Below are 56,645 nucleotides of genomic sequence, written 5' to 3'. Positions count from 1 at the left end.
CAACCGTTGGGTTGGGAACAGGCGGCAGAGCTGATCCGCGGGTTCAGCAAGCCGGTGTATCTGTTGGGTGGCGTTGGGCCTGCTGAGCGCGAGCAGGCATGGGATGCCGGCGCTCAAGGTGTGGCAGGGATTCGGGCGTTCTGGCCGCAAGATTGATCTAGCGTTTGTTGGCCTCATCGCGGGCAAGCCCACTCCCACATTGGAAGGTGTTCACAAATCCAAATGTGGGAGTGGGCTTGCCCGCGATGGCGCCAGACCAGACACCTGATAATCAGTGGGGTTTGGCCGCCGCCTGCCACAAAATCTCCGCCACACCCTGGCGCTTGGCAATTACCCGCGCCGCCACAAACAGCAAATCCGACAGCCGGTTGATATACGCCAAAGCCACCCCCTCCAACGGTTCAACCGCATTCAGGTGCTGACAGCGGCGCTCGGCACTGCGTGCTGCGCTGCGGCACACGTGGGCCTGGGCGATCAGCGCTGAGCCACCGGGCAAGATGAAGTTCTCCAGCGCCCCGACCTCTTCGTTCCAGCGATCAATCGCTGCCTCCAGCCGATTCACCTCCGCCGCGTTCAGCGCTTTGTACACCGGCATCGCCAGCTCGCCGCCGAGGTCGAACAGACGATGCTGGCAAGGCGTCAGCACTTCGATCACGTCCTTCAGGTGCGGATGCTTGCCGCTTTGCTCTTCAAGGCCGGCCAGCAGCAAGCCCAACTGACTGTTCAACGTGTCGACTTCGCCGATGGCTTCCACCCGCGGGTGGTCCTTGGGCACGCGGCGACCGTCGCCGAGCCCGGTTTCACCCTGGTCGCCGGTACGGGTGTAAATCTTCGACAGGCGAAAGCCCATGATCAGTGCTCCAGTTGGGTAAGTTCAGCGGGGGACAATTGGCTGCCGGCCAGGGGCAGGCGCAACGTGAAGCAGGTGCCTTGGCCCAGGGTGGAATGCACTTCCATCTGCCCTTTGTGGTTATTGGTGATGATGAAGTACGACACCGACAACCCCAGCCCGGTGCCCTGGCCGATTTCCTTGGTGGTGAAGAATGGCTCGAAGGTGCGTTTGCGCACGTTCTCGCTCATGCCGATGCCGTTGTCTTCGACCTGGATCTCCGCCCAGGGCGGGTTGAGGCGGGTGCGCAGGATGATGCGCCCCGGCTCGCGGTCGTCTTCGCGCTGGTGAATGGCCTGCGCCGCGTTTTTCAGCAGGTTGAGCAGCACCTGTTCCAACTCGTTGGCGGTGCCGGGCACCGGGCCGAGCTGCGGGTCGAACTGGCGGATGATCGCCTGGCCCTTGAAGTCGAAGCCGATCGCCAGGTCAAAGTCGTTGCCGGCGATTTCCACCGCCTGGTCGATCAGCGCCGGCAAATCACACGGTGCCATCTGCCGATTGCTGCGCCGGCTGAAACTGAGCATGTGGGTGACGATTTTCGCCGCCCGCGCGCCGGCCTGCTGGATACCGTCGAGCAATTGTGGGACTTCGCGGCTTTGCAGGTAACGGTTGACCGTCTGCAGTTCGATGCCCACTTGTTCGGCGTGTTCCAGGTTCTTGGGCAGGTCGGGGGACAGCCGGCGGCGGATGTTCTGCACGTTATGCAGGATCGCCCCCAGCGGGTTGTTGATTTCATGCGCCATACCCGCAGCAAGGCCGCCGACGGAGAGCATCTTTTCCGACTGCACCATCATTTCTTCCAGGGACAGGCGCTGGGTGATGTCATCGATCCGGATCACCACACCGCGCCCGGCGCCGCCCATCAGCGGATAGAACGTCAGGGCGTAATGCTTGGATTCATCGTCCTTGACCCAGGTGACACGCTCGATGCGCTCCACCGTGTGTTGCTCGACCGTGGCCTTGATCTGCGGCAGATAGGGTTTGAGCGGTTGGAAAGCGAGGTAGATCGGCTGGTTCAGCGCTTCATCCAGGCGCGTGCCGGAAAGTGCGGTGGCTTCCTGGTTCCACTGGGTGACATAGAGCTGTTCATCCAGGGCGATCAGCGCCGAGGGCATCGAGTCGATGATGCTGTTGAGATAGTTCTGGAAACCGGTGAGTTTTTTCTCGATCTTGCTGCGCACCTGGACTTCCAGCTCCAGTTTGCGGTTGGTGTGGCGGGTTTCTTCGGCCAGGCCCTGTGCCTGGTCGTAGGCCGCCTGGGACTCATCGCGCGCGCGCTTGAGCTGCTGCTCGCGGGCCTCGATGCGCGACAGCATGGTGTTGAAGGCTTCGGCCAGGCTGCCGATTTCGTCATGGTTGCCACGGCCGGCGCGCAGGGCGTAGTTCTCTTCGCGGGTGACCTGGCGCGACAGCTCTTCCAGCTCATGGATCGGCCGGGTGATCAGGCGCTTGATCTGCCGAGCGATGACCAGCCACAGCAGCACGCTGAAAATCAGGATGCCCAGGCTCGCCGTCAGCGTGCCGGTATAGAACGCCACCGGTAGCTCACTGCTGGCCACCAGCAACAAATGCCCGGAAGGCTGGCCGGGGCGGGGCAGGGTGATGACTTGGTTACTGCGAAACTCGGTGAGGCGCCAGGCTTCGATATCCCGGTAGTTGCCCGGCAGGTGCAGGCGGTCGCCGTGTTGCATCTGTGCCAGGCGGTTGCCCTCGGCGTCGTACAACGCGGCTGCGCGCAGCGGCGAATAGCTGGTCAGCTCATTGAGCAGGGCGTCGGCCTTGGCCGGAGACTCAAGGGCTTCGGCGGCAAGCGCCGGGTTGGACACCAGCCGGCCAATCGCCTGCAGCGCCTGGGGCGCCATGCTCTCCTGGGAGATCCAGTAAGCGGCGCTGATAAAAGTCAGGTTGGCCACCAGTAACACAGTGGTCAGCAACACCAGCAGGGCGGCCAGCAGTTTCTGCCCTACCGGTAGGTTTTCAAGACGCTGGCGCAGTGGCATCAGGGGTTTCACAGGTAATAGACGAATGGGCAGGGTAGCGCGTGCCTCAGTCGCGGGGCAATCCGCGTGCAACCAGCTGGTCGACGAGGCGCGTGTACACCTGTTGCAGATGCGGCAGCGTCAGCCGATGCCGAGCGGCGGCCTGGCAGGCGTAGCCCAGCAGGTAGCTGATTTCGGTGCGCCGCGCGCTGGCCACGTCCTGGTACATCGAAGAGTAATTGGCCGCCGTGGCCTGGATCACCCGTTCCACTTCCGTCTGCAGGTCCTGCGCCGCTGCCGGCTGGCCGCAGCATTGCAGCAGCTCGGTGAGTTCGGCGCACAAGGTTGCGACTTCGCACTGATGGGCTTGCAGGCCGCCATTGCGGCATTGGTACAGCACGGTCAGCGGGTTGATGGCGCAATTGAGTGCGAGCTTGCGCCACAGGCGCGTAAGAATGTCGCTGCTCCATTCGTGAGGGATGCCGGCGGCGCGCAAGTCGTCCAGCCACACCGGGGCCGTGGGGTGACTGGCGTCCCCCAGCCAGGTGTAGCCGTGGCCGGCAAACACCACGCGCCAATCGCCGTCGCGAAACGCGCCTTCGGTGCTGGAGGCAAAAATGCAGCGGGCCTGGGAATACTGCGCGGCGACGGCGTCCTGGCTGCCCAGGCCGTTTTGCAGCAGGATCAATTCGACGCCGGGCGCGAGGCGCGATTGCAGTTGTGCGACGGCGCTTTGAGCGTCGTAGGCTTTGCACGCCACCAGCAGGCGATGGATCGGCTCAGGGCTGTCAGGCGTTTCGCCGAGTACCGGGTAAGTGTGCGCTACGCCGTGCTCCACCAGGGTCAGCCCGTCGGCCGCCTGGTAGCTGGCCAGGCGTGCCGCATCGCGCAGGATCAGCTTCACCGGCAGGCCGGCGCGGGCCAGGCGGGTGGCCCACAGCGTGCCGAGGCTGCCGGCGCCGAGAATATGCCAGGTGGTCGACATCAGTTTGTGCTCCGTAGGGTCGCTCACAGCGAATGGGGCGAAAGAACCGCTATAATGCCCCGGCATTTTAGCTTGGGCGCGCTCCATCTCTACTGAGCCCGCCCCTTATATTGGAGAAATGACATGCCTTCGTTCGACGTGGTATCCGAACTGGACAAACACGAAGTCACCAACGCCGTCGAGAACGCCGTCAAGGAACTGGACCGTCGCTATGACTTGAAAGGCAAGGGCAGTTTCGAATTCAAGGAAAAGGAACTGACCGTCAACCTGACCGCTGAAGCCGATTTCCAGCTGGAAGCGATGATCGAGATCCTCAAGCTCGCCCTGGTCAAGCGCAAGATCGACGTGCAGTGCCTTGAAGTCAAGGACGCCTACGCGTCCGGCAAGCTGATGAAGCAGGAAGCCGTCCTCAAGGAAGGCATCGACAAGGAACTGGCGAAGAAGATCGTGGCGCATATCAAGGACGCCAAGCTGAAAGTCCAGGCCGCCATCCAGGGTGAGCAGGTGCGCGTCACCGGCAAGAAACGTGACGACCTGCAAGAGGCCATCGCTGCCCTGCGCGCCAAGACCTTCGAGATGCCGCTGCAGTTCAATAACTTCCGCGACTGATGGCACTTTGGGGAACCTGCGGCCGTTTTTGACGTCCCACGCCCCAGAACCTGCGCCTGCCATTGAGCCCTTCGGGGCTCAATTGCGTTAGTGGGCACAAAAAACGCCGTACATCCGGCAAACAGGAGAATGTAGATGGATTTGAACGCTGAAGTGGATCACCTGATCAAGACCTCCCAGTCGTGGATCCCGATGATCATGGAATACGGCAGCCGGGTATTGCTGGCCGTGATTACCCTGGCCATCGGCTGGTGGCTGATCAACCGCCTGACCCACAGAGTGGGGCGTTTGCTGGCCATCCGTAACGCGGACCTGGCGCTGCAGCACTTCATCACCAGCCTGGCGAACATCGTGCTGAAGGTCATGCTGATCGTCAGCGTGGCCTCGATGATCGGCGTGGAAACCACCTCGTTCGTCGCCGCCATCGGTGCCGCGACCCTGGCCATCGGCCTGGCCTTGCAGGGCAGCCTGGCTAACTTTGCTGGTGGCGTGCTGATTCTGTTGTTCCGCCCGTTCCGTATCGGCGACTGGATCGAAGCCCAAGGTACGTCTGGTACCGTCGACAGCATCCAGATCTTCCACACCGTGCTGCGCACCGGCGACAACAAGACCGTGATCGTGCCGAACGGCATCCTCTCCAACGGCATCATCACCAACACCAACCGTCAGCCTACCCGCAAGGTGGTGTTTGATGTGGGGGTGGACTACGAGGCCGACCTGCAGAAAGCCCGCGAAGTGTTGCTGGAGCTGGCAAAAGACCCGCGTGTATTGGCTGATCCGGCGGCAGTGGCCGTGGTTTCGACCTTGGGCGACAGTTCGATCACGGTGTCTTTGCGGTGCTGGACCAAGACGGCGGATTATTGGGACGTGATGTTCATGTTCAATGAACTGGCACGTGATCGCTTGAAAGCGGCGGGGATCGATATTCCATTTCCGCAGCGGGTTATTCGGGTGATGCAGGAAACAGCGGCGAAGTAATGAAAGGCATTTGCACTTAACTTGGCTGATAGGTCACGTTAAGTGCGGGAACGATACTGTCGTTAGTTAGCTTGCTAGTTATTTTACTGCTGAAATAATATTGCAATAAAAAAGCCGCTCCCTTGCATGCAGGGGAGCGGCTTTTAATTTAAGGCCGAAGCCTTAAGTCATCGTTGTAATCGAACGGGCAATTACAAGATGTTCAGCGGGTATTGCGCGATCAGACGCAGTTCGTCGATCGACGCCGAACCGTAGTACACGCCGTCAGACGAGCGATAAGTCGCTTGGCGTACACGCAGGCTCAGGTCTTTCGCTGGGCCGCTCTGGATCACGTATTTGGCTTCGATGTCGCGTTCCCACTCTTTGCCGTTCGACGTGGTGCCAGTGTTGGCGCCGCTACCGTTGACGTAACGAGTCATGAAGCTCAGGCCTGGCACGCCGAAGGTGGCCATGTTCAGGTCGTAGCGAGCTTGCCAGGATTTCTCGTCTTCAGCGTTGAAGTCGGAACGGGCGATGGAGTTGGCCAGGAAAACCGTGCCGCCGCCGTCTACGCCGTAACCGTAGTCACCGTCACCGCTAACTTTCTGGTAAGCGAGGGTAAAGGTGTGAGCCTGGTAGGTGTAAGCGCCTTGCAGGCTGTAGGCACGGTTATCCAGCTTGGTGGTGTTGTCTTTTTCTGCGCGTTGCAGACCGGCGCCGTCGCTTTTGGTGCTGTAGATGTTGAAGTCTACGGCCAGGGACTGATCGGCGCTCAGCGCGTGGGTCCAGTTCACGTTGGCGTAAAGTTTCTTCCAGTAGTCTTCTACTTTCGAGTAGTAGAGGCTGGTAGTGAACTCTGGGGTCCAGGCGTAAACACCGCCCAGGAAGTTGGCATCACGCAGGCCACGGCCGGTAATCGGCTCGGAGCTGGAGATACTGTCCTTGTAGGTATGGTCTTGGGCGACGATCGAGGTGAAGTGACCGGCTTCAAGCTTCAGGTCTTTGATCTCGTTGCTGGTGATCGAGATACCTTGCGGCAACTCAGGCAGCAAGCGGCTGTCATCAGAGGCGAATACAGGCGCTGTGGTGTATTGATCGCCGGCTTTCAGCACGGTATTGGAGACGCGGAATTTAACTGCGGCGCCGCCTTTGGAGTAGTCGTCTTGCGAACGACCATCCGAACCTGTTGGGAACAGACCAGTGCCAGCACGGCCCTTGCCGCTATCGAGCTTGAGGCCCAGCAGGCCGATGGCGTCGACGCCGACACCGATGGTGCCTTGGGTGAAGCCCGATTGGTACAGACCGTTGAAACCAAGACCGGTTTCTTCGCTGCGGCTTTGGCCGGAGTCATTGTTGCGTTTGTCGCGGCTGAAATACAGCGCACGGGTATTGATACTGAAAGTGCTGTCTTCAACGAAGCCCTTGGCATCGTCTTGGGCAGACGCCATTGCGAACTGCGAGGTGCCTGCTGAAACAGCCAGGGCGATCATGCTCCACTTCATCACGCGCATCGTGATTTGCTCCTTTGGTTTTAGGAAGAGTACTGCCGTCCCACCTGTATTTTTATCTGGGCGGCTCTTTCTTTTTTTGTGTCCGCGTAAAGTTATATCACGCTGACTCTAATGACGATACTTACCCATCTTTCCTTTCAGCTTCTTTACGAGGCTGTCGTGAATTGCTAGGTCCATGTCGCAAATTCACAGTCCGAATGTTACCGAACTGACAACTTCAATGCTGTTTTCAAACCCTTTTCTAAGTTTGAATGCATCCTTGATACGCATTGACTCGCTAGTGTTCTTATCGCGAAACACCCGCTTCCCGAAGGGTGCCGTTGCCGACGATGTGGGTGTGAATGCAACAAGCGCGCCCAAACCGGTAACTGAATGTCATTTTTTCGTGAAAAGCCTCACTGCACTGTAAAAACCGCATAAACACGGGCCTCTCAAACCGTTCAGTTTGTCCTTGACGGCCATGCATTCCATTGATTCGGTGGTGCATGAATCCTGTACCTGCGCGAAACGTTACCGGTTCACCCTCATGGGTGGGTACTTGGCGGATCTCTTTGAAGCACAAGTGGGTCATTTTGGTGCACTCCGATGAGTCCCGATTCAGCGTAGCTCAATTATTCGCCTGCCTCGAAAAGGGGCAGGTTTTTTATCGGGATGCGCGTTGGCGTCTGTATTCGAAGTGAAGCCGCCGGCGTTCGAAGGTATGCTGGGCGCCAGAATCTGACCTGCCGAACGGAGTGCCCGCGGTGTTCGCCTTAGATCAACGCCTGCAACAAGACACACTGACCATCGGGGACTTCCCGTTGTGCCGCCTGCTGCTGTCCAATGACTCGAATTACCCTTGGTTTATTCTGGTACCGCGCATAAACGGTATCAGCGAAGTTTTTCAATTGTCTGTCATAGATCAACAAAAACTGTGGAATGAAACGACAACCCTTGCGCAATTGCTGAGTGAAGGTTTCGGCGCCGACAAGATGAACATCGGCGCGCTGGGGAACGTTGTCAGCCAGTTGCATGTGCATGTGATCGTGCGCAAGCGCGATGACATGGCCTGGCCTGCGCCGGTCTGGGGCAAGCATCCGGCCCGGCCGTATACTGAAGAACAGGTGGCAGCGATCCGTGCGCGGTTGCGCGAGCTGTCACCTGCCGACTTCATCTTTAGCCAGGACTGAACCATGGATCTGCAAGACCGCGTGACCGACCTGGAAAGCCGCCTGGCCTTTCAGGACGACACCATCGAAACCCTCAACGACATCCTGGTCACCCAGCAGCGGGCGGTCGAACGCCTGCAGCTGCAGATGACCGCGCTGCTCAAGCGCCAGGAAGAAATGGGCGGCCAGTTCGAGTCGTCCGAAGAAGAAGCGCCGCCGCCTCACTATTAATAGCCGCGCAATAAAAAACCGCGATCCAGCTTGTGCCGGATCGCGGTTTTTTTTGCCTGGCTTGGAATCAGCGACGCGGCAACGCGGCGATCACATCTTCGGCTTGCAGGCCTTTGTCGCGGTTCATGACGGAGAATTCCACACGCTGGCCTTCGACCAGGACGCGATGGCCTTCGCCACGGATGGCCCGGAAGTGGACGAAGATATCGTCGCCCGAATCGCGGGAAATAAAGCCGAAGCCCTTGGACGTGTTGAACCACTTGACGGTCCCGGTATCCCGATTGGTCATGTCGTAGTTTTGCGACGCGGCCGCAGGGGACGAACGGTAGAAGCTGATGGCCAGGTGAAGAACGATGGCGACCAGCGCAATCACCAGGCTGAGCAGGATGGCCGGGTGGCCGCCGACTTCAGGCATGGGTGCCAGGAGGGTGAGGGTTTGTACGACAACAGTCAGCACCAGCAGCGCGCTGACCAGGTTTTGCAGTTGATGACGCGTGCCTTTGTTCCAGTAAGGGATCACTGGCGCCAGCGTCAGGTTAAGAAGGCCGAACAAGGCCAGGTACAGAGCGTCATGTTGTTGCAGGTAGGGCAGGCTTTCAGGCTGCAGGCTCGGGATAAAGGACAGCAGCAAAGCTGCAACGCCCGTTAGCAGGTGGACGATTTTCAACATTTTGATTAACTCACGTTAAGACGGATCACAAGGAAGAGCTGACTGGCACGGTTCGCTTCTGAACAATGGGAGGCGTTGGGCACGTGCGCGGGTATCAGCCTATGCGCTGGCCGAAGAAAATAACGGCAGCGACACGCTGCCTATTTAACAGCAAAGGCTGTGCCTACTCAAATCAAGCATTTCCGGGCGTTGCAAGGGGCAGGGCATTTCTGCGTCAAACGCTTGTCCTAGACAGTTGCAGGCGTTTTGCCTGCTGTCGGGGAAATTTTCTGTCGCGCCTAAAGCCTTCACCGTCGCGGGCCAGCGAGGCCGCGCAGGGCGATTTGCCGCACGTCGCCTCGGTGCGTCGGGCTGCACACAGTGGGTACTCTTGCTAGAGTGATCCGGCACCTGATCAATGAATGCTGTTCAATTGAAGGGGATAAACATGGCAATCGATATCGGTATCAGTGAAGAAGATCGCAAATCCATCGTCGACGGGCTTTCGCGTCTGCTTTCCGATACCTATGTACTGTACCTGAAGACCCACAATTTCCACTGGAACGTCACGGGCCCCATGTTCCGCACGCTGCACTTGATGTTCGAAGAGCAGTACAACGAGCTGGCGCTGGCGGTGGACCTGATTGCCGAGCGCATTCGTGCCCTGGGCTTCCCGGCGCCGGGTGCCTATTCGATCTATGCGCGTCTTTCTTCGATCAAGGAAGAAGAGGGCGTGCCCAGCGCTGAAGAGATGATCAAGCAACTGGTGGCGGGCCAGGAGGCGGTTACGCGTACCGCGCGCGGTATTTTTCCGCTGCTCGATAAGGTCAGCGATGAACCGACGGCCGACCTGTTGACCCAGCGTATGCAAGTTCACGAAAAAACTGCGTGGATGCTGCGTTCCCTACTCGAAAACAAGTAAACACCGACCTCGGGCGGCGGCCCTGGCGCCGCTCGCTTGTTTCTCCGTGCTTCCTGGCGTTGTCCTACGACTATCAACTCCCCGTCTTCTGGCTACCCCCCGTCGTCCTGCTGTTTGATAGGCCCACTGTCCAATGGGAGAAGCCCATGGACTGCTGTTTGGCAATGGAGTGTCAGGTGTATGTCGCGTGGAGTGGGTAGTAGAGTGATGGAGACCTGTGGTTTTCATAAGATAAACGTCGACCCCTTTGTCAAAGGGTTCGATATGGGGCTGGCGCGGCCGTTGTCCCGATCGGTAAGGCTCAATGGGTTTTCCACTTGCCTGCGGCTGGAACAGATCTACTGGAATATCCTCACGGAAATAGCCAGGCTCAATGCCTGTTCAGTCAGTGCGCTGTTGTCTTATGTCGATCGGGAAGTGCATTTGCGCTATGGCGGCGTGAAGAACTTCAGCGGGCTGGTCAGGGTGGTCTGCGTGGTTCACGTATTGAAAGGCCGCGCTTGCCTGTCCAATCCCGAGTAATCCGGGGGTTCCGGGGCTGGCCCGGCGTTCAGGCGGGCCGGGCCTCGGGCAGAAAGCCGGCTGCGCTGCCTCGATTTACCAGATATAATCCCGCGCTTTGCCGCTGCAGGCGCTTTCTGCGCAGTGGCCTCTATCCGGAGGCCGGCGCGGCACAGTAACGATCTGATCGCCGAGACATCTCCATGCCCATGTACGACTATCAATGCGCTTCCTGTGGTCATCAGTTGGAAGCCATCCAGAAGATCAGCGACGCGCCGCTGGTCGATTGCCCAGCTTGCAAGGCGCCTGAGCTTAAAAAGATGTTGTCCATGCCGGGCTTCCGCCTGAGCGGCAGCGGCTGGTACGAGACCGACTTCAAGACCGGCTCGAAGAAGAATCTGGCGGGCGGCGACAAAGCAGACTGAGTTGAACTCTACGCGCAGGCTCCTGCATTATCCGTCCCCTGACTTATGTACGGTGACTGAGGCCAAGCCTGCCACCGAATTTCGAATTACGAGAAGTGAAACCACTACCATGATGCGCAGCCATTATTGCGGCCAACTGAACGAGACCCTGGAAGGTCAGGAAATCACCCTTTGCGGATGGGTTCACCGTCGCCGCGACCACGGCGGGGTGATCTTCCTCGATATCCGTGATCGTGATGGTCTGGCCCAGGTGGTGTTCGACCCGGACCGCGCCGAGAGCTTCGCCGCCGCCGACCGCGTGCGCAGCGAATACGTAGTGAAGATCACCGGCAAGGTGCGCCTGCGTCCGGCCGGTGCGGTGAACCCGAACATGGCGTCCGGCGCGATCGAAGTGCTGGGCTACGAGCTGGAAGTGCTGAACGAGTCGGAAACCCCGCCGTTCCCACTGAACGAATATTCCGATGTTGGCGAAGAAACCCGCCTGCGTTATCGCTTCCTGGACCTGCGTCGCCCGGAAATGGCCGAGAAGCTGCGTCTGCGCTCGCGCATGACCACCAGCATCCGTCGCTTCCTCGATGAAAACGGCTTCCTCGACGTTGAAACGCCGATCCTCACCCGTGCCACCCCGGAAGGCGCGCGTGACTATCTGGTGCCGAGCCGTACCCACGCCGGCAGTTTCTTCGCCCTGCCGCAATCGCCGCAGCTGTTCAAGCAACTGCTGATGGTGGCCGGCTTCGACCGTTACTACCAGATCGCCAAGTGCTTCCGTGACGAAGACCTGCGCGCCGATCGCCAGCCTGAATTCACCCAGATCGACATCGAGACCAGCTTCCTCGATGAAAAAGAGATCATGGGTATCACCGAACAAATGATCCGCAACCTGTTCAAGGAAGTGCTGGACCTGGAATTCGGCGAATTCCCGCACATGACCTTCGAAGAAGCCATGCGCCGCTACGGTTCCGACAAGCCTGACCTGCGTATCCCGCTGGAACTGGTGGACGTGGCCGACCAACTCAAGGACGTCGACTTCAAGGTGTTCAGCGGCCCGGCCAACGACCCGAAATGCCGCATCGCCGCCCTGCGCGTGCCTGGCGGCGCGAGCATGCCGCGCAAGCAGATCGACGACTACACCAAGTTCGTCGGCATCTACGGTGCCAAGGGCCTGGCGTACATCAAAGTCAACGAGCGTGCCAAGGGCGTTGATGGCCTGCAGTCGCCGATCGTGAAAAACATCCCGGAAACCAACCTCAATGTGATCCTCGATCGCGTGGGCGCAGTCGACGGTGACATCGTGTTCTTCGGCGCCGACAAGGCCAAGATCGTCAGCGAAGCCCTGGGCGCGCTGCGGATCAAGCTGGGCCACGACCTGAACCTGCTGACCTGCAAGTGGGCACCGATGTGGGTCGTCGACTTCCCGATGTTCGAAGAGAACGACGACGGCAGCTTCAGCGCCTTGCACCACCCGTTCACCGCGCCGAAGTGCTCGCCGGAAGAGCTCGAAGCCAACCCGGCGGGCGCTCTGTCCCGGGCCTACGACATGGTCTTGAACGGCACTGAGCTGGGTGGCGGTTCGATCCGTATCCACCGCAAGGAAATGCAGCAAGCGGTATTCCGTCTGCTGGGCATCAACGAAGCCGAACAGGAAGAGAAATTCGGCTTCCTGCTCGACGCCCTGAAGTACGGCGCACCGCCCCACGGCGGCCTGGCCTTTGGCCTGGACCGTCTGGTGATGCTGATGACCGGCGCCCAGTCGATCCGTGAAGTGATCGCCTTCCCGAAAACCCAGAGCGCTGCGGACGTCATGACCCAGGCGCCAGGTGTTGTGGATGCCAAGGCACTGCGCGAGCTGCATATCCGCCTGCGCGAGGCGCCAAAGGCTGAGTAAGGCCGCTGCGTGAAAGCGCGATAAGGTTTTACGCAGTCAAAAAGGCGCATCTTCGGATGCGCCTTTGCGTTACAAGGGTTGTATCCCGCCTGGGGCGGGGTTGATAAGGTTTCTAGAGAATTTCGGAGTTGTGTTATGGCTGGCCATTCCAAGTGGGCGAACATCAAGCACCGCAAAGAGCGTCAGGATGCCAAGAAAGGCAAGATCTTCACCAAGTGGATTCGCGAACTGACCGTCGCCGCCCGCCAAGGCGGCGGTGACCCAGGCTCCAACCCGCGTCTGCGCCTGGCGCTGGACAAGGCCCTCGGCGCCAACATGAGTCGCGACATCATCGACCGCGCCGTGGCCCGTGGCGCCGGTGCGGCCGATACCGACGACATGGTCGAGCTGACCTACGAAGGCTACGGCCCGGGCGGCGTGGCGGTGATGGTCGAGTGCATGACCGATAACCGCAACCGTACTGCCGCGGCGGTGCGTCATGCGTTCAGCAAGTGCGGTGGCAACCTCGGCACGGACGGCTCGGTGGCCTACCTGTTCGAGCGCAAGGGCCAGATTTCCTTCGCGCCGGGCGTGGATGAAGACGCGTTGATGGAAGCCGCGATGGAAGCGGATGCCGACGACGTGGTGACCAATGAAGACGGCTCGATCGATGTGTTCACCTCGTTCGCCGGGTTCTATGCGGTGCGTAACGCGCTGGAAACCGCTGGTTTCAAAGGCACCGACGCAGAAATCGTGATGCTGCCGACCACCAGCGCCGAACTGGACCTGGACGGCGCGCAGAAAGTGCTGAAGATGCTGGATATGCTCGAGGACCTGGATGACGTGCAGAACGTTTACTCGAATGCTGACATTCCAGAGTCGGTCGCCGAGCAGCTAGGCTGACGGACGATGTGGATCTAAATGTGAGAGGGGGCTTGCTCCCGATGGCGGTGTGTCAGTCATTTATGAATCGACTGAACCACCGTAATCGGGAGCAAGCCCCCTCCCACATTGGATTTTACCTGTATCAAAAATTGTGTTTACCCGACCTGCAGGCGTTATGACTTTAATTCTAGGTATCGACCCCGGTTCGCGCATCACCGGTTTTGGTGTGGTGCAACACACCCCGCGCGGCTGCGTGTATGTCGCCTCGGGCTGCATCCGCACCGGTGCGGGCGAGTTGGCCGAGCGCCTGCAGATCGTCTATCGCGGCGTGCGTGAAGTGATCCAGACCTACAAGCCGGTGACCATGGGGATCGAAAAGGTGTTCATGGCCAAAAACGCCGACTCGGCTCTCAAGCTCGGCCAGGCCCGTGGCGCCGCCATCGTCGCCGGTGCCGAGGAGGCCATGGAAATCGCCGAGTACACCGCCACCCAGGTCAAGCAGGCCGTGGTCGGCACCGGCGCGGCCAATAAAGAGCAGGTGCAGATGATGGTCATGCACATGCTCAAACTCACCTCCAAGCCGCAGATCGACGCCTCCGACGCCCTGGCCATCGCCATTTGCCACGCGCATACCCGTTCCAGCCTGCTGCCTCACGGCCTGGGGGCGGCACGTAGTCGTGGCGGGCGGCTGCGTCTCTGATAGCATCGGCGCAATCGTTATTTGCGGTCAGGCCTCGATCTGACCCCCAAGCTTTAAGGATCTGAACCGTGATTGGACGCTTGCGCGGCACCCTGGCTGAGAAACAGCCGCCGCACCTGATTCTGGATGTCAACGGGCTGGGGTATGAGCTGGAAGTGCCCATGACCACCCTGTATCGCCTTCCGTCGGTTGGCGAGCCATTGACCCTGCATACTCACCTTGTGGTGCGCGAAGATGCGCAACTGCTCTATGGCTTCATTGGCAAGCGTGACCGGGACTTCTTCCGCGAATTGATTCGCCTCAATGGCGTAGGGCCGAAACTGGCCCTGGCGCTGATGTCGAGCCTGGAAGTGGATGAACTGGTACGCGCGGTGTCGGCCCAAGACACCTCGGCGCTGACCAAGGTGCCGGGGGTCGGCAAGAAAACCGCCGAACGCCTGCTGGTGGAGCTCAAGGACCGTTTCAAAGCCTGGGAAGTCGTGCCGAGCATGTTCGCCCTGGTGCCGAACCAGCCGAACCAGCCGGCGGCCCAGGTGGCCAGTGCCGAAAGCGATGCGGTCAGCGCGCTGATTTCCCTGGGCTACAAGCCGCAGGAAGCCAGTAAAGCGGTGTCGGCCATCAAGGACAAGAACCTGAGCAGCGAAGACATGATCCGCCGAGCCCTGAAGGGAATGATTTAAGTGATTGAAGCTGATCGTCTGATCGCGGCCACCGGCCCCCGTGACCGTGAAGAAGTCCAGGACCGCGCCATCCGCCCCCTGAGCCTGGCCGACTACATCGGCCAGCCCACCGTGCGCGAGCAGATGGAGTTGTTCATCCAGGCTGCGCGTGGGCGCAGTGAATCCTTGGACCACACCTTGATCTTCGGCCCGCCGGGGTTGGGTAAAACCACCCTGGCCAACATCATCGCCCAGGAAATGGGGGTGTCGATCAAGTCCACCTCCGGCCCGGTGCTGGAGCGTCCGGGCGACCTGGCGGCGCTGCTGACCAACCTCGAACCGCACGACGTGCTGTTCATCGACGAAATCCACCGGCTGTCGCCCATCGTCGAGGAAGTGCTGTACCCGGCGATGGAAGACTTCCAGCTCGACATCATGATCGGTGAAGGCCCCGCAGCCCGCTCGATCAAGCTCGACCTGCCGCCGTTCACCCTGGTGGGCGCGACCACGCGCGCGGGCATGCTGACCAACCCGTTGCGAGACCGTTTCGGCATCGTCCAACGTCTAGAGTTCTATAGCACCGCAGACCTGGCGACCATCGTCAGCCGTTCGGCCGGCATTCTCGGCTTGCCCCTGGACCCCGAAGGCGCGTTTGAAATCGCCCGGCGGGCGCGGGGCACGCCACGGATCGCCAACCGCTTGCTGCGACGCGTGCGCGATTTTGCCGAAGTGCGGGCCAAGGGCCATATCACCAAGGCCGTGGCCGACCTGGCGTTGAACCTGCTGGACGTGGATGAGCACGGCTTCGATCACCAGGATCGACGGCTACTGTTGACCATGATCGAGAAATTCGACGGTGGCCCGGTGGGCGTGGACAGCCTGGCAGCGGCCATCAGTGAAGAGCGCCATACCATTGAGGACGTGCTGGAGCCGTACCTGATCCAGCAGGGCTACATCATGCGTACACCAAGGGGCCGGGTGGTTACCCGCCATGCCTATTTGCACTTTGGGCTAAACATTCCGTCACGATTGGGCGAGATGCCCGTGCTAGACGAATTCCTCGATGCAGTGGACGATTAAAAAGGTCACTCGGGTCGATTTATTCAAGGTTTGTGCTGTCCTAGTGGCTGGCGTCGTCATTCAGTCGTTAGAAATGTTTCATAGAATGAAAAAACAGTTGCCCAGCCGGATTGGCAACCTGAGGAGTAAGCACTAGAGTATGCGCGCGCAAAACGGGGATCAGTCGTTCGCACATCGCTGTCGCGTTTATTACGAGGACACCGATGCTGGCGGCATCGTGTATTACGTCAATTACCTCAAGTTCATGGAGCGGGCTCGAACCGAGCGGCTACGGGAGCTGGGCTTTGCCCAATCCCAGCTGGCAGGGGAGGACCTGTTGTTTGTCGTGCATTCCAGCGAGGCGCGTTATTACGCGCCGGCGCGATTGGACGATGAGCTGCTGGTCAGCGCTGAAGTAATCGAATTGAACCGTGTCAGCCTGCGCTTTAAACAGCAGGTCAGGCGGGCTGCGGATGCAACGCTGCTCTGTGAGGGGCAGTTCCTGGTGGCGTGTGTGCGCCCCAATAGTTTGAAACCTCGGGCCATTCCCGAAACTCTACGTGCGGCCTTTGCCGCCGTGAGCGGCGCGGGTAAACAATCAAAGCAGGAGATTTAGCGTGGAACCTACCGTCGTCGACCATTCCTCCATGTGGAGCCTGGTCAGTAATGCCAGTGTTGTGGTTCAACTGGTGATGCTGATCCTGTTAGCCGCATCGGTTACATCCTGGGTCATGATTTTTCAGCGCAGCAACCTGCTGCGTGCCGGTCGACGTGCCCTGGAGAGCTTCGAAGAGCGCTTCTGGTCGGGTATCGACCTGTCCAAACTGTATCGCCAGGCCGGTAGCAACCCTGACCCGGATTCGGGCGTCGAGCAGATCTTCCGTGCCGGCTTCAAGGAGTTCTCGCGCCTGCGCCAGCAGCCGGGCGTCGATCCGGAAGCGGTCATGGAAGGCGTGGCCCGTGCCATGCGCGTGGCCATCTCCCGCGAAGAAGAGAAGCTGGAGCAGAGCCTGCCGTTCCTCGCCACCGTGGGCTCCGTCAGCCCGTACATCGGCCTGTTCGGTACCGTGTGGGGGATCATGAACTCCTTCCGCGGCCTGGCCCAGGCCCAGCAAGCGACCCTGGCCACCGTGGCCCCGGGTATCGCCGAAGCCCTGGTCGCCACCGCGATCGGCCTGTTCGCTGCGATCCCGGCGGTTATCGCCTACAACCGCTTCGCCGCGCGCGGTGAGACCCTGATCAGCCGTTACTACACCTTCGCCGACGAATTCCAGGCGATCCTGCACCGTAAAGTGCACACCAGCGAAGAATAAGCAGGTACTCCCCGATGGCTTTAATCACTCGAGCACGAACCAAGCGCAAGCCGGTCGCCGAGATGAACGTAGTGCCTTACATCGACGTGATGCTGGTGCTGCTGGTGATCTTCATGGTGACCGCGCCGATGCTCAACCAGGGTGTGAAGGTTGATCTGCCCAAGGTTTCCAGCGAAGCCTTGCCCCAGGACAACAACACCCAGGTGCTGACGATTTCGATCAAGGCTGACAAGACCTACTACTGGAACCTTGGCAGCGAAGTCGATACGCAGAAACAACAGGACAAGGCCCTGACCTTGCCGGCGATGACCGATGCGGTGACCAAGATCATTCGCTCCGGCAACGAAGGCGGCAAGCACACCCAGGTGTTCATCCGCGGCGACAAGTCGGTCGACTACGGTTCCGTCATGGGCGCCATGGGCGGGCTGCAGAAGGCCGGCGTCGGTAACGTTGGCTTGATTACCGAGGCGCCCTGATGCACCAACAGCGAGAGCCGTCCGCCTCGGAAAGCTACTTCTGGCCTAGCGTCTGGGCAATTGCCCTGCACGTCCTGGTGTTTGGCATGCTGTTCGTCAGCTTTGCCATGACCCCGGACCTGCCGCCAGCCAAGCCGATCGTGCAGGCGACCCTGTATCAGCTGAAATCGAAAAGTCAGGCCACTACCCAGACCAATCAGAAGATTGCGGGTGAGGCCCAGAAGTCGGCTGCGCGCCAGACTGAAGTCGAGCAGATGGAACAGAAGAAGGTCGAGCAGGAAGCAGTGAAGGCTGCTGCGGAACAAAAGAAAGAAGAGGCGGCTCAAAAGGCCGAGGAATCGAAAAAGGCTGACGAAGCGAAGAAGGCTGACGAGGCGAAAAAGGCTGATGAAGCCAAGAAAGCCGAGAAAGCTGCCGAAGCTAAAAAAGCCGAAGAGAAACAATTGGCTGATATAGCCAAGAAGAAATCTGAAGAAGAAGCCAAAAAAGCTGCCGAAGAAGAGGCCAAGAAAAAGGCCGCTGAAGACGCCAAGAAAAAGATAGTCGAAGACGCGAAGAAGAAAGCCGCCGAAGACGCCAAGAAAAAAGCTGAAGCAGACGAGGCGAAGAAGAAAATCGCCGACGACGCGAAGAAGAAAGCTGCCGCCGATGCCACCAAGAAAAAGGCCCAGGAAGCAGCGCGTAAATCCGCCGAAGAGAAAAAGGCCCAGGCCTTGGCAGATTTGCTCTCCGACACGCCGCAGCGTCAGCAAGCCTTGGCCGATGAACGTGGCGATGAAGTCGCGGGCAGTTTCGACGACCTGATTCGGGCGCGGGCAGCAGAAGGCTGGACACGTCCGCCTTCGGCACGCAAAGGCATGACAGTAGTGCTGCAGATCGGCATGTTGCCGGACGGTACGGTGACTTCGGTCAGCGTGGCCAAGTCCAGTGGTGACGGTTCGTTCGACAGTTCGGCGGTCGCGGCGGTCAAGAATATTGGCCGGTTGACCGAGATGCAGGGAATGAAACCAAGCGACTTCGCTCCCTATCGTTCATTCAAGATGACATTCACACCTGAGGATTTAGCCTTGTGAGAAACCTTCTTCGAGGAATGCTTGTCGTTATTTGCTGTATGGCAGGGATAGCGGCGGCGGATGAAAAGAACATCCTGGTCACCAGCGGTAGCGATCGGGCCACCCCGATCGCCGTTGTACCGTTCGGCTGGCAGGGCGGCAGCGTGTTGCCGGACGACATGGCCCAGATCGTCAGCGACGACCTGCGCAACTCCGGTTACTACGCGCCGATTCCCAAAGGCAACATGATCAGCCAGCCGACCCAGGCCAGCGAAGTCATCTTCCGCGACTGGAAAGCCGTGGGTGCCCAGTACCTGATGGTCGGCAGCATCGTGCCGGCCGGCGGTCGCCTGCAGATCCAGTACGCCTTGTTCAACGTGGCGACCGAGCAGCAGGTCTTGACCGGCAGCGTATCGGGCACCGCCGAACAACTGCGCGACATGGCCCACTACATCTCGGACCAGTCGTTTGAAAAGCTCACCGGTATCAAAGGGGCTTTCTCGACACGTCTGCTGTATGTAACGGCCGAGCGTTTCTCCGTAGACAACACGCGCTACACGCTGCAGCGTTCCGACTATGACGGCGCGCGCGCTGTGACCTTGCTGCAATCGCGTGAACCAATCCTGTCGCCGCGCTTCGCGCCGGACGGCAAGCGCATTGCCTACGTGTCCTTCGAGCAGAAGCGTCCGCGCATCTTCGTCCAGCACATCGACACTGGCCGTCGTGAGCAGATCACCAATTTCGAAGGCCTCAACGGTGCGCCAGCCTGGTCGCCGGATGGTTCGCGCCTTGCTTTCGTGCTGTCCAAGGACGGCAACCCGGATATCTACGTGATGAACATGGCTTCGCGCCAGATCAGCCGCGTGACCAGCGGTCCTGGTATCAACACCGAACCGTTCTGGGGTAAAGATGGTTCGACCATCTATTTCACCTCCGACCGTGGCGGCAAGCCTCAAATTTATAAAACGAGCGTGGGTGGCGGTGGCGCGGAACGCGTGACCTTTATTGGTAACTACAACGCCAACCCTAAGCTTTCGGCTGATGAAAAGACGTTGGTGATGATTCACCGTCAGGATGGTTTCACTAATTTCCGGGTTGCGGCCCAGGATTTGCAGCGCGGAACCGTAAAAATCCTTACAGATACCAACCTAGATGAGTCAGCCACTGTTGCGCCCAACGGCACCATGGTAATCTACGCCACCCGCCAGCAGGGCCGGGGAGTCTTGATGCTCGTGTCCATTAATGGACGCGTAAGGCTCCCGCTTCCTACCGCACAAGGCGAAGTCAGAGAACCATCCTGGTCCCCTTACCTGAACTGACGCGGCGCTACATGATTTGCTTAACACACTGGGGTTCATTAGGAGTTTCACGATGGAAATGCTGAAGTTTGGTAAGTTTGCTGCTCTGGCTCTGGCTCTGTCCGTAGCCGTTGGTTGCTCGTCTAAAGGCGGCGACAATGCCGGTGAAGGCGCAGCTGTTGATCCAAACGCTGGTTATGGCGCCAACACTGGTGCAGTTGACGGCTCCCTGAGCGAAGAAGCTGCTCTGCGCGCAATCACCACTTTCTACTTCGAATACGACAGTTCGGACCTGAAACCAGAAGCCATGCGCGCTCTGGACGTTCACGCGAAGGACCTGAAAGCTAACGGCGCTCGCGTTGTTCTGGAAGGTAACACCGACGAACGTGGTACTCGCGAGTACAACATGGCACTGGGCGAGCGTCGTGCGAAAGCCGTTCAGCGCTATCTGGTACTGCAAGGTGTTGCTCCAGGCCAACTGGAACTGGTTTCCTACGGTAAAGAGCGTCCAGTTGCTACTGGCCACGACGAGCAGTCCTGGGCTCAAAACCGTCGCGTCGAACTGCGTAAGTAATTCGTCATGCGAACGTGCCGTCGTGCTCTAACTGTATTGGCTCTCAGCCTCGCGCCGCTTGCGGTGTGGGCTGCGGTTCCTGTGGAAGATAGCAACTCAGGCTATAACAATAGCGGGAGCAGTTATCCGCCAGCAGGTTATGGCACGAACGGCGCCTATGCTGGGGGGGCGGCTACGTCCGCTCCCTCGGCACAGGGCGAACTGTTCAACCAGTTGCAACGCATGCAGGATCAATTGTCGCAGCAGCAAGGCGCCATTGAAGTTCTGCAGAATCAAGTGAACCAGCTGAAGCAAGAAGGCCTGGAGCGATACCAGGATCTTGATCGACGCATAGGAGCCGGCGTTACACCTGCCGCTACTCCTGATAATTCTTCTGCCGGTGGCGCGCCAAGTGCCGCCGCCGGTGGTGCAGCAGCCGGGGCCGCCGCCGCAGCCCCTGCCGCCAGCAGCGAACCGGGTGATCCGGCGAAGGAAAAACTGTATTACGATGCAGCCTTCGACCTGATCAAGGCCAAGGATTTCGACAAGGCCAGCAAGGCCTTCACCGCATTCCTCGGTCGTTACCCAAACAGTCAGTACGCGGGCAACGCCCAGTACTGGCTGGGTGAGGTAAACCTGGCAAAGGGTGATCTGCAGGGGGCGGGCCAGGCATTTGCCAAGGTCAGCCAGTTGTACCCCAAGCATGCCAAGGTGCCGGATTCGCTGTACAAACTCGCTGACGTAGAACGCCGCCTGGGTCACACCGACAAGGTCAAAGGCATTCTGCAGCAGGTCGTTGCCCAGTATCCGGGGACTTCCGCTGCCCAGTTGGCTCAACGCGACCTGCAGCGCTTGTAAGCGATGCTGTCCGTTTAGAAGAAACCCGCGCCTGGCGCGGGTTTTTTCGTTAGAATCCACGCCCTTTTATGAAACACGCTTCCTGGGGTTTACGCGTTGGCGGAATTCCTTGAAGTGCCTGACGGAGGCGGACAGCCTGTTTAGCTGTTACGCCCGTGGCGACTATGCAAGACACATTACGCATCACCGAAGTTTTTTACTCGTTACAGGGTGAAACGCGAACGGCCGGCCTGCCCACAGTATTTGTGCGCCTGACCGGTTGCCCCCTGCGTTGCCAGTACTGTGACAGCGCCTACGCCTTCAGTGGCGGCACCGTGCGAACCCTTGAAGACATCCTTGAACAGGTTGCCGGTTACCGGCCACGCTACGTCTGCGTGACCGGCGGTGAGCCGTTGGCGCAACCCAACGCCATCCCTTTGCTCAAGCAACTGTGTGACGCCGGTTACGAGGTGTCCCTGGAAACCAGCGGCGCCCTGGATATTTCCGCGGTGGACCCGCGTGTAAGCCGAGTGGTCGATCTCAAGACCCCTGGCTCCAAAGAGGCGCATCGCAACCTCTACGAGAACCTGGACCTGCTGACGGCCAACGACCAAGTCAAGTTCGTGATCTGTTCCCGCGACGATTACGACTGGGCGAGCTCCAAGCTGATCCAGTACGGCCTGGACCGCCGCGCGGGCGAGGTGCTGTTCTCTCCAAGCCATCACGACCTGAACGCACGCGACCTGGCCGACTGGGTGGTGGCTGATAACCTACCGGTCCGTCTGCAACTGCAACTGCATAAATACCTTTGGAACGACGAGCCAGGACGCTGAAATGACTGAACAACCGATTGATCAAAAACGTGCGGTAATCCTGCTGTCCGGCGGCCTCGACTCCGCCACGGTGGTGGCCATGGCGCAGGCTGAAGGCTACACCTGCTACACCATGAGCTTCGACTACGGCCAGCGCCATCGCGCCGAGCTGAACGCCGCTGCCCGCGTCGCCCGCGACATGGGTGTGGCCGAGCACAAGGTCATTGGCCTGAATCTCAACGGCATCGGCGGCTCGGCGCTCACCGACAGCAGCATCGACGTGCCGGAAGCCCCCAGCGAAGGCATCCCGATCACCTACGTCCCGGCGCGCAACACCGTGTTCCTGTCCCTGGCCCTCGGCTGGGCGGAAGTGCTGAATGCCCGCGATATCTTTATCGGCGTCAACGCAGTGGATTATTCCGGCTACCCGGACTGCCGCCCAGAGTTCATCGAGTCGTTCGAACGCATGGCCAACCTGGCGACCAAGGCCGGGGTAGAGGGGCAGGGCTTCCGTATCCTGGCGCCGCTGCAAAACCTCAGCAAGGCCGATATCGTGAAGGCTGGCGTAGGGCTTGGCGTCGATTATTCGCTGACTGTTTCCTGCTATCAGGCAGACGATGACGGCCGTGCTTGTGGGAAATGCGACAGCTGCCGACTGCGTGCAGAAGGCTTCAAAATGGCCGGAATTACGGACCCAACGCGTTATTTTTGATTTATTTAAAATAAGGTGTTGAATAATCCTTAGAAATCAGTATTATACGCGCCACAACACAGCGGGTCGTTAGCTCAGTTGGTAGAGCAGTTGGCTTTTAACCAATTGGTCGTAGGTTCGAATCCCACACGACCCACCATTTTTGGCGGTTTAGAAAATCCGGAAGGCCCACGCAAGTGAGGATTTCCGGGTTTTTTTTTGCCCGCGATTTGATGCTGGCTTGCATTGAATAGGGAATCCTCCTCAATGCTCGTAAGTCTCCTTAGGTGCTGATCTTCCTACACACGAATCATCGGCCGTGATCGAATGGTCAAGTACTTTGGCAGGTAACGCTCTTCAGCCCAGTTGTTGCACTTCATGCCGACCAGACCAATCATCAGCGTGAGCATCATCGATGACTCGGCGCTTTCATCAATGGATGGCAGCGGTAATCTTAGGTCTTCCCACCAGGTTCCAGACCATATCAGTCCATGACCGAGCCCAATGCCCGGTCGGGTGCAAGGCCGGAGCCATTGAGTATCTTTCGGACCCTAGGCGCACGACGTGGGTGAGCAGTTTGTATGCAGGTTTTGACCTTGCAACCGAAAGGCGTGCAGAGCAGCCAGTAGCAGACGCCTACGACCTTGTACTCCAGACAGGTTGGTGACAGGCTCCATGCTCGGTTGATCAGCCCAACCGTTTTAGCCACGTCCGGCTCGCCGTCAACGACAGAGGGCCTCTTCTCGATAGCAAGCTCCAGGCGTTTGTGACACCTTGCGGGGGCTGAGCAAGATCGCTTGGAAGGCGCTTGCCAGTGGGGGAAACAGCGCTGGATTTTACTAAGGTTGGGAGGGGCGGCTGTCGGTCGTGGCATCGTACTTGAAATGAGTTTAGGTATAGGAGGGCGGGTGGACTGCTTGAAGGGGTTGCTTAAAAAGGCCAAAGATGATGTAAATTTTAAAAGTGGTTCACATCATATCTGGCCTTGGGGTTAATGAAATAATAGGCATACTATTTTCTTGCGATTTAATGTGTATTAAATCAATATCCGGCTTCTAGCAGAAGCTCTTGAGTTCTTGAAATTTCCACTTGTGTATGTATAGGCTCCATGCCGGCGATATAGGTGCCAATAATTATACATGTCGTAGTTTTTGCGATATGAACGCCCGTCTCCTGGTACTTAAATTGTATTTGGTTTTCGTATGGTCGTCGGTACATATATTTTACTCCGTTAATATGTATTCCAGCCGCTAATAAAATACTGTCATCTTTAAATCCTGCCAGGATTTGCGAGATTTCGTCGCTGGAAATATTTAATTCGGGTGACTGGGCCCATATTGTTCCGTCAAGCCCGACTATTGCTGCTTGGGTTACTTTGCCAAAACTCGTCAGATGCTCTACATAGTCTTGCCAGGTTTCCATGTTTCTCTCCTTAATACCGTTAGATAGAAGTAATTGTGTGAATGTATCTGCATGAGAATTTATAGCTGTATTTTTTCTGCTGGTAACTGTCAGGTCTGACAGTTTTTTAATGTGTATTGTCATGGGTTATATTGTGGTTAGCTGTTTTTGATATAAGGTGGCATGGAGATGGTCTGAAGTAACTGAGCATCGTTCGGATACAGTGTGTGGTGAAGCTTGCACCTAGTCCTGGATTAACGGAAAGCCGGCCATGAATGTGCCTGCCAAAAGATCTTCCGAAATTACTCAGCGTTTATGAGATCGGGTCACGCCGCCGCCTCGGCGGACTATCAGAGATCGTAGTGAGTATTTGCGCAAGACTTCCAATATTGTATTTTCTGCACCCGCAGACTGTGGATATTGTCTAAGGCAATCGCTGAGCACTACACCAAGTTGATACTGGATGCCACAGCGATCCACCGCGTGTACCAAGACCCGTTGCAACGGCTAGATCAGTACGGGGGCATAAACTTCAAGAGTCTGAATGGCATCTTTCCCAGGTTGTTGAAGCCATTGGGTCAGGCTTTCAATCAGGCTCTGGATCAAGGTATTCAGTGTTTTGATACCTGGCGCTCCTAGGTCGTAGTTTGTTCGGGGAATATGATGATGTGCAGTTCGATGCTGCAATATCGATCCAGTGTCGTGGCGACCTCAATGGCTGCGTCGAGTTCGCTGCAGCCTGTTGCCTGCATGATGTCGAAGTGTTGTTTTTTTTCTCTTCTGGCGCTGTCATGGTCTGCGCGAGGTATTGACTTGGTGGCACTGCTCGAAACAGCATTTCCATGCTTTGGAGAGGACCCCGCCCTCGGTGAGTTTGCCGCTCTCTTTTCGTGCTGAAAGCATCATCGATTTTTGCGCCGGGCTCAGTTTGGCAAACTGGGTCAGCTGCCCCTTACCTTTAAAGGTCCTTTAGTTAGGTTGCCTGTTGCAGACGCCGGAAGGCTTCCTGTTCCCGCCAGGTTCCAGGCCATATCAGTCCATGACCGAGCCCGATGCCCGGTCGGGTGCAAGGCTGGAGCCATTGGGTATCTTCAGACTCCGGGCGCTTGACGTGGGTGAGCAGCTTGTATGCTCCGGCGGCTACCCGCGGCACCAGGGCGGCGATGCACTGATCTTGGTGTGGCGCCATGCGTATGCCGACTATTCACGACTGAGCTGGGGTCGCGTCGACCTACTCCACCCCCATCAAGCCGCCCAGACGGCCCTTGACGACCTTTTGCAGGAGCAAGGCCAGCGTCTCGGTGGCATAGGGTTTCTGCAGCAGTACAAAACGCTTGGCTTCTTCTTGGGCAATGCGCGCGTATTCGTCGTTGTAGCCGGTGGTGAGCACCACCGGCAGCCATGGATAGAGCGCCTCGATCGCGTCGAGCAGTTCCAGGCCGCTCATGCCGGGCATGGAGATGTCGGAGAACACCACCTGGAAACTTTCCGGGTTGGGGGCCAGGGCTTCCAGTGCGCTCTTGGCGTCCGGCACCCATAACACGTGAAAGCCCATCTGTTCCAGGGTCTGCGAGGTGTAGAGGCCAACGTCAGCATTGTCCTCGACCATCAGCACGCACAAGTTCGAGATGATCGGTACGCGATGGTTGTCCTGGGCGGTCGGGATCGTGCTGGCCTCGACCTTGGGCAGGTACAACATAAACTGGCTGCCTTTGCCGCGTTCGCTCTGCACCAGAATCTCCCCGCCCGACTGTTTGGCAAAGCCGAACACTTGCGACAAGCCCAGCCCGGTGCCTTGGCCGATGCCTTTGGTGGTGTAGAAGGGTTCGAAGATGGCGTCGAGTTTTTCCGGCGCAATGCCTGATCCGGTGTCGCTCAATGCGATGGTCACGTAGTCGGCGACCCGCCCCGGGTGGGCGCGCACCGACGGCAGCCAGGCGGCTGTCGTGACCTGGATGGTCAAGTGGCCATTGCCGGCCATGGCATCCCGCGCATTAACCACCATGTTCACCAGTGCGGTATCGAACTGGCTTTCATCGGCGTTTATAAAGCAGGGCTCATCCGGCACTTCGATGGTGACCTTGATCCGCGAGCCAGTCAGGCTGTCCATCATCTCGCCCACCCGCAACACGCTGTCGCCGACATTGAATACTTCCGGGCGCAGGGCCTGGCGTCGGGCGAAGGTCAGCAGTTGCGCGGTCAGGCGGGCGGCGCGGTCGACGGTGCTGGCGATGGCATCGATGTATTTGATGCGCCGCACTTCACTCAGGGATGGGGTCTTGAGCAGGTCGGCGCAGGATTTGATTACCGTCAGCAGGTTATTGAAGTCGTGTGCGACGCCGCCGGTGAGTTGGCCAATGGTTTCCAGTTTCTGGGATTGGCGCAAGGCATCTTCCGACAGGCGCAGGGCGTCCTTGGCTTCTTCTTCGGCCTGGATATCCCTGCCCACCGCATGGATGTAATCGCTGTCGGGTACGGCGGTCCAGGCGATCATGCGATAGCTGCCATCCTGGTGGCGGTAACGGTTCTTGAAGTTGGGGAAGTTCTTGCCGTCTCCCAGGCGGCTGACTGCCGATGCGGAGTCGGCCAAGTCGTCCGGGTGAACCAGGGCCAGCAACTGGCTGCCCACCAAGTCGTGTTCGGCGTGGCCGAGCATGCGAGTCCAGGCTGGGTTGACGGCGGAGATCACGCCGTCGAGTTGGGCCACCAGCATCAGGTCCGGGGACAGGCGCCAGATGCGGTCGCGGTCGCGGGTGCGTTCCACCACCCGTTGTTCCAGGGACTCGTTGAGCTTGCGCAGTGCTTCTTCGGCTTCACGCAGGGCCGTGATGTCGCGGGATACGCAGAGGATCTGTTCCGGCCGGCCGTTACTGCCCAGGATCGGGCTCACCTGTACATGCCACCACTTCAGGTTACCGGCCAGGGTCTGGGCCGGGCCGATAAAGCTGGCGCTCTCGCCGTTTCTGGCGGCCTGTACGGCGGCCTTGGCGTCTAGGTTGCCTTGATCCTGCCAGAAATCGGGCCAGGAGCAGCCACGGATGGTGTTGAAGTCACTGACCTCCATGATTTTTTGGCCGCCTTCGCTCATGAACGTGAGGCGGGCATCGAGATCGAGTACTTGGATGCAATCGTTGATGCTGGCCAGTACGCGCTCGGTGAACGCTTCGTTTTGGCTCAGGCCGGAGGTGGCCAGTTCGCTGACCTCAGAGCCCATCCCGACGGTGCTATTCATTTGAGTTTGGCCGAGCGGGTTAGATGGCCTTCATCATGTCATTAAGATACCTCCCCCCACCAGCGACTTCCTTACGCACTGCACTGCTTTTGCTGTGGGAAGGCATTGGATAATGCCGGCACGTTTTGTACATATTCCTACGAGCGATCGCGCGGTATGTGTGGCGTTGACTTACAGCTCCTGAGTCTGCGCGATGCGGCAAAGAGGCGGTTTTTTTGATGTGGCTCTTTGCCACTTATTTCGGCTTTAATGTTGTCAATACGCGGCGTATCTTGGCTAGATTGGAGGCTAAGCTTTCAAGACATGGACTGTCATGACTACGCTAACTCCGATCATCGCTAGCAATCCCCTCATTGTTCGCGCTGTAGCCACACCGCTCGCCATTTCGGCGAACACTGTCGATGTCTCGCCGGTGCGACCAGCGTCGGTGGTCAGCCTCGGTAATCCGGCTGCCGATGTCGTTGATATCTACTCCCGAGACGGGCAAATGCCGGGTCGGGAAAATGTGCGGGCCTGGGAAAATAGCAGCCAGGACGCAGTCAGCAAGATCATCAACACCCGCTTTAACTCGACCTCCACGGCCAGTCGCTACAGCGGCTTGGGGGCAGCATTGGTGGCGCAGTTCGCCAAAGGCGGCGGCGCGGACATTTCACAGTCGGTGCTCAACACCACGGCCGACCGGGCCGGGAGCGATAAAGGCTTGCTGACCGGTCTGGCGGACTTCAAGGCTTCCCTCAAGCAGGCCGTAGACAGCTCCAACCCGATGCGCCCTTCAGAGGTCGACAGCTTTTCTTACAATGTGTCGCAAAAAAACCAGGCTAATGGCCGCAGCAGCGCGGATCGCAGTGTCACCCAGAACCAGCAATCGGTGCTTTCGGCGAGCTTCCACAAAGGCCTTGATGGTGGGAAACCGCCGGTGTTTGATGGCAGTCGCGAATCGCAGAATTACCTGTATGTGCACGTACAGGACAGGGCCAGCAGCACCGCGAGCTTTGCCTATAAAGACAGCCAATTGACCCGTGCTTCCGTCACACAGTCGGCTTCCCAGAATACCCACACGCAGAAGTATGTGATGGCCAACCTGGTAGAAGACACCGTGGTGCCGAAGGAAGGCTCATCCAAGCGTGACTACTTGGCGCTGCTCGAACACGCGGGCAGGGAAAGCAAAAAATCCAAGGATGCGCTGGAGCAGTCGACGTTGAAGGATGCATTGGCGAAGATGCATGACTCAGTCCTGTTGCAGGATGATCCGGATGTGCTGATGCGCTGAGGTTCATCGTGGTCAACGCGCGAAGCCCCAGTGATGCGCCTTCGCGTTTTTTTTTGCCCGACAGATGCGTCGCGCCATGCCAGATTAGGCTTTTGAATCCATTCGATATTCTGTAGCCTTGCGCAGCTTCACCTTAACCCGTGCTTGATGACATCATCACTTCGTCCGGCGGCGCCTGAAGGGCTCCAGAGCCGGTGGTACACTCGACTTTCGCGCAACGGCGCCTGCAGGTCTTGCGAACATGACGCAAATTTCCGAACGCCTTCTGGTTCAAGCCCACCTCGACGCCAAGCAGCCCAAGGCCCTCAGTGCCGAGGAAGAGGCTAGCCTGCGTACCGCCATCGCCGCCGAGCTCAAAGCTCAAGACGCGGTGCTGGTCGCCCACTTCTATTGCGACCCGGTGATTCAGGCCCTGGCCGAAGAAACCGGCGGCTGTGTCTCCGACTCCCTTGAAATGGCACGCTTCGGCGCTGCTCACCCGGCCAAGACCGTACTGGTCGCCGGTGTGCGTTTCATGGGCGAGACGGCCAAAATCCTTACCCCCGAAAAACGCATCCTGATGCCGACCCTGGAAGCCACGTGCTCCCTCGACCTGGGCTGTCCGGTGGAGGAGTTTTCCGCGTTCTGCGATCAACACCCCGAACGCACGGTGGTGGTGTATGCCAACACCTCGGCGGCGGTCAAGGCGCGGGCGGACTGGGTGGTGACTTCCAGTTGCGCGCTGGAAATCGTCGAAAGCCTGATGGACAACGGCGAGACCATTATCTGGGGGCCGGACAAGCACCTAGGTACTTACATTCAGCGCCAGACCGGTGCCGACATGCTGCTGTGGGACGGTGCGTGCATCGTCCACGAAGAGTTCAAGTCCAAGCAGCTGGAAGACATGAAGGCGCTGTACCCGGACGCGGCGATCCTGGTCCACCCGGAATCCCCGACCTCGGTGATCGAACTGGCGGATGCAGTGGGCTCCACCAGCCAACTGATTGCCGCCGCTCAGCGTTTACCGAACAAAACGTTCATTGTCGCCACCGACCGCGGCATTTTCTACAAGATGCAGCAGCTGTGCCCGGACAAGGTCTTCGTCGAAGCGCCTACCGCCGGCAACGGCGCGGCGTGCCGCAGTTGCGCGCACTGCCCGTGGATGGCGATGAATACGCTGGAGCGCACGCTGCAGTGCCTGCGTGAGGGCAGCAACGAGATCTTCGTCGAGCCTTCGGTGATCCCGCAGGCGGTGCGCCCGCTCAAGCGCATGTTGGACTTCACCCAGGCTGCGCGCCTGAAGCTGGCCGGCAACGCCTGACCCGGTCGAACATGTGGGAGGGGGCTTGCCCCCGATAGCGTAGTGTCAGTCACCAGATACATCGACTGATTTACCGCTATCGGGAGCAAGCCCCCTCCCACATGTTGATCCGCACCAGCAGGGCGTTATTTTTTCCGCTTCGGAACCTGCACCAACTGCGTGTCAGAATAAATGTCGTGCCAGCTGCGTTTCTGCTTGTCGAACAGTGACCAGATAAACCCCAGCCCCACGCACAACCACGATGCAATCGACACCACAAAGCGCAACAGCGCCTGCCACAGGCTGATCCGCGAGCCGTCGGCGTTCTGTACGCGCACTCCCCACACCTGCATGCCCAGGGTCTGCCCGGAATGGGTCCAGAACTTGGCGAAGAAGCCAAACAGCACGAAGAACAGAATCGTCGACAGCAGCGGGTCGCCGTCCAGCGCGCCGGATTCGGTGAGAGTACGCATTTTGGCTTCGCCCACGAATGCGATCCACACCAGCTTGTAGAGAAAGGCCGTGACAATCAGTAGCGCCGTGCAGAGGAGGAAGTCATAGAACATCGCTGCCAGACGACGGCCCAGGCCAACGGCGGGGAAGTCGCCTTGGGGGCTCAGCAGGGGTTTGGACATGGCCGGCTCTCTGAAGAAAAAAAGCATTTTACGGCGCAATGCCCTTACCGCGCCCATAAAAAAGCCCCTGATGTCACCATCAGGGGCTTTTTGTCGCAGGAGGGATCAGCCTTCGGCGATCACTTCGTCAGCCTGCATGCCTTTCTGGCCTTGCACGGCGACGAAAGACACTTTCTGGCCTTCTTTCAGGCTCTTGAAGCCGTTGCCCTGAATAGCGCGGAAATGCACGAACAGATCCGGACCGCTTTCTGGAGTGATAAAACCAAACCCTTTCTCGTCGTTAAACCACTTGACGGTACCGCTCTGACGTTTATCCGACATTTTCTTATTTCCTTGACGCTAAAAATGAATGACAGCCCCTTTCGCATGAAAGAGTACTGGGCTGGGTTGCAGGAAAGTAAGAGACGTCGAACGGGTTGTAGCAAACTTTGGCTACTGCCCAGGTCCAGGTTCCAAGCGACCCATGCAAACACAGTGAGCAAACTCTACGTCAACTAATGGAGAAAAAACAAGCCCTGCGCAAAGCCCAGCTTTTGCTCGGCTTTGTGGCACTTGGGGGAACAATGGGCGGACGACTTATTCGATAGAAATGGTCACTTGTTATAGGTTGACCCCTATAACAATGACTATCGTCAATGCACTGTTTTATGGCGGTTGCGTTACAGATTAGTGCGCGTTAACGCAACCGCGTTACTTATAGAAACAATCAATCAGCCACGGTAGTACCGTTGCGGCACAAATGGCATTTTACTTACACGAAGTGGCACCTTTTTCCCACGCACCAGTGCAGAAACTTCGGTATCCAACGCAGTGAACGCGCTGTCCAGGTAGGCCATCGCCAACGGGCCGCCGAGGCTCGGGCCAAAGCCGCCGCTGCAGACGCTGCCGACCACGGTGCCGTGTTCGTCGACGATTTCCGCACCTTCACGCACGGGTGTGCGCTCCTGAGTCAGCAGGCCGACACGTTTGCGGCTCACACCGGCTTGCTGCTGGGTAAAGATCCGGTCGGCGCCGGGAAAGCCACCGGCACGAGCGCCGTCGGCGCGACGGGCCTTGGAGATCGCCCAGAGCAGGCTGGCTTCGATCGGGGTGGTGTCGGTGTTCATGTCGTGGCCATACAGGCACAGGCCGGCTTCCAGGCGCAGCGAGTCGCGGGCGCCCAGGCCGATGGCCTGGACTTCGGTCTCGGCCAGCAGGCTGCGGGCCAGGCTTTCGGCGTGGGCGGCGGGCACCGAGATTTCAAAGCCGTCTTCACCGGTGTAGCCGGAGCGGCTGACGTAGCAGTCCACGCCCAGCAGGCGCAGGGACGTGAATTGCATGAAGGTCATCTTGGTCACTTCAGGGGCCAGGCGTGCCAGCACTTTTACCGCTGCCGGGCCTTGCAGGGCGAGCAGGGCGCGTTCTTCGAACAGCGGCTCGATGCTGCACTGGTCGCCAATCCTGGCGCGCAGGTGCGCCAGGTCCTGGTCCTTGCAGGCCGCGTTGACCACCAGGAACAGCTCGTCGTTCCCCAGGTTGGCCACCATCAGGTCGTCGAGAATACCGCCTTGTTCGTTGGTGAACATGGCATAGCGCTGCATGCCTACGGGCAGGTCGATGATATCCACCGGCACCAGGGTTTCCAGGGCCTTGGCGGCATTGGCGCCGGTCAGGCGGATCTGGCCCATGTGAGACACGTCGAACAGCCCGGCCTGATCACGGGTGTGCAGGTGTTCTTTCATCACGCCCAATGGGTATTGCACCGGCATGTCGTAGCCGGCGAAGGGCACCATGCGCGCGCCGAGTTCGATGTGCAGCGCGTGCAACGGGGTTTTCAACAGGGTTTCGGTGGACATATTCAGCTCCTGAAAAACGTGCGGACGCGCTTCTAAGCGTCAGCACTCGATAATGTTGACCGCCAAACCGCCACGGGCGGTTTCCTTGTATTTGCTTTTCATGTCGGCGCCGGTCTGGCGCATGGTGCGGATGACCTTGTCGAGGGACACAAAATGCTGCCCATCGCCGCGCAAGGCCATACGCACTGCGTTGATGGCTTTGACCGAGCCCATGGCATTGCGCTCGATGCAGGGCACTTGCACCAGGCCGCCGATCGGGTCGCACGTCAGGCCGAGGTTGTGTTCCATGCCGATCTCGGCGGCGTTTTCGACCTGGGACACGCTGCCGCCCAACACTTCGCACAGCGCTCCGGCGGCCATCGAGCAGGCCACGCCGACTTCACCCTGGCAGCCAACCTCGGCACCGGAGATCGACGCGTTTTCCTTGTACAGAATCCCGATCGCGGCGGCGGTGAGCAGAAAGCGCACTACGCCGTCTTCACTCGCGCCGGGGATAAAGCGCATGTAGTAATGCAGCACCGCCGGCACAATCCCGGCCGCACCGTTGGTGGGCGCGGTGACCACACGCCCGCCGTTGGCGTTTTCTTCGTTGACCGCCAACGCGTACAGGTTGACCCAATCGAGTACCGACAACGGGTCGCGCAGGGCCGACTCCGGGTTCTTGCACAGCTGGCGATGCAGGGCGGCGGCACGACGCTTGACCTTCAAGCCTCCCGGCAAGATCCCTTCATTGCGACAGCCAGCGTCCACACAGTCCTGCATCACCTGCCAGATCTTCAGCAGGCCGTTGCGGGTTTCGGCTTCGGGGCGCCAGGCACTTTCATTGGTCAGCATCACCTGGCTGATGGACAGCCCGTAGGTGGCGCAATGACCGAGCAAGTCCTTGGCGCTCTTGAACGGGAAGGTCAGCGGCGTGGCGTCTTCGACGATCCGGTCGGCGCCGGCAGCGTCTTCATCTACCACAAAGCCACCGCCCACCGAGTAGTACTCGCGGCTGCGGATCTGGATGCCGGCGGCGTCGAAGGCACGGAAGATCATGCCGTTGGGGTGATAGGCGAGGGGTTTGCGAATCATCGCCAGGTGTTCTTTCTCGTTGAACACAATGCTGTGTTCGCCGAGCAGGTTCAAACGGCCGGCGCTGCGCATCTGTGCCAGGCGCGTGGCGACGGTTTCTGTGTTCACGGTGTCCGGGTGTTCGCCTTCCAGGCCGAGCAACACGGCCTTGTCGCTGCCGTGGCCTTTGCCGGTGGCGCCGAGTGAGCCGTAGAGTTCCACCTTGACGCAGGTGGTGGCGCTCAGCAGGTCGTCACGGCGCAAGCCCTCGACAAAGCGCGCGGCGGCGCGCATCGGGCCGACGGTGTGGGAGCTGGAGGGGCCGATGCCAATCTTGAACAGGTCGAACACGCTTAACGACATGAGTTGTTCTCCAGGTTCTTATTATTCTTGAGGTCATACGCGGTCAAGTGCGGGAGGGGCGGTGCGACGATTCGACTTGCCCCCGATGAGGGGGTGTCAGTCACCAGATCTATCAACTGACACTCTGCCATCGGGAGCAAGCCCCCTCCCACATTCTTGACCAGGTTATGCGTAGCTCTCGATCGAAGGGCAGGCGCACACGAGGTTGCGATCGCCGAACACGTTGTCGACCCGGCCGACCGGCGGCCAGTACTTGCCGTCGATCAACGACGCCAGCGGGTACACCGCTTGTTCACGGCTGTAAGGGTGGCTCCATTCGCCCACCAGTTCCGCCGCGGTGTGCGGGGCGTTTTTCAGCGGGTTGTCGTCCTTGTCCAAGGTGCCGTTTTCCACCGCGCGGATTTCTTCGCGGATGGCGATCATCGCGTCGCAGAAACGGTCCAGTTCTTCCCTGGATTCGCTTTCGGTCGGCTCGATCATCAAGGTGCCGGCCACCGGGAACGACATGGTCGGCGCGTGGAAGCCGAAGTCGATCAGGCGCTTGGCCACGTCATCCACGCTGATGCCGCTGCTGTCTTTCAACGGGCGCAAGTCCAGGATGCATTCATGCGCCACCAGGCCGTTGCTGCCGGTGTAGAGCACTGGGTAGTGCTCTTCCAGGCGACGGGAAATGTAGTTGGCGTTCAGGATCGCCAGCTGCGAAGCGCGCTTGAGGCCCGCGCCGCCCATCATGCTGATGTACATCCAGGTGATCGGCAGGATGCTCGCGCTGCCGAACGGCGCCGCGCACACCGCGCCTTCCTTGCGTGCCATGGCCGCGTGGCCGGGCAGGAATGGGGCCAGGTGGGATTTGACGCCGATCGGGCCAACGCCTGGGCCGCCGCCGCCGTGGGGGATGCAGAAGGTCTTGTGCAGGTTCAGGTGCGAGACGTCGCCGCCGAACTTGCCCGGCGCGCACAGGCCGACCATGGCGTTCATGTTGGCGCCGTCGATGTATACCTGGCCGCCGTTGTCGTGAATGATCCCGCAGATTTCGCGGATACCTTCTTCGAACACGCCGTGGGTCGACGGGTAGGTGATCATCAGCGCGGCGAGGTGGTCGCGGTGCTCGATGGCTTTGGCGCGCAGGTCTTCGATGTCGACGTTGCCGCGCGCGTCGCAAGCGGTCACCACCACGCGCATGCCGGCCATGTGGGCGGTGGCCGGGTTGGTGCCGTGGGCCGACGACGGGATCAGGCAGATGTCGCGGTGCTGATCGCCACGGCTCTGGTGATAGGCGCGAATCGCCAACAAGCCCGCGTATTCGCCCTGGGAACCGGCGTTTGGTTGCAGCGAGATGGCGTCGTAGCCGGTGGCCGCGCAGAGCATGGCTTCCAGGTCGGAGGTCAATTGCAGGTAGCCGGCGCTTTGTTCGGCCGGGGCGAATGGGTGCAGGGCACCGAATTCGGCCCAGGTCACCGGGATCATTTCGCTGGCGGCGTTGAGCTTCATGGTGCAGGAGCCCAGCGGGATCATGGTGCGGTCCAGCGCCAGGTCCTTGTCGGCCAGCTTGCGCAGGTAGCGCATCAGCTCGGTTTCCGAGTGATAACGGTTGAACACCGGATGGGTCAGGATCGGCGACTGACGCAGCAGCGCGGCCGGCAGGTTACCTTCGACCTTGGCGGCGAAGTCCGGCAGGGCTTTACCGTCGGCAAACAGTGCCCACAAGGTTTCGATATCGGCCTGGGTGGTGGTTTCATCGACCGACAGGCCGAGACGTTCGGCGTCGACCACACGCAGGTTGATGCGCTGGGCGCGGGCCTGGTCGTGCAGGGCGGCGGTGCGGGTGCCGGTGTTGAGAGTCAGCGTGTCGAAGAAGTGTTCTTGCTCGACTTTCAGGCCCAGGGCGCGCAGGCCGTTGGCCAGGATCGCGGTCAACTGGTGAATGCGCTGGGCGATCTGGGTCAGGCCTTTGGGGCCGTGGTACACGGCGTACATGCTGGCGATGTTGGCGAGCAGGACCTGGGCGGTGCAGATGTTGCTGGTGGCTTTCTCGCGGCGGATATGTTGCTCGCGGGTCTGCATGGCCAGGCGCAAGGCCGGCTTGCCGAAGCGGTCGACCGAAACACCGACCAGGCGGCCCGGCATGTCGCGCTTGAACGCATCCCTGGTGGAGAAGTACGCCGCGTGCGGGCCGCCGAAGCCCAGCGGGACGCCGAAGCGTTGCGCGCTGCCGATGGCCACGTCGGCGCCGAACTCACCCGGCGGGGTCAGCACGGTCAGGGCCAGCAGGTCGGCGGCCACGGCCACCAGGGCGTTGGCGGCGTGGAAGCGTTCGGTCAGCTCGCGATAGTCGAACACGTCGCCGTTGCTGGCCGGGTATTGCAGCAGGGCGCCGAAGAACGGGCTGACATCGCTCAGTTCGCGTTCATCGCCCACCACCACGTCGATGCCCAGCGGCTCGGCACGGGTGCGCAGCACGTCGAGGGTCTGCGGGTGGCTGTGGATCGAGGCGAAGAAGGCATTACTGGCCTTGTTCTTGCTCAGGCGCTTGCAGAAGGTCATGGCTTCGGCGGCGGCGGTGGCTTCGTCGAGCAGCGAGGCGTTGGCGATCGGCAGGCCGGTGAGGTCGCTGATCAGGGTCTGGAAATTCAGCAGCGCTTCCAGGCGGCCCTGGGAAATTTCCGGTTGGTACGGGGTGTAGGCGGTGTACCAGGCCGGGTTTTCGAGGAGGTTGCGCAGGATCGGCGACGGCGTGTGGCAGTTGTAGTAGCCCTGGCCGATGTAGGTCTTGAACAGTTGGTTCTGGCTGGCGATGGCTTTGATCCTGGCCAGGGCCTCGGCTTCGCTCAAGCCATCTTCCAGGCCGAGCACGCTGGTGCCCTTGATGCTTTCCGGGATCACACTGGCGCTCAGGGCTTCCAGGGAGTCGAAGCCCAGGCTGGCGAGCATCTGCTGCTCATCTTCCTGGCGCGGGCCGATGTGGCGGGCGATGAATTCGTTGGCGGTGCTCAAGTTGATCGTCATGGCGCGCTCCTCAGGCTTCGGCGTTGGCTTTGATCAGGCGGTCATATGCATCCTGATCCAACAGCGTAGTCACTGCGTTGGCATCGGCGGGTTTAAAGCGGAAGAACCAGCCTTCGCCCATCGGGTCTTCGTTGACCAGTTCCGGGCGGCCCTCCAGCTCGGCGTTCACTTCGAGCACTTCACCGTCCAGGGGCATGTACACGCCGCTGGCGGCTTTGACTGACTCGACGGTGGACGCCTCGGCGCCTTTTTCGTAAGCCTGCAACTCCGGCAGTTGCACGAAAACCACATCACCCAGCGCATTTTGCGCGAATGCGGTGATACCCACGGTGACGCTGCCGTCAGCTTCGGCGCGCAGCCATTCGTGATCTTCAGTGAAACGCAACTCGCTCATGGAAACTCCTCGGGGCCAGATTCGTCTGGTGGACGGGATTGGAATAATGGGGAGTTGCTTAGCAATATCGCGGCCAATGTCATTAAGTGTTTATAAATCAATGACTTGATAAAAATGACGAATGCGTTGCCGGCTGAGGCTGTAGCGATTTCGCTACAGTTCGGCGCTGGAAAAAAAGCCTATGTGGATCAAAGCCTTGCATGGCGCGCAAAAAGCAGGGTTGTAGCGATATCGTTACGCTGTAGCGCTTTCAGTACAGTTGATGTCGTTCTCAGACCCAATTTGGAATGCGAGCCCTGTAGGCGCGAGCTTGCTCGCGAAGATCGTCAACGATGATGTGGGAAGCCTGGATGAACGCGGTGCGCTCGGGTTTTTCGCGAGCAAGCTCGCTCCTACAGTGGACAGCGCGCTGCTCAGGGTTTGTTGGGGATGCCGTATTTGCGCAGGCGATGGGCGATAGCGGTGTGGGAGGTTTGCAGGCGGCTTGCCAACTGGCGGGTCGAGGGGTAGCTGGCGTAGAGCTTCTCCAGCAGGCTGCGTTCGAAGTCTTCCACGGCCTGTTCCAGGCTGGTGATTTCGCTGTCGCTCTGACGTGCGACCGAGGTGCCGGCGATGTCCAGGTCGCCGATGTCCACCAGGCTGCTTTCACAGATGGCGGCGGCGCGGAAGATCACGTTCTGCAACTGCCGCACGTTGCCCGGCCAGCGGTTGCCGAGCAAGGCCGGGTAAGTGCCGGGGGCCAGGCGGCAGACCGGGCGCTGGATCTGCGCGCAGGCCTGCTGCATGAAGTAGCGCGCCAGCAGCAGGATGTCCTGGCCGCGCTCGCGCAGGGGCGGCACTTCGACATTGAGGACGTTGAGGCGGTAGAACAGGTCTTCGCGAAAGGTGCCCTCGGCGACCATCTTCTCCAGGTCGCGGTGGGTGGCGCTGAGGATACGCACGTTCACCTTCACTTCGCGGTCGCCGCCTACCCGGCGAAAGCTGCCGTCGTTGAGAAAGCGCAGCAGCTTGGCCTGCAGGTACGGCGACATTTCGCCGATCTCATCGAGGAACACCGTGCCCTGGTTGGCCAGTTCCATCAGCCCCGGCTTACCGCCGCGCTGGGCCCCGGTAAAGGCGCCGGGGGCGTAGCCGAACAGTTCGCTTTCGGCGAGGTTTTCCGGCAGCGCCGCGCAGTTCAGCGCCAGGAACGGCGCACTGCAGCGTGCGCTGATGGCGTGGCAGGCCCGCGCCACCAGCTCTTTGCCGGTGCCGGTCTCGCCCTGGATCAACAGCGGCGCATCGAGTACCGCGACACGCTGCGCGCGCGCCTTGAGGGTGCGGATCGCCGGCGACTCGCCGAGCAGCGCATCGAAACCTTCGGCATGGTCGTGGTGCAGCGCCGACAATTGTTCGCCGATGCGGTTGGGCTGGTAGAGGCTGAGCAGGGCACCGGCATCGGTGATCGGTGTCGCCTCCAGCAGCAGGGTCTGGCCGTTGACGCTGATCTCGCGCAGAGGCAAGCGAAAGCCTTGCTCCAGCAAGGTGTCGAGCAAGGCCGGATCGTTGAACAGTTCGCTGATGCTTTCGCCGGCCGGTTCGCGACCGTATAAGGCGATCAACGCCGGGTTGGCCAGCAGGATCTTGCCTGCGCTGTCCAGGGCCAGCACCGGGTCGGTCATGGCCGCCAGCAGGGCATCGAGTTGCAGGTGGCGGCGTTGGCCGGGGAGGATGTCCACCACGGTCACTGCCTGCACGCCGTTGACGCTGAACAGCGCGTCCCGCAGCTCTTCGAGGACTTCGGCGCTCAGGGTCGGCGCGTCGATGTAGACGTTGGGCGGCACCATCTCGACCGCGTCCAGGTTGAGATTGCGCCCACCGAGCAAGGCCAGGACTTCCTGGGTAATGCCGACGCGGTCGATGAAGCTGACGTGGATACGCATGGGGCGGCTGACAATTCTGGGGAGCGAGAGGCGGCAAGTATGCCAGACAGGGGGGGAGATCAAAAATGGGGGAGGGGCGGTGCGACGATTCGACTTGCCCCTCCCACATTTGGACCGAGTTATGCGAGGTGTTCGGGTTTGACGGGGTCGCCGGGCTTCACATTCAACTGATGCCGCACATCTTCGAACATCGAGTCGTACTGCTTGTGCATCTCGCCATTGAGTGTCGCGCTCTTCGGCATCCCGTACTTCTGCGCGATATTCATCGCGTGCCGGGCAAAGTCGAAGGCCTGGTCCTTGGGCAGGAAGAATTCTTCCTTGAGGTCCTTGCCCTGCACCGACCCATGCAGGGTGAACAGCATCCCCTGGCCTTCCTTGGGATGCTGGCTGATTTCATAGTCGATGCACAGGTTGTAGCTGTAGTCGCCGTCGTGCAGCGCGTGACGTTCGATGTGCAAGTGCCCGGGTGCAAAGGTGGCCATAGGCGTTTCTCCTCAACTTCACAGATAACGGATGCCAGGGGTCGCTGTGCTGACACGGGTGCCGGCGGTGCCCTGGACGATGGCTTCGATGTCCGAGAGTGAACCGATCACCGCGGTTTTGCCAGTCTGGCGGGCGAACTCGCAGGCCGCTTGGACCTTGGGCCCCATGGAACCGGCGGCGAAACCGAGTTTTTCCATGTCGTCCGGGTGGGCCTGGCTGATAGCCTTCTGGGTGGGTTTGCCGTAGTCGATAAACGCCGCGTTGACGTCGGTGGCGATCACCAGCAAATCGGCTTCCAGTTGCGAAGCCAGCAGCGATGAGCACAGGTCTTTGTCGATGACCGCTTCAATGCCGCGCAGTTTGCCGTCTTCGCCATACATCGTCGGGATACCGCCACCGCCGGCGCAGATCACGATGCTGCCTTTCTCCAGCAGCCATTGGATCGGGCGAATTTCAAAGATGCGTTTCGGCCGCGGGCTGGCCACCACGCGGCGGTATTTATCGCCATCCGGGGCAATGGTCCAGCCTTTCTCCGCGGCGAGTTTCTCGGCTTCGGCCTGGGAGTACACCGGGCCGATCGGTTTGCTGGGTTTTTTGAAGGCCGGGTCGTTGGCGTCCACTTCGACCTGGGTGAGCAGGGTGGCAAACGGGACTTCGAAGTCCAGCAGGTTGCCCAGTTCCTGTTCGATGATGTAACCGATCATGCCTTCGGTTTCGGCACCGAGCACGTCCAGCGGGTACGGCGAGACGCTGGTGTAGGCCGCTGCCTGCAACGACAGCAGGCCGACTTGCGGGCCATTGCCGTGGGCGATCACCAGCTCGTTGCCGGAATGGATCTTGGCAATCTGTTCGGTAGCGATTCGGATATTGGCGCGTTGGTTGTCCGCTGTCATGGGTTCACCACGGCGGAGCAGGGCGTTACCGCCCAGTGCAACGACGATACGCATAATGCAATCCTTCTAGAGTTCAGCGTGTGAACACAGGACTAAGTGTGGGAGGGCGCGTGCTCCCGATGGCGGGCTAACATTCAATACTTGTGTCGACTGATACACCGCTATCGGGGGCAAGTCGAATCGTCGCACCGCCCCTCCCACATTTTGACCGTGTTCCTACAGTAGACGTTGTGTCGAAATCAGATATCCGCCAACGCCGACACCAGGATCGCCTTGATGGTATGCATGCGGTTTTCCGCCTGTTCAAAGGCAATGTTGGCCGGGGATTCAAACACCTCTTCGGTCACTTCCACGCCATTGGCCAGGTTCGGATAACGCGTGGCGATGTCCTTGCCGACCTTGGTTTCGCTGTTATGGAACGCCGGCAGGCAGTGCATGAACTTCACCCGGGGGTTGCCCGAGGCTTTCATCATCTTGGCGTTGACCTGGTACGGCAGCAGTTGCTCGATACGCTCGTCCCACGCTTCCACCGGCTCACCCATGGACACCCAAATATCGGTGTGGATGAAGTCCACGCCCTTCACCGCTTCAAGAGGGTCTTCGGTGATGGTGATGCGCGCGCCGCTTTCTTCGGCAAAGGCCTGGCACTGTTTGATGAAGTCTTCGTGGGGCCACAGGGCTTTCGGCGCGCCGATACGCACGTCCATGCCCAGCTTGGCGCCGATCATCAGCAGCGAGTTGCCCATGTTGTAGCGTGCGTCGCCCAGGTAGGCGTAGCTGATGTCATGCAGCGGCTTGTCGCTGTGTTCGCGCATGGTCAGGGTGTCGGCGATCATTTGGGTCGGGTGGAATTCGGCGGTCAGGCCGTTGAACACCGGCACACCGGCGAACTTGGCCAGTTCTTCGACGATTTCCTGCTCGAAGCCACGGTATTCAATGGCATCGAACATCCGACCGAGGACGCGGGCGGTGTCTTTCATGCTTTCTTTGTGGCCGATCTGCGACGACACCGGGTCGATGTAGGTGACGTGGGCACCCTGGTCGTGGGCCGCGACTTCGAAGGCGCAGCGGGTGCGGGTCGAGGTTTTTTCGAAGATCAGCGCGATGTTCTTGCCCTTGAGGTGCGCGCGCTCGGTGCCGGTGTATTTGGCGCGTTTGAGGTCGCGGGACAGGTCCAGCAGGTAGTGCAGCTCGCGATTGGTGTGGTGCATCAGCGACAGCAGGCTGCGGTTGCGCATGTTGAAAGCCATGGTGGATCTCCTTGTGTTCAGGTTATCCCCTTGGCCGACGCCTTGTGGGCGGCGGCCAAGGCCTGGAAATTAATAGTCGATAGGGTCGCGGATGATCGGACAGGTCATGCAGTGGCCGCCGCCACGGCCACGACCGAGTTCACCGGCACTGATGGTGATGACTTCCACGCCGGACTTGCGCAGCAGGGTGTTGGTGTAGGTGTTGCGGTCGTAGCCGATCACCACGCCAGGCTCCAGGGCCACGACGTTGTTGCCGTCGTCCCACTGCTCGCGCTCGGCGGCGAAGCTGTTGCCGCCGGTTTCGACCACGCGCAGGGTTTTGAGCTTGAGGGCGGTGGCGACCACGTCGAGGAAGCTTGCGTCTTCACGGCGCACATCGATGCCACCGGGCTTGCTGTCGTCCGGGCGCAGGCTGAAGGCGACGATCTGGCTGACCACTTCGGGGAAGATGGTGACCAGGTCGCGGTCGCAGAAGCTGAACACGGTATCCAAGTGCATCGCCGCGCGGGATTTCGGCAGGCCGGCGACGATGACGCGCTCGACGGCTTTGTGCTTGAACAGGTTCAGCGCCAGTTGGCCGATGGCCTGGCGCGACGAACGCTCGCCCATGCCGATCAACACCACGCCGTTGCCGAGCGGCATGACGTCGCCGCCTTCGAGGGTGGCGTTGCCATGGTCCTGGTCCGGGTCGCCGTACCAGATCTGGAAGTCGGCGTTGGTGAACTCGGGGTGGAATTTGTAGATGGCGCTGGCCAGCAGGGTTTCCTGGCGTCGCGCCGGCCAGTACATCGGGTTCAGCGTCACGCCGCCAAAGATCCAGCAGGTGGTGTCGCGGGTGAACTGGGTGTTCGGCAGCGGCGGCAGGATGAAGCTGGAGTGGCCGAGGAAATCGCGGAACATCTCGATGGTCTTGCCACCGAAGCTGTCCGGCAGGTCATCGGCCGACACGCCACCGATCAGGAACTCGGCGATTTTGCGCGGCTCCAGGCTGCGCAGCCACGAGCCGACTTCGTTGATCAGGCCGAGGCCGACCTGGTTGGCGGTGATCTTGCGTTCCAGAATCCAGTCCAGGGCTTCGGGGATGGCGACGATATCGGTCAACAGGTTGTGCATTTCCAGCACATCGATGTCCCGTTCGCGCATCTTGGTGACAAAGTCGAAATGGTCGCGCTTGGCCTGGGCCACCCACAGCACATCATCGAACAGCAGTTCGTCGCAGTTGTTGGGGGTCAGCCGCTGGTGGGCCAAACCTGGGGAGCACACCATGACTTTACGCAGTTTGCCGGCTTCGGAATGTACGCCGTACTTCACTTTTTCCGTGGTCATTACAGATCCTCCAGTGAGCAACAATTACATAGTCAGGAAGCCGGCGTAGAGGCCATAGGCAGCCACCAGGGCGCCAACGACCACCGCAGCGAAAATCAGCTTCTCGACGTTGGTGAAAATCGGTTTGCCCAGTTCATGCTTGGCCTTGGCGAACAGGATCGCGCCAGGGGCATAGAGCAGGGCGGAGAGCAGCAGGTATTTGGTACCGCCGGCGTAGAGCAGCCAGACCGCATAGATCAGCGCGATCGCGCCGATGATCAGGTCCTTTCTGCGCTCGGCCGGGGCGTTTTCGTAGGTCTCGCCACGTACCGCCAGCAGCAGCGCATAAGCTGCCGACCACAGGTAAGGCACCAGGATCATCGAGGTGGCGAGGTAGATCAGCGACAGGTACGTGCTGGCGGAAAACAGGGTAATCACCAGGAACACCTGGACCAGTGCGTTGGTCAGCCACAGGGCATTGGCCGGCACGTGGTTGGCGTTCTCGCGGCGCAGGAACTCCGGCATGGTGTGGTCCTTGGCGGCGGCGAACATGATCTCCGCACACAGCAACACCCACGACAGCAGCGCGCCGAGCAGCGAGATGACCAGGCCGACGCTGATCAACACGGCGCCCCAGTGGCCCACGACGTGCTCCAGCACGGCCGCCATCGACGGGTTCTGCAGCTTGGCCAGTTCCGGTTGGGTCATGATGCCCAGGGACAGCACGTTGACCAGCATCAGGAACAGCAGCACGGTGATAAAGCCGATCACAGTGGCCTTGCCCACGTCGCTGCGTTTTTCGGCCCGCGCCGAGAAGATGCTTGCGCCTTCGATGCCGATGAACACCCACACGGTGACCAGCATCATGTTGCGCACTTGGTTCATCACGCTGCCCAGGTCCGGGTTTTTCAGGCCCCAGATGTCAGCGGTGAAGATGTCCAGCTTGAACGCGAATACAGCGATCAGCACGAACAGCACCAGCGGCACGACCTTGGCGACGGTGGTCACCAGGTTGATGAACGCCGCTTCCTTGATCCCGCGCAATACCAGGAAATGCACGGCCCACAGCAGCACCGAAGCGCCTATCACCGCGGCCGGGGTGTTGCCCTCGCCAAAGATCGGGAAGAAGTAGCCGAGGGTGCTGAACAAGAGCACGAAGTAGCCGACGTTGCCCAGCCAGGCGCTGATCCAGTACCCCCAGGCGGACGAGAAGCCCATGTAGTCGCCGAAGCCGGCCTTGGCGTAGGCATATACGCCGCCGTCGAGATCGGGTTTGCGGTTGGCCAGGGTCTGGAACACAAACGCCAGGGTCAACATGCCTACAGCCGTAATCACCCAGCCAATCAGGACGGCGCCGACATCGGCGCTGGCCGCCATGTTTTGCGGCAGAGAGAAGATCCCGCCGCCAATCATTGAACCCACGACAAGTGCAACCAGTGCGCCAAGTCGAAGTTTTCCGGCAGATTCAGACATTGTATGACTCCAATGCAGGAGAAGAGAGACCACAGAATAATTCCGTGCGCTAATCAAACAGCTGACTCAGATCACATCATTGGCACATTCCATTGTGAATTAATGACTTAGAGTGAAAATGCCGTGCGCGCGATAGTGCCGCCAAGACGCTCGTCGTAGAGCCTCTATGCGCTTTTTTATTATTAAGGTTTCCTGATTGCAGGGACGTTTCAAGCTAGCCCCTTTTGGTGAATGTGCAAACTTTTTCCGGGCCGGCTTGGCAGGACACTCAAATCCTTAAAGTTCAATACTTATTTAATTTATAAATTTGACTAAACTCTGTTTTTTGACATGCCTTTGGGTTATTAGAGCCTGCGTTTTATTCGCGATATCTGATAAACGCTAACGCGCCTGCGTAAATTAGTTGAGTACACGGTGGTTCTTTTAATTCTGGAGAATTCATGTCGCAATCGTCTGAAAAGCTTCGACTCAGCGCCTTGATCGCCCTGGTGGTGGGCTCCATGATCGGCGGCGGGATTTTTTCCCTGCCACAAAACATGGCCGCGCGCGCGGAAGTCGGCGCGGTATTGATCGGCTGGGCGATCACCGCCGTGGGCATGCTGACCCTGGCATTTGTGTTCCAGACCCTGGCCAACCGCAAACCCGAGCTGGATTCCGGGGTGTATGCCTACGCCAAGGCCGGCTTCGGCGACTACATGGGCTTCTCGTCCGCCTGGGGTTACTGGATCAGTGCGTGGATGGGCAACGTCGGCTACTTCGTGTTGCTGTTCAGCACCCTCGGCTATTTTTTTCCTGTATTCGGCGAAGGCAATACGCCAGTGGCCATCGGCTGCGCCTCGGTGTTGCTGTGGGCCGTGCATTTTCTGGTGATGCGCGGGATCAAGGAGGCGGCGTTCATCAACCAGATCACCACCGTGGCCAAGCTCGTGCCGCTGCTGATGTTCGTGGTCATCGCCGGCGTGGCGTTCAAGGCCGATGTCTTCACCGCCGACATCTGGGGCCTGGGCAAGCCGCATTTCGGCAGTGTGATGAATCAGGTGCGCAACATGATGCTGGTCACGGTGTTCGTGTTCATCGGCATCGAGGGCGCCAGCGTGTACTCGGCGCGGGCGCAGAAACGCTCGGACGTGGGCCGGGCCACGGTGATCGGGTTTCTCGGTGTGCTGGCGTTGCTGGTGCTGGTGAACCTGCTGTCCCTGGGGATCATGAGCCAGGCGGAACTGGCGCAATTGCAGAACCCGTCCCTGGCCGGCGTGCTGGAGCACATCGTCGGTCCCTGGGGCGCGCTGCTGATCAGCATCGGTTTGGCGGTATCGCTGCTGGGCGCGTTGTTGTCATGGGCGCTGCTCTGCGCGGAAATCCTCTACGCCACGGCCCATGACAAGACCATGCCGGCCTTCCTGAAAAAGGAAAACGCCAATCAGGTGCCGGTCAATGCGCTGTGGCTGACCAATGTGATGATCCAGATATTCCTGGTGATCACGCTGTTTTCCGAAAGCACCTACACCACCCTGATTTACCTGGCTTCATCCATGATCCTGGTGCCTTACCTGTGGTCGGCGGCCTACGCGGTGTTGTTGAGCGGGCGCGGGGAAACCTACGAAGGCGCCCAGCGCCAGCGTCTGAAAGATCTGCTGGTGGGCTTGATTGCATTGGGCTACGCGGTGTGGCTGCTGTACGCCGGGGGCCTGAAGTACTTGCTGCTGTCGGCGTTGCTGTATGCGCCGGGCGTGGTGCTGTTTGCCCTGGCCAAGCGCGAGCAGGGCCTGCCGTTGTTTACCCATGTGGAAAAAGGCATTTTCGCCTGTGTGATTGCGGGCGCGGGGTTGGCGGCGTATGGGCTGTATAGCGGAGTGTTGTCGTTATGAGCAGGGTGGCTTGATCGTGTGGGCCTCATCGCGGGCACGCCCGCGATGGCGGTCTCAGGTCACCAGCGAGGCCGGTGCGACCCCAATTCCCCTGCCGGCAAATCCCACTGCAACGGTGTGCCGCTGATGGTCAGCGGCGCGAGCAATCGGTGCGCCGGTCCCCAGGCGGTTTGCTCCACCACCAGCCCCTGGTCTTCGAGGGCTTCGGCCCGCAATGCCGGTTGCTCCGGAACCGGCCCGGCCTCCATCAAGCATTTTGCCGTGCGCGCCAACGACAACCGCGCCGAGCCGCCACGGCCGGACGCCAAGCGCTCGCGCAGGGCCTGGATCGCGCTGGCCGCCATCAAGTAGCCGGTGGCGTGATCCAGCGCCTGCAACGGCAGCGGCACAGGTTTATCCGTGTGTTTCCAGGCCATGCCCGCGTCGGCGATGCCGCAGCTCATCTGCACCAGGCTGTCGAAGCCCCGGCGATTGCGCCACGGGCCGCTCCAGCCATAGGCGTTGAGGCTCACGTCGATCAGGCCGGGGGCGAGCTGTTGCAATGCGTGGGCGGTGTAGCCCAATTGCTCGAGGGCATCGGCGCGGTAACCGTGGAACAGGATATCGGTGTCTTTGAGCAACCCTTCGAAAACCTGGCGGTCTGCGGCGGTTTTCAGGTCCAGGCGCGCACAGCGTTTGCCCAGGGTCATTTCCGGCACCACGCCCGGCTCGTTCCAGGTCGGCGAGTCGATGCGCAGCACGTCCGCGCCCAGCCCGGCGAGAAAACGACTGGCCACGGGGCCGGCCAGCACGCGGGTCAGGTCCAGCACTTTGAGGCCGGCCAGCGGGCGGGCCGCCGAGCCGCGCCAGGGCCTGTTGGCGGCGGGTTCAAAAGTTTGGCGCTGAACCAGGTGCTCGGCATTCACCGCCAAGCCTTGGGGATGTTGCTGCCAGGCCTGCCACGACCGCATCTGCGCGGCACAACCGCCGGCATCGACAATCGCCTGCTCCAGCTCGGCAGCGTTCCACGCGACGACCTTGCTCGCCATCCCGGCACGGTCAGCGACGTGGCCCAGCACCCGCTCGGCAGCCGCACGGTGATGCGGCGCGTTGGTGTGCAAGCGAATCCAGCCGTCGGCGCTGGCATAGTCGCCGGCTACCGGGTCCCACAGTGGCGGTACTTGCCAGCCTGTGGGGCGGATCGAAGAAGAGAACCAGAAAGACGCGAGGCGTCGGTCCACGCTCACGCTGGGCAAGCGCCCGGTCTGTTGCAGGATGAGTTGGGCAACCGCCTGGCCGGCGGCGCCGATGCTGGCGCAGGCCAGGTCGCTCACGGCGAAGATCGACGGCAAGGCGCCGGCCCCGGTCGAGGTCAGCGGGGTGCGCGGTAGATCGAGTGCGGCTTGGATGGGAGTCAGCAGGTCAGTCATCGAAGGCCCTCCATAAGAGAAGGGCCACTATAGAAGATCATCACACCGGTGTGACAACCCCCGGCGTCAATGGCAGGTCGATGCTGGCGCTGAAACCGCCGTCGGGATGATTGGTCAGGATCAGGTTGCCGCCATGCCGTTCCGCTGCGCGCCGTGCAATCGCCAGACCCAGGCCGTGGCCCTGCGCCGTTTGGCCGGGGGCGCGGTAGAACGGCTCGCCCAGTTGGCTCAGGTGCTCGGCTTCGACGCCGGGGCCGTGGTCGCGCACGCTGATCAGAATGCGTTCGCCCAGGCGGCGCGCCTGCAACTCGATCGGTTGGCCGGGCGGGTTGAAGCGCTGGGCATTGCGCAACAGGTTATCCACGGCGCGTTCGATCATGGTCGGCCAGCCTTTGAGGCGCAGGTCGGGATCGGCGCTCAGTTGCACCACTTGGTCCGGCGCGCTGAGTTGGGCGTCCTTTTGCAGGGTCTTGAGCAGCGGGATGAGGTCGACGTCTTCGGCACTGGCGTTGTCGGCATCGACCCGGGCCAGCACCAGGATTTCGCTGATCAGCGCTTCCAGGCGGTCGCACTCGCGGGTCAGGCGCGGCCAGAGTCTTTCCCGTTCCTCGGGGCCGGCCCGCTCGGCCAGGGCCAGGGCGATACGCAGGCGGGCCAGGGGCGAGCGCAGTTCGTGGGACACGTCTCGCAGCAGCTGGCGCTGGCTGCCGATCAGGCTCTGCAAGCGTGCGCCCATGCGGTTGAAGTCGGTGGCGAGTACGCCGAACTCATCGCGGCGGTTGGCCAGTTGCGCCAGGCTGTTCTGCTGGTAGGTGGCCTGGCCGAGGTCGTGTACCGCGCCACGCAGGCGGCTTAAGGGGCGGGTGATGGACAGCGTCACCAGCAGGCTGAACAGGGTCAGCACCACCAGGGCAATCGCCAATGCGCTCAACGGCCACATCAGGCTGCTGCGGTGCCAGGCGTCCAGCTCCGGGTGGGGGATGCGATAGATCAGCAGGTAGGTGTCGCCGGTCTTTTCGCTGGTGTACTCGGCGGTCAGGCGCCGCCAGGGCAGGTGGCCGTCCTTGCTGTCGTTCTGCCGGGCTTCGAAGGCGGCGGCGCGGCGCGGAAAGGTGCCGCGGACCACGGGCTCGCCGCTTTCGTTGAGTACTTGCACGTCAATGTGATACTGACGCTTGCGCTGTTGCAGCAAGTCTTGGGCGGCGTCCTCGCCCTGGGCTTCGTAGAGTTGGGTCCACTCTTCGGCCAGGTTATTGAGGCCGGGGTGGCGGCTGAGAATCCAGGCGTCCTGGTTGAGCATATGCCCAAGCAGGATCGACAGCCCGGCAACCAAGGCGATAGCCAGCCAGAAACTGGCCAGGATGCGCCAGAACAATGAACGCACAGGAAACCCTCAAACAGGAAAAGCCCAGCGGCGCGAACCGCTGGGCTGGGGCAGTGAAGCTAACGCATTATTGCGCTTTTTGCGGCTGCTGCGCTTTCCAGGCCTGGAATTCCTTCCATTCGGCGCGGCGTTGTTCCTGTTTCTTGACGATCTCGTCGAATTTCTTCTGCTGGTCAGGCTTGAGTACGGCACGGATATCGGCCTGGGTTTTCTGCTTGCCGGCGGCGATTTCATCTTGCATGGCTTTCTGCTCAGCAGCCGGGAGTTTGTCCAGGTACTTTTTGACCAGGTCTTTGCGAGCCTGCCATTGGTCACCCATCAGCTTGCCAATTTGCTCGCGCTGTTCCTTGCTCAAGTCCAGCTGGCTGAGCGGGCCACCTTTGCCACGCGGACCATGTTCACCGCCGTGGCCTGGGCCACCCATCATCATGTGGCCTTCTGGGCCGCCCATCGGGCCTGGGCCTTCGGGCATTGCCGCCATGGCAACGGTGGGCAGGGCAGCGGCGAACATCAGAGCGATTAGGGTCTTGCGCATGGTGATTCTCCTGTCTCTATTCCGGTGAGTCCGGATGTGAGTAGATTACGGAGATCAAGGTCAGCGGCGGTCAGGTGTGGGTAAAGCTTGGGTAAAGAGGGTTTTGGCGGCGGCTGACAAAACCCTTGGAAACGAGCAGATCAACGGTGGGATCAGTGTGGCGCGGGGTTCAGAGGCTGTAGTAGTAGCCGCGGCTGCGCAGCGCCACGATCCGTGGCCGGCCATCCGGGTGCGGGCCGATCTTCTTGCGCAGGTTGCTGACGTGCATGTCGAGGCTGCGATCGTAGAGGGTCAACTTGCGGCCGAGGGCGATCTGCGCCAGTTCCTGTTTATCCAGCGGTTCGCCGGGCTGGCGCAGCAAGGCTTCGAGCAGGCGGCTTTCGGAGACGGTGAGGGTGAATTCCTGATTGTCGATGCTGACCACGCCGCGCACCGGGCTGAAGCACAGGTCGCCCAGTTCCAGCTGGGTCGACACGGCAGCCGGGTGGCTGCGGCGCAGCACCGCGCGCAGGCGAGCAGTCAGTTCCCGCGGGTCGCAGGGCTTGGCCAGGTAATCGTCGGCGCCCAGTTCCAGGCCGAGGATGCGGTCCAGCGGCTCGCCCCGGGCCGACAGCATCAGCACCGGCAACTCCGGATGGTCGTTGCGCAATTGCTTGAGCAGCTCCAGGCCGCTGCCGTCGGGCAACATCACGTCGAGCACCACGGCCGCCGGGGCGCTGTCGGCCAAGGCTTTGCGGGCGCTCAAACCGTCGTGGCAGGCGCGCACCTGGAAGCCTTCCTGGCCCAACCAACTGGTCAGCAGCTCACAGAGCTCCTGGTCATCATCTATCAGTAACAGCTCGCTCATGACTCACTCAATTTAGCCATTGTCGACGGCGACGGTGCCCACCGCTGGCGAAGATCCCGCACAGCAAGGCGATCAGCGCGACGGCCGCGCCGGTGACAAACCACTGCTGCTGTTCGGTCAGCCATCGGGTCAAGCCGCCGCCCTGTACCTCTTTGAGTTGCTGGGCCAGGCGTTGGTTCTCTTGGCGCAAGCGACTCAACTGGGCACTTTCACGCGCAGCATCCGTGGTTTGCAGTTGCTTGCTCAGTTCTTCACGCAGCCGTTCGCTTTCTTTCAAGCGTTGCTGCAATTCGGTGATCTGGCTGCCGGCGCTCAAGGACAGGGGCGTAGAACTGCCGGTGCTTGAGGTTTCTTCAGCGTGGGCCGTAGCCCCGATCATTAACACTGCCAACAGACACAACTGACGTAAGCGCATCGGAACTCCTGATTCCACACGAATATTCAGAACGTTGTCGGCAGGTTACCCAGAATAATGAGCAATTAGGAGTGCGCCGAACCGAATTGGTTCGGCGCGACCGGGGTCAAGGCAGGACTTGCTTGAACGGTTTGATCACCACGTCCGCGTAGACGCCGGCCGCTACATACGGATCGGCCTTGGCCCAGGCCTGGGCATCGGCCAGGGACGCGAACTCGGCAACGATCAGGCTACCGGTGAAACCGGCGTCGCCCGGGTCGTTGCTGTCGATCGCCGGGAGCGGGCCGGCCAACACGATGCGGCCTTCGGCCTGCAGTACTTTCAGGCGCTCGACGTGGGCCGGGCGCGCGGAGAGGCGTTTTTCCAGCGAGTTGGCAACGTCGGTGGCAATGATGGCGTAGAGCATGTCAGTCCTCGGTTTTCGGCGAAGTGGGGTCGGTGTCATGCAGGTGGCGCGACAGGTAGATGCCTTGGCCGACCAGGAACAATACGGTCATGCCCAGGCTGCCGAACACCTTGAAGTCGACCCAGTAGTCCTGGAAGGTGAAGGCCACGAACAGGTTGGCGGCGCCGCAGAACAGGAAAAACACGATCCAGGCCATGTTCAGGCGCGTCCATACCGGCTCCGGCAGGGTCAGGGCGTGGCCCATGATCCGCTTGATCAACAGGCGGTCGCCAACGAAGTGGCTGCCGATAAACGCCAGGGCGAACAGCCAGTTCACCACCGGGGCTTTCCATTTAAGGAAGGTTTCGCTGTGGAAAGCCAGGGTCAGGCTGCCGAAGACCAGGCAGGCGACCAGGGTCAGCCATTGGCTTTTTTCGAGTTTGCGCTGGGAGATGAAGATGGCGCCGTAGACCACGATGGAGCTGATGATCAGTACGGCGGTGGCGCTGTAGATGCCTCCGAAGGTCAGTTCATGGCCGGCGAGATCGATGACCCTGGGGTCGAGTTTGTAAACGATGAAAAACAGCAACAGCGGGATGAAGTCGATGAATTGTTTCACAGTAAGAGCCAGAAGCTGGATGTGGCGGCATAATAACAAACATCCTTGGTAGCGAAAGCGCCACCTGACTTGAGGTTACACACTTCCGTGAATGTTGATTTGCACTGCCACAGCACGGCCTCCGATGGCGCCCTGGCGCCCGCGGTGCTGGTTGCGCGTGCGTTTGAAAAAGGCGTGCGAGTCCTGTCGTTGACCGACCACGATACCCTCGAAGGCCTCGACGAAGCCCGCGAAGCCGCCCAGGCCCTGGGCATGCAACTGGTCAACGGCGTGGAATTGTCCTGCACCTGGGGTGGCGCCACCATTCATGTGCTTGGCTACGGTTTCGACCAGAAAGCCCCGCCGCTGGTGGAGGCCATCGCCCAATTGCGCGATGGCCGCTGGCTGCGCTCCGAAGAAATAAGCCGCAAGCTCGGCCTCAAAGGCATGTCCAACGCCCTCGACGGCGCCCGGGCCATCCAGCAGGAGCTGGGCGACAGCGGCAACGCACCGGCCCGGCCGCATTTCGCCGATTGGATGGTGCGCGAAGGGTTTGTCCGGGACCGCGCCGAAGCCTTTCGCAAATGGCTGGGCGCCGGCAAGCTGGGCGACGTCAAGCAGCACTGGCCGACCTTGGACGACACCGTCGAGACCCTGCGGGCCTCCGGGGCCTGGGTCAGCTTGGCACATCCCTGGCATTACGATTTCACCCGCAGCAAGCGTCGCAAGCTGATTGGCGACTATATTGGTGCGGGCGGCCACGCAATTGAAGTGGTCAACGGGCATCAACCCGCCGAACAGGTTGGCAGCCTGGCGATTCTTGCCCGCGAATTTGGTCTGCTGGTCAGCGCCGGCAGTGACTTTCATGGCCCAGGCGGCTGGTCCGAGATCGGCGAATATCGCCCGGTCCCGGAAGACTTGCCGCTTTTGTGGGGGCGATTCAAGCATGACCCCATTATTGCCACCGTCTGAACAGGTAGAGCACGTGAGTCAATTCTTCCAGATTCATCCGGAAAACCCTCAGCCACGCCTGATCAAACAGGCCGTGGAGATCATTCGCGCCGGTGGCGTGGTGATCTATCCAACGGATTCGTCCTACGCCATCGGTTGTCAGATCGGCGACAAAAACGCGGTCGAGCGTGTCAGACGCCTGCGTCAGCTGGACGACAAGCACAACTTCGCGCTGATCTGCAGCGACCTGTCCCAACTGGGCCTGTTCGCCAAGGTCGACACCGGCACCTTCCGCCTGCTCAAGGCCCACACGCCGGGGCCGTACACCTTTATTCTCAACGCCACCCGCGAAGTGCCGCGCCTGCTGCTGCATCCGAAGAAGCGCACCATCGGCCTGCGCGTGCCGGAACACCCGATTGCCCTGGCGCTGCTGGCCGAGTTGGGCGAGCCGTTGATGAGCGTGTCGCTGATCATGCCCGGCGCCACTGAACCGCTGGAAGACCCCTACGAAATGCGCCAACTGCTGGAAAAACACGTCGACCTGATCATCGACGGTGGTTTCGGCGGCGGCAAGGCATCCACCGTGATCAACCTGGCCGACGGCGACCCCGAAGTGATCCGCGTCGGCTGCGGCGACCCCGCGCCGTTTATGGCCGAGGCCTGAATGTCGGCCGTGGAAACCGTCGACAGCCAGGCCGGCGCCCAGCAGGAACTGCCGTTTGCCATGGTGTATGGCCAGGCGGTCATGGAAATGCCGCTGGACCTGTACATCCCGCCGGATGCCCTGGAAGTGTTCCTCGAGGCCTTCGAAGGCCCGCTGGACTTGCTGCTGTACCTGATCCGCAAGCAGAACATCAACATCCTCGACATCCCGGTGGCGGAAATCACCCGCCAGTACATGGGCTATGTCGAGCTGATGCAGTCGGTGCGCCTGGAACTGGCCGCCGAGTACCTGGTGATGGCCGCGATGCTCGCCGAGATCAAGTCGCGCATGCTGTTGCCGCGCTCGGAGACGATCGAGGCCGAAGAGGACGACCCGCGCGCCGAACTGATCCGACGCCTGCAGGAGTACGAACGCTTCAAGGCCGCCGCCGAAGGCATCGACGGCCTCAGCCGCGTGGGCCGCGATGTGGTGGTGCCCAAGCTCGATGCCCCGGAAGCCCGGGCGCGCAAGCTGTTGCCGGACGTGAGCCTGGAAGAGTTGCTGATGTCGATGGCCGAGGTACTGCGCCGTGGCGACATGTTTGAACACCACCAGGTCAGCCGCGAGGCGTTGTCGACCCGCGAGCGCATGAGCGATGTGCTCGAACGCCTCAAAGGCGGCGGTTTTGTGCCGTTTGTCGAGCTGTTCACCGCCGAAGAAGGGCGCCTGGGGGTGGTGGTGACCTTTATGGCGATCCTTGAGCTGGTCAAGGAATCCTTGGTCGAGCTGGTCCAGAATGAGCCTTTTGCGGCTATCCACGTGCGGGCGCGAGCCGAATAACGAGCTGAATCGATGAATCTGACTGAACCCCGCGAACTGGCCCCGCTGCTGGAGGCCTTTCTTCTGGCCTCGGGTAAGCCGCAATCCCTGGAGCGCCTGTTCGAACTCTTTGAAGAGGCCGAACGTCCTGAACCGCCGGTCTTCAAGAAAGCCCTGGAGATCCTGCGCAAGTCCTGCGACGGCCGCGCCTTTGAACTGCGCGAAGTGGCGTCGGGTTATCGCCTGCAGATACGTGAGAAGTTTTCCCCATGGGTCGGCCGCTTGTGGGAAGAACGCCCGCAACGTTATTCCCGGGCGATGCTGGAAACCATGGCGCTGATCGCCTATCGCCAGCCGATCACCCGTGGTGAAATCGAGGACGTGCGCGGTGTGGCGGTCAACAGCCATATCGTCAAGACGTTGCTGGAGCGCGAGTGGATTCGCATCGTCGGTTACCGCGACGTGCCCGGCAAACCGGCGATGTTCGCCACCACCAAGGTGTTCCTCGACCACTTCAACCTGAAAAACCTCGACGACCTGCCGCCCTTGGCCGAATTGCGCGAGATGGAAACCGAGCCGGAACTCGACTTCGACGACGCCCCGGTCCCGGCGAGCCTGCAGGAACTGGCCGATGCCACGGCCGAGCCGGAAGAACCGAAGGACGAAACCAGTTTCCATACCTTGTTGCTGGAACTGGACGACATGGAGCAGGGGATCAAGACCGACTTCGATGACTTGCTGCGTGATGGCGCGGCCGAGCCCGAAAGCCAGGTGAATGTTGAAGCCGAGCCAGAGCCCGAAGCGGAACCTGAGGAAGACATTCTCGGCGTCGCCCAAGCCCGCGAAAAACTCCTGGCTGCCGTCGCCGCCCTCGAACAGCCGCCGCTGAGCGACGAAGAGGACGAAGCCCGTGCCCTGGCCGAAGCCATCGAGGCCGAGCGCCGCCAGCTCGACGACTGACGCCCACCTTGTAGGAGCGAGCTTGCTCGCGAAAAACCCAAGAACACCGCAGACAACCAGATTCCCCGCGTTATCGTTGACGATATTCGCGAGCAAGCTCGCTCCTACAGCCGGTGGGCACCACCGGTCGGCGGAAAAACCACCGACTCGGCACTTATCGACTAGCTTCTGATGCGCAACGCGCGCCATGCGCGTATGATTCGCGACCCTTTGCCGATGTATTCGGCCAAAGCCCCGCTTTCAACACTCTTCAGGCCACGCCTGAATCGACCCACCGGGAGGTGCTTAAGATGAACGATAAAGACCAGAACGACAGCCAGGAAATCGGCCCAGCAGGCGAAAAACTGCAAAAGGTGCTGGCGCGTATCGGCGTGGGCTCGCGCCGCGACGTCGAAGCCTGGATCACCCAGAAGCGCATCAAGGTCAACGGCGTCGAGGCCACCCTCGGCCAGCGCGTCGACCTGCACGATGCAATCACCATTGATGGCAAGGTCATCAAGCGTGAAGAGGCCGCCGAATCGGTGCGCCGCGTGATCATGTACAACAAGCCCGATGGCGAGATCTGCACCCGTGACGACCCGGAAGGCCGTCCGACCGTGTTCGACAAGATGCCAAAGCCCAAAGAAGGCCGTTGGATCAACATCGGCCGTCTCGACATCAACACCACCGGCTTGCTGATGTTCACCACCGACGGTGAGCTGGCCAACCGCCTGATGCACCCGTCCTACGAGATGGACCGCGAATACGCCGTGCGTGTGCGTGGTGAAGTCGATGACGAGATGATCGAGCGCTTGAAAGCGGGCGTCGTCCTCGAAGACGGCCCGGCCAAGTTCACCGACATCAAGCAAGCACCCGGCGGCGAAGGTTTCAACCACTGGTATCACTGCGTGGTGATGGAAGGTCGCAACCGTGAAGTGCGTCGCCTGTGGGAATCCCAGGGCCTGGTGGTCAGCCGCCTGAAGCGCGTGCGCTTCGGTCCGGTGTTTCTCAACTCCGACCTGCCGATGGGCCGCTGGCGCGAAATGAGCCAGT

56 protein-coding genes, 1 tRNA gene and 1 pseudogene (2 of these 58 only partly in view) are annotated in these 56,645 nt (G+C 60.4%); 31 read left to right on the top strand and 27 right to left on the bottom strand.

The window, feature by feature from the left end; translation table 11 throughout:
* Positions 1-156: the final stretch of a Nudix family hydrolase gene (locus LQ249_RS24925; protein ID WP_046382249.1), read on the top strand. The gene continues 789 nt to the left of window position 1, outside the view; the window shows 156 of its 945 coding nt (coding positions 790-945); its start codon lies beyond the left edge, outside the window; the stop codon is at positions 154-156.
* Positions 157-271: 115 nt separating this feature from the next.
* Here the strand turns inward: LQ249_RS24925 and LQ249_RS24920 are convergent, their stop codons facing one another.
* From LQ249_RS24920 to LQ249_RS24910, 3 genes are read right to left on the bottom strand one after another with little or no spacing between them, the layout of a single operon-like run.
* Positions 272-850 carry a cob(I)yrinic acid a,c-diamide adenosyltransferase gene (locus tag LQ249_RS24920; RefSeq protein WP_017847112.1) on the bottom strand — a complete coding sequence of 193 codons (579 nt, stop codon included), beginning with the start codon at positions 848-850 and terminating at the stop codon, positions 272-274.
* A 2-nt stretch (positions 851-852) separates the two neighbouring features.
* Positions 853-2,889, bottom strand: coding sequence for a sensor histidine kinase (locus tag LQ249_RS24915; RefSeq protein ID WP_026140048.1), 2,037 nt, complete (start codon positions 2,887-2,889; stop codon positions 853-855).
* A gap of 46 nt (positions 2,890-2,935) precedes the next feature.
* Positions 2,936-3,853 carry a putative 2-dehydropantoate 2-reductase gene (locus tag LQ249_RS24910; RefSeq protein ID WP_232565960.1) on the bottom strand — a complete coding sequence of 306 codons (918 nt, stop codon included), beginning with the start codon at positions 3,851-3,853 and terminating at the stop codon, positions 2,936-2,938.
* A 123-nt stretch (positions 3,854-3,976) separates the two neighbouring features.
* Here LQ249_RS24910 and LQ249_RS24905 point away from each other — a divergent pair, with 123 nt between their 5' ends.
* Together LQ249_RS24905 and LQ249_RS24900 are read left to right on the top strand one after the other, a co-directional pair.
* Positions 3,977-4,462, top strand: coding sequence for a YajQ family cyclic di-GMP-binding protein (locus LQ249_RS24905; RefSeq protein WP_017847115.1), 486 nt, complete (start codon positions 3,977-3,979; stop codon positions 4,460-4,462).
* Positions 4,463-4,597: 135 nt separating this feature from the next.
* On the top strand, positions 4,598-5,440 hold the full coding sequence (locus tag LQ249_RS24900) for a mechanosensitive ion channel family protein (RefSeq protein WP_017847116.1): 843 nt from the start codon (positions 4,598-4,600) through the stop codon (positions 5,438-5,440).
* A 191-nt stretch (positions 5,441-5,631) separates the two neighbouring features.
* On the opposite strand, the gene LQ249_RS24895 is transcribed toward LQ249_RS24900, so the two are convergent.
* Positions 5,632-6,930 carry an OprD family porin gene (locus LQ249_RS24895; RefSeq protein WP_169881529.1) on the bottom strand — a complete coding sequence of 433 codons (1,299 nt, stop codon included), beginning with the start codon at positions 6,928-6,930 and terminating at the stop codon, positions 5,632-5,634.
* Between the two features lie 743 nt (positions 6,931-7,673).
* Here LQ249_RS24895 and LQ249_RS24890 point away from each other — a divergent pair.
* Entirely contained in the window at positions 7,674-8,099 is a 426-nt protein-coding gene (locus LQ249_RS24890; protein ID WP_046382253.1) for an HIT domain-containing protein, read from the top strand.
* A 3-nt stretch (positions 8,100-8,102) separates the two neighbouring features.
* Entirely contained in the window at positions 8,103-8,309 is a 207-nt protein-coding gene (locus tag LQ249_RS24885) for a SlyX family protein (protein ID WP_017847119.1), read from the top strand.
* Positions 8,310-8,376: 67 nt separating this feature from the next.
* On the opposite strand, the gene LQ249_RS31570 is transcribed toward LQ249_RS24885, so the two are convergent.
* Complete coding sequence (locus LQ249_RS31570) at positions 8,377-8,979, bottom strand: cold-shock protein (protein ID WP_010566142.1); 603 nt, start codon at positions 8,977-8,979, stop codon at positions 8,377-8,379.
* Positions 8,980-9,406: 427 nt separating this feature from the next.
* Between LQ249_RS31570 and LQ249_RS24875 the strand changes: the two genes are divergently transcribed.
* The 18 genes from LQ249_RS24875 to LQ249_RS24790 all read left to right on the top strand — a co-directional run bounded on the left by LQ249_RS24875 (position 9,407) and on the right by LQ249_RS24790 (position 23,165).
* On the top strand, positions 9,407-9,880 hold the full coding sequence (locus tag LQ249_RS24875; RefSeq protein WP_057004530.1) for a Dps family protein: 474 nt from the start codon (positions 9,407-9,409) through the stop codon (positions 9,878-9,880).
* Between the two features lie 180 nt (positions 9,881-10,060).
* Positions 10,061-10,402, top strand: a complete 342-nt coding sequence (locus LQ249_RS24870) for a ribbon-helix-helix domain-containing protein (RefSeq protein ID WP_017847121.1) — start codon at positions 10,061-10,063, stop codon at positions 10,400-10,402.
* Between the two features lie 182 nt (positions 10,403-10,584).
* A complete protein-coding gene (locus tag LQ249_RS24865; protein ID WP_026140049.1) occupies positions 10,585-10,806 on the top strand; it encodes an FmdB family zinc ribbon protein in 222 nt (73 codons plus the stop codon).
* 109 nt (positions 10,807-10,915) lie between these two features.
* A complete protein-coding gene (gene aspS / locus LQ249_RS24860) occupies positions 10,916-12,691 on the top strand; it encodes an aspartate--tRNA ligase (RefSeq protein ID WP_079444591.1) in 1,776 nt (591 codons plus the stop codon).
* Positions 12,692-12,826: 135 nt separating this feature from the next.
* Positions 12,827-13,573 carry a YebC/PmpR family DNA-binding transcriptional regulator gene (locus tag LQ249_RS24855; RefSeq protein ID WP_017847124.1) on the top strand — a complete coding sequence of 249 codons (747 nt, stop codon included), beginning with the start codon at positions 12,827-12,829 and terminating at the stop codon, positions 13,571-13,573.
* Positions 13,574-13,730: 157 nt separating this feature from the next.
* Complete coding sequence (gene ruvC / locus LQ249_RS24850; protein WP_017847125.1) at positions 13,731-14,255, top strand: crossover junction endodeoxyribonuclease RuvC; 525 nt, start codon at positions 13,731-13,733, stop codon at positions 14,253-14,255.
* A gap of 68 nt (positions 14,256-14,323) precedes the next feature.
* A complete protein-coding gene (ruvA, locus tag LQ249_RS24845) occupies positions 14,324-14,935 on the top strand; it encodes a Holliday junction branch migration protein RuvA (RefSeq protein ID WP_017847126.1) in 612 nt (203 codons plus the stop codon).
* Complete coding sequence (gene ruvB / locus LQ249_RS24840; RefSeq protein ID WP_017847127.1) at positions 14,936-15,994, top strand: Holliday junction branch migration DNA helicase RuvB; 1,059 nt, start codon at positions 14,936-14,938, stop codon at positions 15,992-15,994.
* 139 nt (positions 15,995-16,133) lie between these two features.
* The gene (gene ybgC, locus LQ249_RS24835; RefSeq protein ID WP_046382255.1) at positions 16,134-16,589 is read left to right on the top strand and encodes a tol-pal system-associated acyl-CoA thioesterase; all 456 of its coding nucleotides are present in this window, start codon (positions 16,134-16,136) and stop codon (positions 16,587-16,589) included.
* A gap of 1 nt (position 16,590) precedes the next feature.
* A complete protein-coding gene (gene tolQ / locus LQ249_RS24830) occupies positions 16,591-17,286 on the top strand; it encodes a protein TolQ (RefSeq protein ID WP_017847129.1) in 696 nt (231 codons plus the stop codon).
* Positions 17,287-17,309: 23 nt separating this feature from the next.
* Positions 17,310-17,762, top strand: coding sequence for a protein TolR (gene tolR, locus LQ249_RS24825; protein WP_160384999.1), 453 nt, complete (start codon positions 17,310-17,312; stop codon positions 17,760-17,762).
* The gene (gene tolA, locus LQ249_RS24820) at positions 17,762-18,835 is read left to right on the top strand and encodes a cell envelope integrity protein TolA (RefSeq protein WP_017847130.1); all 1,074 of its coding nucleotides are present in this window, start codon (positions 17,762-17,764) and stop codon (positions 18,833-18,835) included. Before tolR ends, tolA begins: the two co-directional genes overlap by 1 nt.
* A gap of 17 nt (positions 18,836-18,852) precedes the next feature.
* Complete coding sequence (gene tolB / locus LQ249_RS24815; RefSeq protein ID WP_046382256.1) at positions 18,853-20,133, top strand: Tol-Pal system beta propeller repeat protein TolB; 1,281 nt, start codon at positions 18,853-18,855, stop codon at positions 20,131-20,133.
* Between the two features lie 52 nt (positions 20,134-20,185).
* Positions 20,186-20,686, top strand: a complete 501-nt coding sequence (pal, locus tag LQ249_RS24810; protein ID WP_003209827.1) for a peptidoglycan-associated lipoprotein Pal — start codon at positions 20,186-20,188, stop codon at positions 20,684-20,686.
* A 6-nt stretch (positions 20,687-20,692) separates the two neighbouring features.
* Positions 20,693-21,523 (top strand): tol-pal system protein YbgF, encoded by an 831-nt coding sequence (ybgF, locus tag LQ249_RS24805; RefSeq protein ID WP_046382258.1) that lies wholly within the window; start codon positions 20,693-20,695, stop codon positions 21,521-21,523.
* A gap of 164 nt (positions 21,524-21,687) precedes the next feature.
* On the top strand, positions 21,688-22,335 hold the full coding sequence (gene queE, locus LQ249_RS24800) for a 7-carboxy-7-deazaguanine synthase QueE (protein ID WP_017847133.1): 648 nt from the start codon (positions 21,688-21,690) through the stop codon (positions 22,333-22,335).
* A 16-nt stretch (positions 22,336-22,351) separates the two neighbouring features.
* Positions 22,352-23,026 carry a 7-cyano-7-deazaguanine synthase QueC gene (queC, locus tag LQ249_RS24795; RefSeq protein ID WP_162231531.1) on the top strand — a complete coding sequence of 225 codons (675 nt, stop codon included), beginning with the start codon at positions 22,352-22,354 and terminating at the stop codon, positions 23,024-23,026.
* Between the two features lie 63 nt (positions 23,027-23,089).
* Positions 23,090-23,165, top strand: a tRNA-Lys gene (locus LQ249_RS24790).
* A gap of 881 nt (positions 23,166-24,046) precedes the next feature.
* Here the strand turns inward: LQ249_RS24790 and LQ249_RS24785 are convergent.
* The 3 genes and pseudogenes from LQ249_RS24785 to LQ249_RS24775 all read right to left on the bottom strand — a co-directional run bounded on the left by LQ249_RS24785 (position 24,047) and on the right by LQ249_RS24775 (position 27,638).
* On the bottom strand, positions 24,047-24,427 hold the full coding sequence (locus LQ249_RS24785) for a profilin (RefSeq protein WP_057004526.1): 381 nt from the start codon (positions 24,425-24,427) through the stop codon (positions 24,047-24,049).
* 614 nt (positions 24,428-25,041) lie between these two features.
* Positions 25,042-25,336 (bottom strand): annotated as a pseudogene (locus LQ249_RS24780) (conjugative transfer ATPase); the annotation flags it as partial.
* A gap of 301 nt (positions 25,337-25,637) precedes the next feature.
* Positions 25,638-27,638, bottom strand: a complete 2,001-nt coding sequence (locus LQ249_RS24775) for a hybrid sensor histidine kinase/response regulator (RefSeq protein ID WP_232565959.1) — start codon at positions 27,636-27,638, stop codon at positions 25,638-25,640.
* Between the two features lie 487 nt (positions 27,639-28,125).
* Between LQ249_RS24775 and LQ249_RS24770 the strand changes: the two genes are divergently transcribed.
* Together LQ249_RS24770 and nadA are read left to right on the top strand one after the other, a co-directional pair.
* Complete coding sequence (locus LQ249_RS24770) at positions 28,126-28,908, top strand: hypothetical protein (RefSeq protein ID WP_232566624.1); 783 nt, start codon at positions 28,126-28,128, stop codon at positions 28,906-28,908.
* Between the two features lie 241 nt (positions 28,909-29,149).
* Entirely contained in the window at positions 29,150-30,208 is a 1,059-nt protein-coding gene (gene nadA / locus LQ249_RS24765; protein ID WP_017847137.1) for a quinolinate synthase NadA, read from the top strand.
* Between the two features lie 125 nt (positions 30,209-30,333).
* Here nadA and LQ249_RS24760 read toward each other — a convergent pair whose 3' ends face one another.
* The 12 genes from LQ249_RS24760 to arcD (LQ249_RS24705) form a co-directional block, all read right to left on the bottom strand.
* On the bottom strand, positions 30,334-30,822 hold the full coding sequence (locus tag LQ249_RS24760; protein WP_017847138.1) for an RDD family protein: 489 nt from the start codon (positions 30,820-30,822) through the stop codon (positions 30,334-30,336).
* Positions 30,823-30,927: 105 nt separating this feature from the next.
* Complete coding sequence (locus LQ249_RS24755; protein WP_017847139.1) at positions 30,928-31,143, bottom strand: cold-shock protein; 216 nt, start codon at positions 31,141-31,143, stop codon at positions 30,928-30,930.
* Positions 31,144-31,532: 389 nt separating this feature from the next.
* The gene (gene gcvT / locus LQ249_RS24750) at positions 31,533-32,657 is read right to left on the bottom strand and encodes a glycine cleavage system aminomethyltransferase GcvT (protein WP_017847140.1); all 1,125 of its coding nucleotides are present in this window, start codon (positions 32,655-32,657) and stop codon (positions 31,533-31,535) included.
* A 39-nt stretch (positions 32,658-32,696) separates the two neighbouring features.
* Positions 32,697-34,073, bottom strand: coding sequence for an L-serine ammonia-lyase (locus LQ249_RS24745; protein ID WP_017847141.1), 1,377 nt, complete (start codon positions 34,071-34,073; stop codon positions 32,697-32,699).
* Positions 34,074-34,238: 165 nt separating this feature from the next.
* On the bottom strand, positions 34,239-37,079 hold the full coding sequence (gene gcvP / locus LQ249_RS24740) for an aminomethyl-transferring glycine dehydrogenase (protein ID WP_126588756.1): 2,841 nt from the start codon (positions 37,077-37,079) through the stop codon (positions 34,239-34,241).
* A gap of 10 nt (positions 37,080-37,089) precedes the next feature.
* Positions 37,090-37,473, bottom strand: a complete 384-nt coding sequence (gcvH, locus tag LQ249_RS24735) for a glycine cleavage system protein GcvH (protein WP_046382263.1) — start codon at positions 37,471-37,473, stop codon at positions 37,090-37,092.
* Positions 37,474-37,886: 413 nt separating this feature from the next.
* A complete protein-coding gene (locus LQ249_RS24730) occupies positions 37,887-39,395 on the bottom strand; it encodes a sigma-54-dependent transcriptional regulator (protein WP_017847144.1) in 1,509 nt (502 codons plus the stop codon).
* Positions 39,396-39,514: 119 nt separating this feature from the next.
* A complete protein-coding gene (locus tag LQ249_RS24725) occupies positions 39,515-39,877 on the bottom strand; it encodes a DUF5064 family protein (protein ID WP_079444584.1) in 363 nt (120 codons plus the stop codon).
* An 18-nt stretch (positions 39,878-39,895) separates the two neighbouring features.
* Complete coding sequence (arcC, locus tag LQ249_RS24720) at positions 39,896-40,825, bottom strand: carbamate kinase (protein ID WP_017847146.1); 930 nt, start codon at positions 40,823-40,825, stop codon at positions 39,896-39,898.
* Between the two features lie 185 nt (positions 40,826-41,010).
* Positions 41,011-42,021, bottom strand: coding sequence for an ornithine carbamoyltransferase (locus LQ249_RS24715; RefSeq protein WP_017847147.1), 1,011 nt, complete (start codon positions 42,019-42,021; stop codon positions 41,011-41,013).
* A gap of 69 nt (positions 42,022-42,090) precedes the next feature.
* Positions 42,091-43,347 carry an arginine deiminase gene (gene arcA, locus LQ249_RS24710; protein WP_017847148.1) on the bottom strand — a complete coding sequence of 419 codons (1,257 nt, stop codon included), beginning with the start codon at positions 43,345-43,347 and terminating at the stop codon, positions 42,091-42,093.
* A 24-nt stretch (positions 43,348-43,371) separates the two neighbouring features.
* Positions 43,372-44,799: an arginine-ornithine antiporter gene (gene arcD / locus LQ249_RS24705; RefSeq protein WP_026140052.1), complete on the bottom strand. Its 1,428-nt coding sequence runs from the start codon at positions 44,797-44,799 to the stop codon at positions 43,372-43,374.
* Between the two features lie 440 nt (positions 44,800-45,239).
* Here arcD (LQ249_RS24705) and arcD (LQ249_RS24700) point away from each other — a divergent pair, with 440 nt between their 5' ends.
* Positions 45,240-46,667, top strand: coding sequence for an arginine-ornithine antiporter (gene arcD / locus LQ249_RS24700; RefSeq protein WP_046382266.1), 1,428 nt, complete (start codon positions 45,240-45,242; stop codon positions 46,665-46,667).
* 59 nt (positions 46,668-46,726) lie between these two features.
* Here the strand turns inward: arcD (LQ249_RS24700) and LQ249_RS24695 are convergent, their stop codons facing one another.
* From LQ249_RS24695 to LQ249_RS24665, 7 genes are all read right to left on the bottom strand, one after another.
* Positions 46,727-48,076 (bottom strand): CoA transferase, encoded by a 1,350-nt coding sequence (locus LQ249_RS24695; RefSeq protein ID WP_057004522.1) that lies wholly within the window; start codon positions 48,074-48,076, stop codon positions 46,727-46,729.
* 40 nt (positions 48,077-48,116) lie between these two features.
* A complete protein-coding gene (locus LQ249_RS24690; RefSeq protein WP_046382268.1) occupies positions 48,117-49,460 on the bottom strand; it encodes a sensor histidine kinase in 1,344 nt (447 codons plus the stop codon).
* Between the two features lie 67 nt (positions 49,461-49,527).
* Positions 49,528-49,995 carry an LTXXQ domain protein gene (locus LQ249_RS24685; RefSeq protein ID WP_046382269.1) on the bottom strand — a complete coding sequence of 156 codons (468 nt, stop codon included), beginning with the start codon at positions 49,993-49,995 and terminating at the stop codon, positions 49,528-49,530.
* A gap of 169 nt (positions 49,996-50,164) precedes the next feature.
* The gene (locus LQ249_RS24680; RefSeq protein ID WP_046382270.1) at positions 50,165-50,842 is read right to left on the bottom strand and encodes a response regulator transcription factor; all 678 of its coding nucleotides are present in this window, start codon (positions 50,840-50,842) and stop codon (positions 50,165-50,167) included.
* 7 nt (positions 50,843-50,849) lie between these two features.
* Positions 50,850-51,257, bottom strand: coding sequence for a translation initiation factor 2 (locus tag LQ249_RS24675; RefSeq protein WP_126588750.1), 408 nt, complete (start codon positions 51,255-51,257; stop codon positions 50,850-50,852).
* A gap of 106 nt (positions 51,258-51,363) precedes the next feature.
* Positions 51,364-51,663 (bottom strand): YciI family protein, encoded by a 300-nt coding sequence (locus tag LQ249_RS24670; RefSeq protein WP_046382272.1) that lies wholly within the window; start codon positions 51,661-51,663, stop codon positions 51,364-51,366.
* Position 51,664: 1 nt separating this feature from the next.
* Positions 51,665-52,261, bottom strand: coding sequence for a septation protein A (locus tag LQ249_RS24665; protein ID WP_046382273.1), 597 nt, complete (start codon positions 52,259-52,261; stop codon positions 51,665-51,667).
* 87 nt (positions 52,262-52,348) lie between these two features.
* On the opposite strand from LQ249_RS24665, the gene LQ249_RS24660 reads away from it, so the two are divergent.
* The 5 genes from LQ249_RS24660 to rluB all read left to right on the top strand — a co-directional run.
* Positions 52,349-53,212, top strand: coding sequence for a PHP domain-containing protein (locus LQ249_RS24660; protein ID WP_046382274.1), 864 nt, complete (start codon positions 52,349-52,351; stop codon positions 53,210-53,212).
* Between the two features lie 13 nt (positions 53,213-53,225).
* A complete protein-coding gene (locus LQ249_RS24655; RefSeq protein ID WP_017847159.1) occupies positions 53,226-53,855 on the top strand; it encodes an L-threonylcarbamoyladenylate synthase in 630 nt (209 codons plus the stop codon).
* Positions 53,856-53,975: 120 nt separating this feature from the next.
* Positions 53,976-54,674, top strand: coding sequence for a segregation and condensation protein A (locus LQ249_RS24650; protein WP_169850570.1), 699 nt, complete (start codon positions 53,976-53,978; stop codon positions 54,672-54,674).
* 12 nt (positions 54,675-54,686) lie between these two features.
* The gene (gene scpB, locus LQ249_RS24645) at positions 54,687-55,613 is read left to right on the top strand and encodes an SMC-Scp complex subunit ScpB (protein WP_079444579.1); all 927 of its coding nucleotides are present in this window, start codon (positions 54,687-54,689) and stop codon (positions 55,611-55,613) included.
* A 290-nt stretch (positions 55,614-55,903) separates the two neighbouring features.
* Positions 55,904-56,645, top strand: partial view of a 23S rRNA pseudouridine(2605) synthase RluB gene (rluB, locus tag LQ249_RS24640; protein ID WP_017847162.1) — the 5' portion only. Its footprint extends 503 nt past the window's final position; 742 of the gene's 1,245 nt are visible here — the first part of the coding sequence; the start codon lies at positions 55,904-55,906; its stop codon lies off the right edge, out of view.

Source organism: Pseudomonas sp. 7-41, from assembly GCF_021233075.1.
GTDB lineage: Bacteria > Pseudomonadota > Gammaproteobacteria > Pseudomonadales > Pseudomonadaceae > Aquipseudomonas > Aquipseudomonas veronii.
Note: the sequence above shows the minus strand (reverse complement) of the source record. Positions and strands in the feature narration are given on the sequence as shown.

Excerpts from the sequence above, each read along its gene's own strand:
- LQ249_RS24920 (WP_017847112.1), bottom strand. The coding sequence starts at position 850 with ATGGGCTTTCGCCTGTCGAAGATTTACACCCGTACCGGCGACCAGGGT.
- LQ249_RS24915 (WP_026140048.1), bottom strand. The coding sequence starts at position 2,889 with ATGCCACTGCGCCAGCGTCTTGAAAACCTACCGGTAGGGCAGAAACTG.
- LQ249_RS24910 (WP_232565960.1), bottom strand. The coding sequence starts at position 3,853 with ATGTCGACCACCTGGCATATTCTCGGCGCCGGCAGCCTCGGCACGCTG.
- LQ249_RS24905 (WP_017847115.1), top strand. The coding sequence starts at position 3,977 with ATGCCTTCGTTCGACGTGGTATCCGAACTGGACAAACACGAAGTCACC.
- LQ249_RS24900 (WP_017847116.1), top strand. The coding sequence starts at position 4,598 with ATGGATTTGAACGCTGAAGTGGATCACCTGATCAAGACCTCCCAGTCG.
- LQ249_RS24895 (WP_169881529.1), bottom strand. The coding sequence starts at position 6,930 with ATGCGCGTGATGAAGTGGAGCATGATCGCCCTGGCTGTTTCAGCAGGC.
- LQ249_RS24885 (WP_017847119.1), top strand. The coding sequence starts at position 8,103 with ATGGATCTGCAAGACCGCGTGACCGACCTGGAAAGCCGCCTGGCCTTT.
- LQ249_RS31570 (WP_010566142.1), bottom strand. The coding sequence starts at position 8,979 with ATGTTGAAAATCGTCCACCTGCTAACGGGCGTTGCAGCTTTGCTGCTG.
- LQ249_RS24875 (WP_057004530.1), top strand. The coding sequence starts at position 9,407 with ATGGCAATCGATATCGGTATCAGTGAAGAAGATCGCAAATCCATCGTC.
- LQ249_RS24870 (WP_017847121.1), top strand. The coding sequence starts at position 10,061 with ATGTCGCGTGGAGTGGGTAGTAGAGTGATGGAGACCTGTGGTTTTCAT.
- LQ249_RS24865 (WP_026140049.1), top strand. The coding sequence starts at position 10,585 with ATGCCCATGTACGACTATCAATGCGCTTCCTGTGGTCATCAGTTGGAA.
- aspS (WP_079444591.1), top strand. The coding sequence starts at position 10,916 with ATGATGCGCAGCCATTATTGCGGCCAACTGAACGAGACCCTGGAAGGT.
- LQ249_RS24855 (WP_017847124.1), top strand. The coding sequence starts at position 12,827 with ATGGCTGGCCATTCCAAGTGGGCGAACATCAAGCACCGCAAAGAGCGT.
- ruvC (WP_017847125.1), top strand. The coding sequence starts at position 13,731 with ATGACTTTAATTCTAGGTATCGACCCCGGTTCGCGCATCACCGGTTTT.
- ybgC (WP_046382255.1), top strand. The coding sequence starts at position 16,134 with ATGCGCGCGCAAAACGGGGATCAGTCGTTCGCACATCGCTGTCGCGTT.
- tolA (WP_017847130.1), top strand. The coding sequence starts at position 17,762 with ATGCACCAACAGCGAGAGCCGTCCGCCTCGGAAAGCTACTTCTGGCCT.
- tolB (WP_046382256.1), top strand. The coding sequence starts at position 18,853 with ATGCTTGTCGTTATTTGCTGTATGGCAGGGATAGCGGCGGCGGATGAA.
- pal (WP_003209827.1), top strand. The coding sequence starts at position 20,186 with ATGGAAATGCTGAAGTTTGGTAAGTTTGCTGCTCTGGCTCTGGCTCTG.
- ybgF (WP_046382258.1), top strand. The coding sequence starts at position 20,693 with ATGCGAACGTGCCGTCGTGCTCTAACTGTATTGGCTCTCAGCCTCGCG.
- queE (WP_017847133.1), top strand. The coding sequence starts at position 21,688 with ATGCAAGACACATTACGCATCACCGAAGTTTTTTACTCGTTACAGGGT.
- LQ249_RS24785 (WP_057004526.1), bottom strand. The coding sequence starts at position 24,427 with ATGGAAACCTGGCAAGACTATGTAGAGCATCTGACGAGTTTTGGCAAA.
- LQ249_RS24775 (WP_232565959.1), bottom strand. The coding sequence starts at position 27,638 with ATGAATAGCACCGTCGGGATGGGCTCTGAGGTCAGCGAACTGGCCACC.
- LQ249_RS24770 (WP_232566624.1), top strand. The coding sequence starts at position 28,126 with ATGCCGGGTCGGGAAAATGTGCGGGCCTGGGAAAATAGCAGCCAGGAC.
- nadA (WP_017847137.1), top strand. The coding sequence starts at position 29,150 with ATGACGCAAATTTCCGAACGCCTTCTGGTTCAAGCCCACCTCGACGCC.
- LQ249_RS24760 (WP_017847138.1), bottom strand. The coding sequence starts at position 30,822 with ATGTCCAAACCCCTGCTGAGCCCCCAAGGCGACTTCCCCGCCGTTGGC.
- LQ249_RS24755 (WP_017847139.1), bottom strand. The coding sequence starts at position 31,143 with ATGTCGGATAAACGTCAGAGCGGTACCGTCAAGTGGTTTAACGACGAG.
- gcvT (WP_017847140.1), bottom strand. The coding sequence starts at position 32,657 with ATGTCCACCGAAACCCTGTTGAAAACCCCGTTGCACGCGCTGCACATC.
- LQ249_RS24745 (WP_017847141.1), bottom strand. The coding sequence starts at position 34,073 with ATGTCGTTAAGCGTGTTCGACCTGTTCAAGATTGGCATCGGCCCCTCC.
- gcvP (WP_126588756.1), bottom strand. The coding sequence starts at position 37,079 with ATGACGATCAACTTGAGCACCGCCAACGAATTCATCGCCCGCCACATC.
- gcvH (WP_046382263.1), bottom strand. The coding sequence starts at position 37,473 with ATGAGCGAGTTGCGTTTCACTGAAGATCACGAATGGCTGCGCGCCGAA.
- LQ249_RS24730 (WP_017847144.1), bottom strand. The coding sequence starts at position 39,395 with ATGCGTATCCACGTCAGCTTCATCGACCGCGTCGGCATTACCCAGGAA.
- LQ249_RS24725 (WP_079444584.1), bottom strand. The coding sequence starts at position 39,877 with ATGGCCACCTTTGCACCCGGGCACTTGCACATCGAACGTCACGCGCTG.
- arcC (WP_017847146.1), bottom strand. The coding sequence starts at position 40,825 with ATGCGTATCGTCGTTGCACTGGGCGGTAACGCCCTGCTCCGCCGTGGT.
- LQ249_RS24715 (WP_017847147.1), bottom strand. The coding sequence starts at position 42,021 with ATGGCTTTCAACATGCGCAACCGCAGCCTGCTGTCGCTGATGCACCAC.
- arcA (WP_017847148.1), bottom strand. The coding sequence starts at position 43,347 with ATGACCACGGAAAAAGTGAAGTACGGCGTACATTCCGAAGCCGGCAAA.
- arcD (WP_026140052.1), bottom strand. The coding sequence starts at position 44,799 with ATGTCTGAATCTGCCGGAAAACTTCGACTTGGCGCACTGGTTGCACTT.
- arcD (WP_046382266.1), top strand. The coding sequence starts at position 45,240 with ATGTCGCAATCGTCTGAAAAGCTTCGACTCAGCGCCTTGATCGCCCTG.
- LQ249_RS24695 (WP_057004522.1), bottom strand. The coding sequence starts at position 48,076 with ATGACTGACCTGCTGACTCCCATCCAAGCCGCACTCGATCTACCGCGC.
- LQ249_RS24685 (WP_046382269.1), bottom strand. The coding sequence starts at position 49,995 with ATGCGCAAGACCCTAATCGCTCTGATGTTCGCCGCTGCCCTGCCCACC.
- LQ249_RS24680 (WP_046382270.1), bottom strand. The coding sequence starts at position 50,842 with ATGAGCGAGCTGTTACTGATAGATGATGACCAGGAGCTCTGTGAGCTG.
- LQ249_RS24675 (WP_126588750.1), bottom strand. The coding sequence starts at position 51,257 with ATGCGCTTACGTCAGTTGTGTCTGTTGGCAGTGTTAATGATCGGGGCT.
- LQ249_RS24670 (WP_046382272.1), bottom strand. The coding sequence starts at position 51,663 with ATGCTCTACGCCATCATTGCCACCGACGTTGCCAACTCGCTGGAAAAA.
- scpB (WP_079444579.1), top strand. The coding sequence starts at position 54,687 with ATGAATCTGACTGAACCCCGCGAACTGGCCCCGCTGCTGGAGGCCTTT.